Here is a 57,671-nt window from a genome sequence, read left to right on the forward strand (position 1 = left end):
GCGTGGCTGTAGGGCGTTCCGTCGTAGGCCTCGCGCAGATCCGCGTGGGCGTCGAACTGGACGATGCCGATCTCTTCCCCGGCGGCCTGCCGCGTTGCCCGGGCCGGGGCCTGGGTGAGGCTGTGTTCGCCGCCGATGGTGACCAGGAACTTGCCGTTGGTCAGGTGGCGAAAGGCCTCCGCCTCGATTTCCGCCAGGGCATCGGCAAGATCGAAGGACTCCGGCGAGAAGGCGGGCAACGTCGCGATGCCTTGGGCAAAGGGCTCTGAGTTGAGCTCCTCGTCCCACAGCTCGAGGGCCTGGGAGGCCTGGAGGATCGCCACCGGGCCCGCGCCGGTGCCCTTGCCGTAGGACGTCGTGCGCTCGAAGGGCACCGGCAAGATGGCGGCTCCGCTGGTCCGGTAGTCCGCTTCATCGGCTTCCAGCAGGGCGAAGGTATTGGGTAGGTTTGGCATCGTTGATTCCCTCAGCGAATTGGGATCCTCGGTGAGGATTCTTTCGCATTTCCGCTCGTCCGCAAGGTGTTCGCTCCCTTTGGCGTCTTCGGTACATGAAAGGAGAACGCGACGATGGCGGTGATGGACTTTGCGATACGAGACCTACCGAATGGTGAGCGGCCCCGGGAGCGCCTGCTGCGCGACGGCGCCCAGGGGCTTTCCGACGCGGAGCTGGTGGCGGTACTGCTGCGCTCCGGACGGCGCGGCCACTCGGCTCTGGCGATGGCGATGGAGATTCTGCGGCAGGCCGGCGGCCTGGAGGGACTCCTCGGCAGCGACGCGACTCGCCTGCAGCGGCCGGGACTCGGCCCGGCGAAGGCCTCGAGCGTGCTGGCGGCGCTCGAAATCGGTCGCCGGCTGGCGCGCGCCGAGATGCCGGCCCGCGCCCCCCTCGACCGGCCGGCGGCGGTTGCCCGCTACCTCAACCTGCGCTACGGACTGCACGGCCAGGAGGTGATGGGGGTGCTGTTCCTCGACGCCCGCAACCGCCTGACCGGCGAGCGGGAACTGTTCCGGGGAACCTTGCAGCGAGCAGTGGCGGAGCCGCGGGAGATCCTGCGGGAGGCGCTGCTGCACGGCGCGGCGGGCCTCCTGTTGTTCCATACCCATCCCAGCGGGGACCCCAGCCCGAGCGCCCAGGACCTTGTTTTCACCCGCCGCGTGGCGGACTCCGGAGACCTACTGGGTGTGCTGCTGGTCGATCACATGATCGTCGGCCGGGGAGGGCGCTGGACCTCCCTGCGGCAACACGGTGGATGGTAGCTAACAGGCCATTCCGACACTCATTTGCGTGGTAACTTCACGTCCCATGAAGGCCGGAAGCCACCTCCACCTGGACTGCCACAGCGGTATCGCCGGCGACATGTTTCTCGGCGCCTGTCTCGACCTCGGGATGCCCCTCGAAGTGCTGACCGAGGCGGTCGACGCGCTCGATCTGACGGGGGTCGCGATCGAGAGCTTTCGGGCCCTGCGGGGTGGGATATCCGGCATTCGCTTTCGGGTTCTGGAACACGGCGCGCCGGTCGAGGGTCCGGATCCCGAGGAAGAGGCCGGAGGACGTCACCACCACCGCCATGGCGATCACGGCCATCGCGACCACGAGCACGATCATTCCCATGGTCGCACCCTGTCGCAAATCGTCGAGTTGATCGCCGGCAGCCGACTCGGAGACGAAGTGAAGGCGACGGCGATGCGGCTCTTTCAGCGGTTGGGCGAGGCCGAGGCCAAGGTGCACGGCATGGCCATCGAGTCGGTGCACTTTCACGAGGTCGGGGCGATCGATTCGATCGTCGATCTGGTGGGCATCGCGGCGGCTTTCCATCATCTGGCACCGGATCGCATCACCGCGGGATCCGTGCGGGTGGGCTCCGGCGAGGTGATGACCGCCCACGGCCGGCTACCGGTGCCGGCGCCGGCCACCGCCGAGTTGCTCGCCGGCATCCCCATTCGGGGGGAAGGAGTCGGCGAACTGGTGACCCCCACCGGAGCGGTGATCTTGGCGGAGCTGGTGGGCGAGGTAGTCGACCAAGGTGTGCCGGCGATGGTGCTGGAGGCGACCGGCTACGGCCTCGGCAGGCGAGAGATCCCCGGCCAGCCCAACGCCCTCAGAATCCTGCGCGGCCGAGGGAGCGGCCAATCCGGCGCCAGCCCGTCCGCCCGAGTGACGGTGATCGAAACGGAAATCGACGACCTGCCGGCGGAGGGGCTGGGTCATCTGTTCGAGCGATTGCTCGAAGCCGGCGCCCTCGATGCCTACCTGACGCCGGTGCAAATGAAGAAGAACCGGCCCGGGTGTTTGGTGACGGTGCTGTGCCGCAAGGAAGAACGCCTGCCGCTGGCGAACCTGTTGCTCGCCGAGTCCGGCTCCCTGGGCTGCCGCTGGCACGAGGCGGAGCGCCTGGAGGCGGAGCGCTCCCACCGTACGGTGGAAACCCCCTGGGGACCGGTACGAGTGAAGGAGGGGTTCCTCGCCGGCCGTGCTCTTTCCGCCGCACCGGAGTACGAAGACTGCCGCAAGGTCGCGCGGGCCGCCGGGGTGACCTGGCGAGAGGTTTGGCGGGCGGCGCAGGTGGCGAGCGATGCGGGTCACGCCGCGGTCGAGGAAGGAGGCGGGGATGGCTGAAGCAGCGGCGACGGACTCCACGGAGATCTTTGCCCGGGGCACCCTCCAAACCGGTACCGCCGGAGGCGGTGAGTTGCGCTGGGCTTTTGTCGACCTGACGGAAATCGTCGAGACCATGCGCGGCCGCATGGACCTTTCGCCGGTGGCGGCCGCGGCTCTCGGGCGGAGCCTCGCCGGTGCCACCTTGATGCTGCGGATGGCGGCGAAGACGCCCAGCCGCATGGTCCTGGAGGTGCACGGCGACGGCCCCCTGGGCCATCTGATGGTCGAGGTCGACGACGCCGGCAACCTACGCGGCAGGGTGGCCCATCGGCAGGTGGATGTGCCGCACACGGCGGCCGGCAAGCTCAACGTCGGCGCGGCGGTGGGCAAGGGCCTGCTGCGGGTCGGCCGCGAGCGGCAGGGGAAGCGCTACCAGAGCCAGGTGGAGTTGGTGAGCGGTGAGATCGGAGACGATTTGGCCCATTACCTGCTGCAGAGCGAGCAGACCCGCACGGCGGTCCTGGTCGGGGTCCTCGGCAAGCCACAGGGGGTGGCGGGAGCCGGCGGTCTGATCGTCGAGGTGCTGCCGGACGGCGGGCTCGAAGCGGTCGAGCGGTTGGAAAGCAACATCGCCGCTACCGTCGGCGTCAGCCGGCTGATCGAGGCTGGCGGCCGGGAGGAAACCCTCGGTGCCATCCTCGCCGGTCTCGATCCGGTGGTGCACGAGGATCTGCCGGTGCAGTATCGCTGCCGCTGTAGCCGGAGCCGCCTGCGCAATCACCTGGCGGTGCTGAGCCGGGAAGAGATCGAGTCGATCGTCGGAGAGTCCGGCGAGATCGAAGCCGACTGCGTCTTCTGTTGTGCTCAGTACCGCTTTCAGCCGCAGGATCTGATCGCGGCCGGTTCGTCGTCCAAGGCCTGAGGGTCGCGGGCGCGGCTCGCGCCGGCTTTGCTACGATTCGCCGTCCGGAGAAGTCCTCGGAGGAATCTCATGAGTCGTTTCTACGTCACCACCCCGATCTACTACGTCAACGGCATGCCCCACATCGGGCATATCTTCACCACCGTCGTGGCCGACACCCTGGCGCGCTACCGGCGCTCTCGGGGGCAGGAAGTGCGCTTCCTCACCGGCACCGACGAGCACGGCCAAAACATCGAGCGCGCGGCGGAGAACGAGGGCATCCGGCCGATCGAGCTGGCGGACCGCATCGTAGAGCGCTACCACGAGCTGTGGAAGATCCTGGACATCTCGCACGAAGATTTCGTGCGCACCACCGAGGACCGCCATGCCCGCGGCGTCGAGGAGATGATCCAGCGGCTGGTGGCGGCGGAGGATCTCTATACCGCCCGCCACGAGGGTTGGTACTGCCCCTCCTGCGAGACCTTCTACACGGACAAGGAACTGGTGCCGGAGAACCGCTGCCCGGTGCACGAGACGGCGGCCGAGTGGCACTCCGAGGAGAACATCTTCTTTCGCCTGTCGAATTACCAGCAGCCGCTGCTGGACCTGTTCGAGCAGCATCCGGAGTTCGTGCAGCCTGGCACGCGATTGAACGAGGTGCGGTCCTTCGTCGAGTCGGGCTTAAGGGATCTCTCCGTCAGCCGGGCGGGTCTCACCTGGGGAATCCCCTTCCCGGAGCACGAGGGACAAACCGTCTACGTATGGCTCGACGCCCTGACCAACTACATCAGTGCCCTGGGCTTCGGCAGCGAGGCGACGGACCTCTACGACACGTTCTGGCAGGGCGGTGACGAGCGCCTGCACCTGGTCGGCAAGGATATTCTGCGCTTCCATGCGGTCTATTGGCCGGCCTTCCTGATGTCCGCCGGCCTGCCGCTACCGACCACCGTCTGGGCTCACGGTTGGTGGCTCCTGGACAAGAAAAAGGTCTCCAAGTCCGTCGGCAACGTGGTGCGGCCGGACGCCTTGATCGAACGTTTCGGGGCCGACAGCCTGCGCTACTTCCTGCTGCGGGAGATGGTCTTCGGCCAGGACGCCCAGTTCTCCGACGAAGGGTTCATCGAGCGCTACAACAGCGATCTGGCGAACACCCTGGGCAACACCGTGAGCCGGCTGGTGACCCTGTCGCGCCGCGCCTTCGGCGGCCAGACGCCGCCGCTCTCCTGCGACGACAATCCGCTGATCGGCGCGGCCGAAGAAGCGGTCGTCGGCTTCCACCAGGCGATGGGGGAGTTGGCCTTCAGCCGAGCCCTGGAGAGCCTGTGGAAGCTCCTTTCCCAGGCCAACCAGTACATCGTCGAGCGCGAGCCCTGGAAGATGATCAAGGACGAGTCAAAGCGCGACGCCCTGGCTCGGGTGCTGTGGAATGGCCTGGAAGCCACCCGCATCGCCACCACGGCGCTGTTGCCCTTCATGCCGCAGGTCGCACCCAAGGTGCTGGCCGCCATCGCGGGCGATGCCGAGAACGGTGACCTCGACTGGGGTGGCACCCCGGTGGACGCCGAGTTGCCGGAGAGCGGACCGCTCTTTCCACGCATTGACCAGAAGGCGTACCTGGCGGAGATCGCCGCTGCCGCGGAGGCGGAATCATCGAACGAGCAGGCGAGGCAACAGGCGGCCGAGATGGAGGAGCCCTCCGACGAAGGGCTGATCAAGATCGACCAGTTCTTCGAATCGGAACTGAGGGTCGGTACCGTCAAGCTGGCCGAGGCGGTACCGAAGTCCAACAAGCTGCTGCGTCTGGAAATCGATCTCGGCGAGGAGACGCTTCGTCAGGTGGTGGCCGGCATCGCCAAGCAGTATGCGCCGGAAGACCTGGTGGGTACTCAGGTGGTGGTGGTCGCGAACCTCGCTCCGGCGAAGCTGATGGGGGTCCAGTCTCGCGGCATGGTGCTGGCCGCCACCGTCGACGGCCAGCCAGTGGTCATCCGCCCGGAGACGCCGGTCGAGAACGGGACCCGCGTTTCATGAGGCCGGTCTGGTGAGCGAGCCCACTTCGGTACCCGGCGAGGGATTGATCGACTCCCACTGTCATCTGCAGTCCCTGCCGCCGGACGAGCGCGAACGCGCCCTCGACGCCGCCCGCGAGCGCGGCCTCCGCGGCTTCCTAGTACCGGCCATCCGGCTGAGCGACGCGGAAACCCTGCTCGACCTCTGCCACCGGCACGACGACGTGTGGTGTGCCCTGGGCGTCCATCCGCACGAGGCGAGTTCCTGGGCTGCCGAAGACTTGCCCGCCCTCCGCTCCCTGCTGGCGGAGCCCAAAGCGGTGGCGGTGGGGGAGTGCGGCCTCGACTTCTTCTACGACAACTCACCCCGCGAGGTGCAGGAGCGCGCCATGCGCGACCAGTGGGACCTGGCCCTGGAGCTGGATCTACCGGTGGTGGTGCACAATCGGGATTCCAACGAGAAGATGCTGGAAGTCTTCCGCGACCCAGGCTATGTGCACTTGAAAGCCGACTTCCACTCCTTCGCCGGTGGCCTCGAAATGGCCCGCGAACTGATCGCCCGGGACGCCTACCTCGGCCTCTCCGGGATGATCACCTTCAACCGGGCGGACAACGTGCGCGAAGTCCTGCCGGAACTGCCGCTCGACCGCGACCTGGTCGAGACCGACACCCCCTACCTCGCCCCGGTGCCCTACCGCGGCAAAAAGAACCAACCGGCCTACGTCCACGAAATCGCCCAGCGCCTGGCCGACGAACGCGGCGAGGCGCTCGAAGAGACCGTCCGGCGAACGACCGAGAACTTCTTCCGGCTGTTTTCGAAGGCTGCTGGTTAGTCGTCAGCCGTAAAGAATACGTCTACGGTCTTCGTATCCGTCACCTCTCCAAACTCATCGAGGACCAGGGCCTCGCTTGTGAACATCATGGCGTTGCCATGAGGATCGAAGTAAAGTCCCGAGAAGTATTCCGTCGAGATCGCCACCACTCCAGCGTCCACCAAGGTCTGCATTTCCTCCGGCTGGCTGATTCCATCGTGGTTGGAGTCGGCCCACAGTCCGATCATCTCGAATGCCTTGTCGCTACGGTCGATCCAGCCGTTGCCGTTGCCGTGAACGACATCCAGCTCAAAAAGCGCCTGATAGCCGTTCTGTGCGCGTCCTCCGCCCAAGAACGGAGTTGAATCGCCAAACAGCTCTTGCCCATTGTCCACTAGGCCGTTTCCGTTCCGATCGAGGAACAGAAAGGGATCGGTGTTCTTGGCATAGGCGTTCCACGCGATCCGCTCACGCTCGCCATCGGCATCTAGATCGAAGTCGACTCCATCCGCTCAGGAGGTGAACTCGAAGCCCTGTCGGTCGAGGTCTAAGACGATCGGGGAACACAATTGGGGATTGCCGTTCGGGCAGCTTGGCGGCGTCTGGCAATCGGGAGCCACCAGACAATCCACCGCAACCTGCTCTTGCGGCGTCTCATTGGTGTCCGCAACCTTCTGGCACTCACCTGGTTTGACAGCGCGCTGAACGTACTGCCCCGACGAAGTGATAGTTGCCTGACCCATGATGTGAGTGGAGCATCCGGAGCCGTACTGATCGTCTAGGCCTAGTAGGTGGCCCAGCTCGTGAGCAAAAGTGTCTTCAAGGATGTCTGAACGACCGCAGGGAACAACCCGACCGTCGGGTAGCCGAGCAAGCTCGTAGACCTTGATCAGATTCCCAGCGAAGGAGCCGCAAGTACCGTTCGGTGACAGGCCAGAAATGAAAGTGACATCGATTATTCGCCCCGCCCCCTGGGCCGACTGCTGCAGCCTCGGAAACGACCTGCCACCGGTGTTACAACTCTGGTTATTCCACTGATCCATTCCCCGTTGGAGCGCACTTGATTGAGAAGCGGTGAGGTTGGTACCTCGCACTTGCATCGAGTCGTAGCCTACTCTTTGGCCGGTTGAACGGCCCGAGCTGACGCACGCTAGGACGAAACCTGCAAAGGCGAGCGTGCTGAGGAATCCAATGAGCGGCGAGGCGGCTCATTCTCGCGCACCTCTCTTTGCATCTCGAAGAAAGGCTGACCATTTGACGGAGACATCCCGGAATCTTGACGGCGGAACCAACCAGCCATCCTCAGTTCTCTGAAAGAGTCCTGCGCCGGTCGAGAGAGCAAGAAATGGCTCGTTGGTATTCGTCACACGCGGCACCATCAAGACAACCTCATCTCCATGAATGGGAATTCGCTTGTAGCGCATATCGACCTTGCAGATTCGATAGGGCCCTGCCCGAAACTCTCCTACCGGGACGAAGAAGTAGATCGAGTTCGGAGCATTTCCTTTCAAGTTCTCGAGAACTCGCGCGGAGAACATCTGTCCTGGCTCGGACCGCAGAAATCCGGGAGCCGATTGATCCACCCTCGCCAAGACAATCAGAGCGTCGCCTTCTAGGGCATCTTGGAGAGTTGATCGGTCGGTTGTGATGTAGACGTCGTGATCGTAGAACTCCGTGACCTCGGTACAGCGGTTGGGGGAGGCGTTTCTAAGAAGTGAATGAATCGTGAGTTGGCTACCTGATGAGAGCAGCTCGCTGAGGCTCCCATCGGGATCGACTGCAACGTCCGCGGCGAGCCAAACGGGGATCGAGGGGTCTGATCCAAGAGGAACGTCGGCGTAGAGAACTGGCGGAATTTCTTGAGCCCACGAAGTTGGAGAGTGCCCAAAGACGAGATGGGCAGCCACTAGTGAGAGTACGACGGTCGGCAGATAGCGCTCAGGGAAACCCATGTTGAGTCCTTTTCGATCGTTCGACAATCAGAGTCACTGGCCTTGATGAATCTGGATCTCAAAATGACCGTAGCCTTTCCAAGGCCATTGGTCAAGAAACTGACGGCTAGCTGAATCGTGGATCCGTGGTACTCCCTAGGCAGAAGCCCAGAGGCCTGAACGTTTGTTGTCGTGACCGAAGAAGGGCAGCAAAAGCTGAATTCGAGGAGTGAGTGGCGCGTCGAAGGCTAGGCCGTCGCGGCTTCAGACCGGATTCGGCACGTCGATGAATTCGACGTCCACGCCATAGCGTTCGGCGACCCATTCGCCGAGGGTCCGGATGCCGATGCGCTCGGTCGCGTGATGGCCGGCAGCGAGATAGTGGATTCCGCACTCGCGGGCGGTGTTGGTGACCCACTCGCTGACCTCACCGGTGAGGAAGGCGTCCAGGCCCTCGTCGATGGCTTTGAAGAGGTCGCGCTGGGCGCCGCCGCTGACGATGCCGAGGGTGCGGACTCGATCGGGGCCTGTGCCGAGATGTAAGGGGGCTTGTGCGTAGAGGGCTTTGGCCCGACGCACCAACTCTTCGGCGGTGATGGCCTCTGGGAACCGTCCCTGGAAACCCGTCGGCAAGCCGTCGTGGAAGGCGAAGGGCTCGAGATCTTCGAGGCCCAGGGCGCGGGCGGCCAGGGCGTTGTTGCCGACCTCGGGATGGCGGTCGAGGGGGAGGTGGTAGGCAATCAGGTTGAGGTCGGCGGCGAGCAGGGCGCGGATGCGCCCGTACTGCATGCCGGTGATGGGGTAGGGGTCTCCGCGCCAGAAGACGCCGTGGTGCACCAGAACCGCCTGGGCCCCGGCCGCTGCCGCGCGCTCGAAGAGTTCGCGGCAGGCCGAGACCCCGGTGACGATCTTGTGGATCTTCGAGGCGCCCTGGACCTGGAGGCCGTTGGGGCAATAGTCCGTGCCCTGGTCGGCCTCCAGGAAGACATCGAGATCGGCGACGAGGCGGTCGCGCTCTACGGTGCCGGAGTGGGCGCCCAAGGTGCCGGCCTACCGGCGCCCGCCGCGTCCACCGCGGTTGCCGCCGCGGCCGCCACGAGGGCCACCACGGCCGCCTCGACCCCCGTCGGAACGCCCGCCGCGTCCACCACGGCCGCCGTCGGAGCGTCCGCCGCGGTTGCCACCGCCGCCACCCGCGTTCGCTTCCTGCAGGTGGGCATACTGGGCCGGGTCGTAGTCCGGTGCCTCCATGATGACCGCCTTGCGAGACAGACGAACCTTGCCGGTCTCGTCGATGTTGATGACCTTGACCTCCATCTCGTCGCCCTCGGAGACGAGATCGCTCATCTCCTTGACGTGGTAAGGGGCCATCTCGCTGATGTGCACCAGACCGTCGGTACCCGGCATGATCTCGACGAAGGCGCCGTAGCCCTCCACCCGCCGCACCTGGCCGGTGTAGACCTTGCCAACCTCCGGCATCTCGGTGAGGCGCTCGATCAATTCCATCGCGTGCTTGGCGGAGGGTTCGTCCGGCGAGGCGATGACTACCCGGCCGTCGTCCTGGATGTCGATCTCGCAGCCGGTTTCCTCGACGATGGAGCGGATGGTCTTGCCTCCCGGTCCGATAATGTCGCGGATCTTCTCGCGCGGCACCTCGACGGTGTAGAGGCGCGGCGCGTAGCGGGACAGCTCTTCGCGCGCCGACGGCAGCGAATCGTCCATCTTGTCCAGCAGGAACATACGGCCGCTGTGGGCCTGCTCCAGCGCCCGCGCCATGATTTCCCGGTTGACGCCGGTGATCTTGATGTCCATCTGCAGGGCGGTGATGCCGTCGCGGGTGCCGGCGACCTTGAAGTCCATGTCGCCGAAGTGGTCTTCCTGGCCGGCGATGTCGGTGAGCACCGCGAAGCGCTCGCCCTTTTTGATCAAGCCCATGGCGACGCCAGCCACCGGCGCCTTGATCGGCACGCCGGCGTCGAACAGAGCGAGGGAACCGCCGCACACCGTCGCCATCGATGATGAGCCGTTGGACTCCAGGATGTCGGAGACCACCCGCACGGTGTAGGCAAAGTCATCTTCGTCCGGAAGGACCGCCGTCAGGGCGCGACGGGCCAAGACGCCGTGGCCGATCTCACGCCGTCCGGGGCCGCGCAGAAAGCGCACTTCGCCGACGGAGAAGGGCGGGAAGTTGTAGTGGAGGAGGAATTTCTGACGGCTCTCGCCTTCGTATTCCTCGATGATTTGGGCGTCGCGGCTGGTGCCGAGGGTGGCAGTGACCATCGCCTGGGTCTCGCCGCGGGTGAAGAGCGCCGAGCCGTGGGTGCGGGGAAGGATGCTGGTTTCGATGGTGATCTGCCGGATCTCGTCGAGAGACCGGCCGTCAAGGCGCTGGTTTTCATTGAGCACTACGTCCGCCAGGATCTCCTCTTCGAGGCTCTTGAGAATCACCTTGAACTGGGCGCGGCGCTCTTCGTCCTCTTCCGGAATGCGCTCCACGTAGGCGTCCACTGCCTCTTTGATGCGGTCCCGCTGTTCGAACTTGCCGCGGGTCTGCATGGCGCCCTTCAGGGTGCCGTAAAACTCGGAGCGCACCTGCTCCAGAAAGTCCTTGGAATACTTCTCGGGAGCTTCCCAGGCGGGCTTCTGGATGCCCAGCTCACGGTAGAGCTGGTGCTGGGCGTGGATGATCTTCTGGATCTCTTCGTGACCCTTGAAGATGCAGTCGAGGAGCATTTGCTCGGACACCTGGTTGGCGGCCGCCTCGACCATCACCACCGCCTCCTCAGTGCCGACGACGATCAAGTCAAGGTCGGCGAGGTCGCGCTCGCTGTTGGTGGGATTGAAGACGATCTCGTCTTCGATCAGGCCGACACGCACGGCGCCCACCGGGTGGTAGAAGGGGATCTCGGACAGCACCAGGGCGATGGAGGCGCCGTTGATCGCCAAGATGTCCGGATCGTTTTCGCCATCGGCGGACATCACGAAGGAGATGATCTGGGTCTCGTTGAAGTAGCCGTCCGGGAACAGCGGGCGCAGCGGCCGGTCAGTCAGGCGGCAAGTGATGATCTCTTTTTCCGACGGGCGGCCTTCACGCTTGAAGAAACCGCCGGGGATGCGGCCGGCGGCGGCGGTGTTCTCTCGGTATTCAACGGTCAGGGGCAGGAAGTCCCGCGGCCGATCGTTCCGCTTGTCCATGCAGGCGGTGGTCAGCACCATGGTGTCGCCACAGCGCACGGTGCAGGAGCCGTCCGCCTGGCGGGCCATGCGGCCCGTCTCGACGGTGATGGACTGGGAACCGATTTCGATGGTCTTGGTCGTTTTCATGCGATTTTCTCTTTTCTCTCAACTGTCGCTTCAACGGACGGGCTCCACCTGGAGCGCGGTCCGGGTGCGCAAGGGTGCGCGGTTCGAACCTCCGGCCAGCCGGCCGAGCCGGGGATGAGCCGGAGTTCGATTGTCAGAGTGGGGGGATGGCCCTCGACCGGTGCTCTCGAGGCTCCGGGGCGGGCGATCATTCCCGGACGGCGGCTACTTCCGCAGTCCGAGGCGCTCGATCATCGTGCGGTAACGCTCGATGTCCTTGCTCTTCATGTAGTCGAGCAGGCGCCGACGCCGGCCGACCAGCTTGAGCAAGCCGCGGCGTCCGTGGTGATCCAGCTTGTGAACCTTGAAGTGCTCGGTGAGTTCCGCGATGCGCTGGGTCAACAGCGCGACCTGGACTTCCGGCGATCCGGTGTCGTAGTCGTGGAGCTTGTACTCCTCGATGATCTCTGCTTTCTTCTCTGTGGTCTGAGCCACGGGGACTTCCTCCTTATTTTCTCTTCTTCTTCTCGTTCTCAACCGCGCGACCATACCACGAAGGCCGCCGGAGACGTCGCATTCTGACGCGTATCCGTCCGCAGAAATCTGAATAATTGGTCAGTTCCCAGCTCCGAGCCTGGAGGGCGAGGCGGCGACGAAGTCGCCGTGGACGGGGTGAAGCCGGAAAGACGCGTCTTTTCGGCTGAGGGGGCGCCTAGCCCCCTGAAAACAAAGATCTAGCAGGATTGCTGAAATCATGCGCGGAGCGCTCTTTCAGCAGCCTGCTAGATTGGAGAAGACGATCTTCGGCTGGACGATGGTCACGCCGCGTTCGCCGATGCGTTCGGTCACCGCGCCGACGGCGAGAAACTGCCGCCGCGAACCCAGCAGTTTGATCCAATCCCCTTCGCTCTCCTGGCGACCGCGCAGCAGCACCGTCTGGCCGTGCTGAATGCGCCGCTCTTGCTGGACGTCGAGGGTCACCTCACCGAAGGGCAGGCGGATTTCATTGAAGGGTACCCACGCGGAGCCGAGGTTTTCCTCGCGCACCCCTTCCTGAACCCGGCCCTTCAGTTCGTCGAGGGTCAAGGCCCGCGCCAGCTCGAAGGGGCCGACTTGCCGACGCCGCAAGCGGCACAAGTGGGCGCCGGTGCCGACGGCGCGGCCCACCTCGTAGGCCAGCGTGCGGGCGTAGGTGCCGGAGGAGCTGGAGAGCACGAAATCGATGCGATCGTCCTCCAGTGGCCCCTGCGGCGAAAGCTCCCAAACGGTGACCTTCTTGGTCTCGACGGGGATCTCCTGGCCTTCTCGGGCCAGTTCGTAGTACTTCTTGCCCTGGTGCTTCTTCGCCGAGTAGGGGGGCGCCTGGTGATCGATCTCGCCTTCGAAGGAGGCCATCGCCTGGGCCACCAAGTCTTGGGTCAAGGCGGCCGTCGAGTGCTCCTCGACCATCTCGCCTTCGGCGTCGTAGGTATCTGTCACCTGACCGAAGTGGATGGTGCCCTCATACACCTTCGGCGCCCGGATCAGGAAGCGGGTGAGACGTGTCGCGGCGCCGACGGTGAGCACCAGAAGGCCGGTAGCCGCCGGGTCCAGGGTGCCGCAGTGGCCGATCTTGCGGGTTCCCAGGATGCGTCGCGCCTGCTGCACCACGTCGTGAGAGGTGCAGTCGGTGGCCTTGTCGACCAACAAAAGACCGTGCTTTTTCACTCTTCCTCTCCCGCGCCGCTCGCTTCGAGGGCAGAAGTGAGTTCGTCGAGCAGAGTGCGGCGAACCTCATCGAAGGACGCTTCAATCACCAGACCGGCGGCGTTATGGTGGCCGCCTCCGTCGTGCCGGCGGGCGATCTTCTCGACATCGATGGTCCCCCGGCTGCGCAGCGAGATCTTGTACTCGCCTTCGCCCCGGCGGCGGATCAGGGCCACCGCATCGACTCCGGCGATCGAGCGTGGGAAGTCGATCAACCCCTCGGCGTCGCCGGCCTCGGCGCCAGCCCGTTCGAACATCTCCGGCTCCAAGCGAACCAGTGCGATGCGGTCGCTGGCGTGCAGTTCGAGGGTTTGGAGCATCTCCGCCAGCAGGCGCATCATGCCCTCCGGCTGGCTTTCATAGACCCATTTCGAGACCAACGGCGGCTGGGCGCCGTCGCGCACCAGATCCGCCGCCGCCTCGAAGGCTGCGGCGGTGGCGTTCGAGAAGCGGAAACCGCCGGTGTCCGTCACCAGGGTCAGGAACAGGGCATTGGCGGTCTGCTCATCGATCGCCAGCTTCATCGTGCGAGCCAGCCGGTAGACCATCTCGCCGACGGACGGTGCCGACGGCTCCACCCAGTTGACCGATCCGTAGTACTGGTTGCCCAGGTGGTGGTCGATATTCAAAAGCGGGAGCTTCCCGAACTGTTCCTCCAGGCCGGACCGTTCCGGGCTGGGGCACTCGAGCACGATCAACGCGTCGAAGCTCTTCGGAAAGCCCGCTGGGGGCGCTTCACCGAGGTGGATTCGGTCCACGCCAGGCACCGCCCGGTAGATCTTGGGCGGCGTGTCGCGGTACCACAGGGTGGCTCCCTTTCCCTGGCTGCGCAGCAGCCGGGCGAGCGCCACGCCGGAGGCGATGGCGTCGCCGTCGGGATGGATGTGGCTGGTCAGCAAGAAGCGCTGGCCGTCGCGAATGCGCTCGACGAGGTCGCGTGGAGCGGGGCTGAACATGTTTCCTGATTCCTTCGATGGAGTGGCGGAGGTTAGCGTTCGAAATCCGATTCGTCGAAGTCCAGCGCGTCGTCGTCCCCCGCGACCCACTCGGTGGTGGGGCTAGCGTCGTAGGGATCCCAGCGCACCAGCACGGCACCTGAGGTTTCGTCCGCCAAGGCGTTGACGTTGTCGAGAATTTTCTGCAGGTCCTTGGGACTGCTCGCCACCACGGCGACGGTCAGTTCGCTCGATTGATGGAGTTCCTGGCGTCCGGTTTCCGCGACGGAGACCCGGTAGCGCTTGAAGAGCCGGTCGACCAGTGAGCGAATGACCCGCCGTTTGTCCTTGAGGCTGCGAGCCGCCGGCAAGTGCAGCTCCATACAGACCACCGCGACGTGAATCGACATCGGCGATACCTGAACCAGATCCGGGACGGGCTAAAGGGTCGGAGCCACCTCTTCGCTGACGAAGGCTTCGATCATGTCGCCGGGCTTGACGTCCTGGAAACGTTCGAGGCCGATACCGCAGTCGAAGCCCGATCGCACTTCCGCCACGTCGTCCTTGAAGCGGCGCAGAGAGGCGATTTTGCCTTCGTAGACCACCCGGTTGTCGCGCAGCAGCCGCACCTTGGCGTTGCGCGGGATCTTTCCGTCCACCACGTGGCAACCGGCGATGGTCCCGACCTTCGGGGCCTTGAACAGCTCGCGTACCTCCGCGGTGCCGGTGTTGACCTCCCGGAAAGTCGGATCGAGAAGACCGGCCATCGCTTTCTTGAGTTCGTCCGTCAGCTCGTAGATCACCGTGTGGAGGCGGATGTCCACCTCCTCCTTCTCGGCCAGGTCCGAGGCGTTGCGCTCCGGGCGAACGTTGAAGCCGACGATTAGGGCATTCGATGCGGAGGCGAGGAGGACGTCGTTGGCCGATACGGCGCCCACGCCGGAACCGATGATCTGCACTTTGACCTTGTCGGTGCTGAGCTTGGTCAGGGTGTCCTTCAATACCTCGACGGAGCCCTGGACGTCGCCCTTGACGATCACCGGCAGCTCCTTGACCTCACCCTCCTGGATGGTCTCGAAGAGCTGCTCGAGGCTGAGCTTGGAGGAGGTGCCGCCGATGTCTCTGCGGCGCTGCTCCTGCTGGCGGAGGTCGGCGATGCTGCGCGCCTTGGCCTCGTCCTCGACCACCTGAAGCACATCGCCGGCGTCCGGCACGTCGGTGAAGCCGGTGATCTCGACGGGGGTCGAGGGTCCGGCTTCTTCGATACGGTCGCCGAAGTCGTTGACCATGGCGCGCACCCGGCCGGTGGTGGCGCCGGCCACGAAGGAGTCGCCGATGGTGAGGGTACCGTTTTGCACCAGCACCGTGGCGACGATGCCGCGGCCAACCTCTTTGCGGGCCTCGATCACCACACCCTGGGCGGCGACTTCCGGATTGGACTTGAGATCCAGCAGCTCGGCGGTGAGGAGAATCATCTCCTGAAGCTGATCGATACCCTGCTGCTTGAGGGCGGAGATCTCCACCGACACCGTGTCGCCCCCCCAGTCCTCGACCAGCAGCTCGCGCTCGGCCAGCTCCTTTTTGACGCGGTCGGGATTGGCGTTTTCCTTGTCGATCTTGTTGATCGCCACCACCAGCGGCACGTCGGCGGCGCGGGCGTGGTCGATGGCTTCCTGGGTCTGCGGCATCACGCCGTCATCGGCGGCGACCACCAGCACCACCAGGTCCGTCACCCTTGAACCTCGAGCGCGCATCATGGTGAAGGCCTCGTGGCCCGGGGTGTCGAGAAACACGATCTTCTTGTCGGATTCGTCGCCGACCATCACCTCGTAGGCGCCGATGTGCTGGGTGATGCCGCCGTGTTCGCTGTCGACCACCCGCGATTCTCGGAAGGCGTCCAAGAGTGAGGTCTTGCCGTGGTCGACGTGGCCCATGATGGTCACCACCGGGGCCCGCTCAACGGTGCCTTCAATCTCCTCGCCGAGGGACGTTTCGGACTTGTACTGGACCTCTTCTTCGTAGGAAACGACCTTGGCCTCGATCTCCAGCTCCATGGCGATCTCTTCGGCCAGCTCCGGGTCCAGCACGTTGTTGATGTTGGCCATCACGCCGCGCTGGAAGAGGATTTTGATCAGTTCCTTGCTCTTGACCCCCAGCTTGTCGGCGAATTCCCGGACGGTCATGCCTTCACTGATCATCACCACGCCCTCCGGGCGGCCCTTGGCGAAGGACAGGTCGCTGCTGTCTGCTTCGCCCTTGCGCGCGGCCCGGCGCTTGCGGCGGGTGGTCTTCGGCACCGCCGGTTCTTCCGGCTTTTCCGGTTCGGTTTCCTCGCTCTCTTCGAGGGCGTCGACGGCGCCGCGGAACTGGGTGAGTTTCTCGTCCTCGTCCGGTACGTCCGGCCGGCGCCCCTTCTTCTTTTCCTTCCGCGGCTCCTCCGGCTCCAGGGCCGCGGCCTTCTCGACCTCGGCGACGGCCGCTTCTTCCGGCGTGGCCGGCTTCGCCGGTTCCTCCGTCTTCTTGCGGCTCACCGGGATGTTCTGGATCTTCGACTCGACCCGCTGGATCATGGTGCGCGGTCGGGTGGGACGGAGAGGGTTGGCCGGCGCTCGCCGGGGCATGCGTCGTCGCAGGTTCGAGGCTTCGGAGGCCTGGGAACCATCGCGCAGGATGACCTCCCGGGGGTTGGGAAGCTTCTTGCCCTGCAAGATCGCCTGAATGATGTCCGTGTCGATCTGAGCGTCGTCGCCTTCGACCCGCACTCCGATCGACTTCAGCTTGAAGACGAGATCCTGGTGGGGGATCCCCATCCTCTTCGCTAGTTCCTGCACCCGAATCTTTCCCATCGTCTCTCCGTAATTCGCGAGCTCGGGGTGACTCCCCGCGCTCGACGCGCGCCCGCGGGCGGCGTGACCACTGCCCGAAAATTATTGAGTATCGCCGTCCTCGGCCTCGCCGGGCCCGTCGCCCGCTTCTTCTGCGTCGTCTTCTGCAGCCTCCTCGTCGGCGGTGCGCTGGGCGAGGGTCTCGCGCAGTTGTTCACTCTCCTGGAAGGCCTCCGTCAAGGCGCTCATGAAGTCTTGATCGCCCATCGTGGTACTGGTCGGCGCTGCTTCCGCCTCGTCGAGGGAGAGGCCCTCTCCCACCGCCTCCTGGGTCAGGCGATCCTGCTCGTCCTTGGCCCATTCGAGCAGGCCTTCGGCGGTTTTGCCGCCGACCCCTTCGACCGCCGACACCTCTTCCTCGGAGGCTTCCAGCAGTCGCCCGAGATCGTCGAAGCCCGCCTCGGCCAGCTTTTCGGCGGTCTTGGCGCCGATCCCTGGAGCTTCCGTCAGGTCGATGGTGATCGAAGGTTCCTGGCCTTCCTCCTCGGCCTCAGTCATCGCCGTCTGCAGCATGCGGGCGAGGGCGTCGGCCACTTCGTCCTTGACGTCGGTTTCGCTCTTGATGTCGATCTTGGCGCCCAGCAGCTCGGCCGCCAGGCGAACGTTCTGTCCGCGCTTGCCGATGGCGAGGGAAAGCTGCTCGTCCTCGACGATCACGTCGAGATGCGGGTACTCGCCCGGGTGGGTCACCGAGACACGGGTGATCTTGGCCGGTGCCAGGGCGCTCTGGGCGAGGGTGACGAGATCGTCGCTGTATTCGATGATGTCGATCTTCTCGCCCCGCAGCTCGCGGATGATGGACTGCACCCGGGACCCCTTCATGCCGACGCAGGCGCCGACCGGATCGACGTCCCGCTCGCGGCTGAAAACGGCGACCTTGGCCCGTTCGCCGGGCGCCCGCACGGCATTCTTGATCACCACCGTGCCGTCGTAGATCTCCGGCACCTCCATTTCGAACAGCTTCACCAGCAGGCGCGGATCGGTGCGCGAGATGACGATTTGCGGCCCCTTCGGCTGGGTGTGGACGTCCACGATGACGGCGCGAATGCGCTCGCCCTGGCTATACCGTTCATGGCGCGACTGCTCGCTGCGCGGCACGATCGCCTCGGTGCGGCCGAGGTCGATGATGATGTCGCCACGCTCGAAGCGCTTGACGGTGCCGTTGATCACTTCGCCGACGCGGTCGATGTACTCGTTGTAGATGTTCTCGCGCTCGGCTTCGCGCACCCGCTGATAGAGCACCTGTTTGGCCGACTGGGCGGCGATGCGGCCCAAGCCCTCGGTGGAGATGGGCAGCAGGATCTCGTCTCCGACGGCGGCGTCCTCCTTGTGATCCTGCGCCTCCTCGACGGTCCATTCGGCCAGCGGATCTTCGACCTCCTCGACGACCTGCTTGACGATCGCGGCGGTGAACTGGCCGGTCTCGCGGTCGAGGTGGGCCCGCACCGGTTCCTTGATGCGGTGCTGCTTCTTGGCCGCCGACGCCATGGCGTCTTCGAGAGCGGAAATCCACCGGCTGAGGTCGATATCCTTCTCACGAGCGACCTGCTCGAGGATCTCGTTCACATTCACGTCTGAGGCTTGAGCCTGCGCCATCACTTGGTCTTCCTATAGTTCGATCTCGAGGCGTGCCGCCGAGATGCTCTCCAAGGGGATCTCCAGGCGCTCTCCGCCATCCGCTTCGAGAACCGCCCGATCCTCCACCAAGCCGCCGAGGCGGCCGATCACGGTGACCTTACGGTCTTCCGCATAGTGGGTGATTCGGGCACGACGGCCTGCGAAGCGCTCGTAGTCGCCTCGGCGAAATAATGGCCGGTCGAGCCCCGGGGAGGTGACCTCCAGGACGTACCGGTCGTGGCCGAAGTCGACGACGTCTAGCAACGCCGAGACCTGTTTCGAAATCGTTTCGCAGTCGCTGTGCGTGATCCCACCTTCGCGGTCGATCATCAACCGCAAGGTCCCGCCATTCAGTGTGGCGTGGACCAGCTCACAGCCGGACCAGTCGGCGATGGAGGCGAACTCCTTCTCGAGGTCCGGGTCGAGTCCTTGGGGGCGACGGCGCTGCGCATCGTTCATGCTCTGACTTCCACTGACAACGGCTTGCCTGTGCAGTTGTTTTGGGCCTTTGCGAATCCCTTCAGCAGGCGACCCTTCGAGGCAAAAGCTGACAATAAAAAAAGTGGGCATAAGGCCCACTTCCTAGGTTGCCAAGGCAAGCTGGCGGAGCGAGTGTAATCGAATCGGGTTGCAAATTCAACCTTCCGAGAGGGATCTCCAAGGGGCCGATCGCGCCATTTTGACGCAGCCTTTCAGCGTTTCGTCGAAGAGCCGCCGGTAAGCCGTGGAAGTGGTCCTGGCAAGGCCTTTGCTTAGGTACCCGATAAGAGGCTGAGGAGCCGCCGCCGGCCATCCGAAGAAGAGCCTCGAACGTCAAGATGAATCGAATCCCATACCGCAGCGAGAGGACTCACCCATGAGCACTAGCCGTAGTCGTCGTTTCTTCACGTTCCTTCTGGTGGCCGGAGCCGTGGTCTTCGGCATGGCCTTGGCCGGCGGTCTCGACATGACCCCGAGCGGCGACGCCCAGTCGAATACCACGGCCCTCGCCATCGCCGTCGACACGCCGGCCGGTGGTGGTGGATTCGCCGACCTGGCGGAGGCCGTCGAGCCGGCGGTGGTGTCGATCGCCGCTGCCACCTTCGACGCCGAACCGCGGCGCCAGAACCCGCTGGAGTTCTTCTTCCGTGGCCCCGGCGGTCCCGGGCAGGGGGATTCCGACGATCCCCAGCGGCGCCGTCAGGATTCCGGCGGTAGCGGTTTCGTGATCAGCCCGGACGGCCTGGTAGTGACCAACAACCACGTCGTGCGCGGCGCCGACCGGCTGACCGTCACTCTCGGCGACCGAACCTATGACGCGGAGGTTATAGGGACCGATCCGGCGACGGATCTGGCCCTGTTGAAGATCGATACCGGCGCGGATCTGCCGTACTTGCGTCTCGGCAACAGCGACAGCCTGCGGGTGGGTGAGTGGATCATGGTGATCGGCAGCCCGCTGAGCCTGGACCACACGGTCACCGTTGGGGTGGTGAGCGCCAAGAACCGTTCCTTGGGTATTTCGGACATCTCCTTCGAAAACTTCATTCAGACCGACGCCGCCATCAATTTCGGCAACTCCGGCGGTCCGCTGGTCAACCTGCGGGGCGAAGTGGTCGGCATCGCAACGGCGATCAACTACAACGCCGAGAACATCGGCTTCGCCGTACCGGTGAAGACCCTGGAGTCGATCCTGCCGCAGCTCCGCGACACCGGCCGGGTGAGCCGCGGCTACCTGGGCATCGAGATCACCAACCTCGACTTCAACACCGCCCAGGCTTTCGGCCTGGAAACACCGGACGGCGCTCTGGTGCAGCGGGTAGTCGACGACCAGCCGGCGGCGGAAGCCGGTCTGCGCCACGGCGACATCATCCTGCAGGTCGACCGCGAGCGGGTATCCGAAACCCGTGACCTGATCAACTACGTTTCCTCAAAGCCGCCGGGGACCAAGGTCTCCGTGGAAGTCTTCCGTAACGGCAAGAAGGAAGGCCTCACCGTCAAGCTCGGCGAGCGTCCGGGACTCGGCATCGATGCGCCGGCGGAGCCGGAAGACGACGAGGGCGGGATCGACTGGCTGGGCTTGCAGTACCAGAACCTCACGCCGGGCACTCGCGACGTCCACGGCATGCCGGCGGACATGGGCGGCGTGTGGGTCACCGGCGTGCAGCCGGACAGCCCGCTCTATGAAGAGGGCGTGCGGCCCGGCGACGTTATCAGCGAGGTCAACGGCGCCGAGGTCACCACCTCTTCGAACTTCGAGTCGATGATCGGGGAAATCAGTTCCGGCTCCTACGTGCGCCTCTACGTGCGGCGCATCGACCCGCGTTCCGGCCGCCAGTCGTCGTTCTTCGCGGCGGTGCGCAAGCCCTAGTTCACCACTTCAGACAGAGGTCCCTCTTGCGAGCCGGTTCCCGTTGGAGCCGGCTCGATTTTTTTGGGCTACACTCACGCCGCATATGGCGAAGAACAAAGACTCCTACCGCGCTTCCGTGCTGATCGTGGACGACGAGGCGTCGATCCGCGAGAGCTTGAGAATGATCCTCGAATACGAGGGCTACCGGGTGGAGGAGGCACCCGGCGGGCCGCAGGCTCTGGCGCGGGTGGCGGACCGGCTGCCGGATGCCGTCGTCCTCGACATCAAGATGCCCGAGATGGACGGCCTGGAGGTGCTCGAAGCCTTTCGCGAGCGCGGCTACGACATGCCGGTGATGATGATCTCCGGCCATGCCGACGTCGAAACGGCAATGGAGGCCACCCGCCGCGGGGCGTTCGATTTCTTTGAGAAGCCCCTCTCTCGCGAGCGGGTGCTGTTGTCCCTGCGCAACGCCGTGGAGACCGCCCGCCTGCAGCAGGAGAACCGCCAGCTCCGTCCCTTCGAAGACGAGATGATCGGCACCTCGCCGGCGATGCGCCGCTTGCGGGAGACGATCGAGAAGGCGGCGCCGACCTCCGCCACGGTGTTGGTGACCGGCGAGAGCGGTACCGGCAAAGAGCTGGTCGCCCGGGCGCTCCACCGCGCCAGCCCGCGTCGGGAAGAGGCGCTGGTGCAGGTCAACTGCGCGGCGATTCCAGACGAGTTGATCGAGTCCGAACTGTTCGGCCACGAGAAGGGCAGCTTTACCGGCGCCGTGCGCAAGCAGGCGGGAAAGTTTGTGACCGCCGACGGCGGCACCATCTTCTTGGACGAGATCGGCGACATGTCCGCCCGCACCCAGGCGAAGGTGCTGCGGGTGCTGCAAAATGGCGAGGTGGAGCCGGTGGGTGCAGCGGATACGGTGCGGGTGGACGTGCGGGTGGTGGCGGCCACCCATCGCGACCTCGAGGCGGCGATCGCCGAGGGCGCTTTCCGTGAGGATCTTTTTTACCGCTTGAACGTCGTACCGGTGCGCACGCCACCGCTGCGTGAGCGGCTGGAGGACATCCCGCTATTGGTCGACTACTTCGTGCGCCGGTACGCCGACCAGGGCAACTACCGCGCCCGGGAGTTCTCGGACGACGCGATCCAGCATCTGCAGGCATTGCCCTGGCGCGGCAACGTGCGGGAGCTCAAGAACCTGGTCGAGCGGCTGTTGATCCTGGCGCCGGACGGCGAAATCGGTCCCGAAGAGGTGATCACCGTTACCGGCGGTGCGCGGCCGGAAATGTCCGAGGCGATGCTGGCGGTGGGAACCCTGAGGGAGTTCCGGGAGCGCTCCGAGCGGATGTTCATCCTCGCCAAGTTGGAGGAAAACGACTGGAACGTCACCCAGACCGCCCAGGCCATCGAAACGCCGCGCAGCAACCTCTACAAGAAGATGGAGAGCTACGAAATTCGCCGCGAAGACCACGCCTAGCAGGTTGCTGAAAAAGGCCTGCGGCCTATCATTTCAGCTGCCCTGCTAGCTTTGGTTTCCAGGGGGCTAGGCGCCCCCTCGCCCGAAAACACTAGTGCTTTCGGGCTCACCCCGTCCTCGGCGCCTAAGGCGCCGCCTCGCCCTTCGGGCTCGATCGCAGGGTACTGAAGAGGCCGGCGGCTGGCGGGGCGTCCAGCCTTTCAGGTTTGGGTTCGGGTGCTGTCGGAGGGTGCCGCCGGTTTGGTACTCTTAGCGCTACGGCAAATCACTGCACCGGAGGCGGTTTCGCGCCCTCGGAGTCAAGGCCAAAGGGAGAATGGTTTCGAGATGGAAATACAGCTCAGCGAAGAGCAGCAACTGCTCAGGGAGTCGGTCCGGCGTTTCGCCGAAGAGGTGGTCAAGCCGGATGCGAAAGAGATCGATCAGAGTGGTGAGTTCCCTCGCGCCACTTTCGATCAGGCGGCCAAACTCGGTTTGGCCGGGGTCTGCGTGCCGGAGGAGTACGGCGGCTCGGGGATGGATACGATCTCTTACTGCCTGGTGATCGAGGAGATCAGCCGGGTGTGTGCCTCCACCGGCGTGGTCCTGTCGGTCAACAACTCGCTGGTCTGCGATCCGCTCCTCGCCTTCGGCACGGAAGAGCAGAAGAAAGAGATCCTCGCGCCGCTCGCCAGCGGCCGGAAGCTCGGCTGCTTCGCCCTAACGGAGCCCGGCGCCGGCAGCGACGCGGCGGCCCTTCGCTCCACCGCCCGGCGCGACGGCGACGACTACCTACTGAATGGCGAGAAGGTGTTCATCACCAACGGCACCCATGCCGATACGGCGCTGGTCTTCGCGACCGTCGATCCGGAAATGAAGCACCGCGGCATCACCGCCTTCGCGGTACCGACGGATACCGCCGGCATGACCCGCGGCGACCACGAGGTCAAGCTCGGAGTGAACGCCTCGGGCACCACCTGGCTGGCCTTCAACGACATGCGGGTGCCGGCGTCGATGCGCATCGGCGACGAGGGCGAGGGCTTCAAGATCGCCATGGCGACCCTGGACGGCGGCCGCGTTGGCATCGCCGCCCAGGCGGTGGGAATCGCTCAGGGCGCCTTCGAAGAGGCGCTGGCCTACGCCCAGGAGCGCGAGCAGTTCGGCCGCGAGCTGGCCCAATTTCAGGCGATCCAGTTCTACCTGGCGGACATGGCCGTCGAACTCGATGCCGCCCGCCTGCTGACCTGGAAAGCGGCCTGGGCGAAGTCGAACCGCAAGCGCTATAGCCTGGAGGCGGCGCAGGCCAAGCTGTTCGCCTCGGAGATGGCCCAGAAGGTCACCAACAAGGCGCTCCAGATCCATGGCGGCTATGGCTACACTCGTGAATACAACGTCGAGCGCTTCTTCCGCGACGCCCGCATTACCGAAATCTACGAGGGCACCAGCGAGATCCATAAACTGGTGATCGCCGACTGGGTGATCGACAAAGCATGACCGTCGCGGCCCCGGAAGCGGTGAGCGGACCGAGTTTCGACCTCGGTGAGGACACCGAGCTGATGCGCGGTGAGGTGCGCCGGTTCAGCGAAGAGCGCATCCGGCCGGGCACCGAGGAGCGTGAGCGCGAGCATCGCTTCCCGGAAGACATCATCCAGGAGATGGGGGAACTCGGCCTCCTCGGCATGATGGTCGACGAACGTTGGGGCGGCGCCGGGATGGATCCGCTGACCTACTGCGTGGCGGTGGAGGAAGTGTCGCGGGTCTGCGCCTCGACCTCCGTCACCATGAGCGTCACCAACTCGGTGTGCTGCTGGCCCCTCGATCGGTTTGCCAGCGATGGGATCAAGGACACCGCCTTGCGGCAACTGGCGACGGGGGAGTGCATCGGCGGCTTCGGATTGACCGAGCCGCAGGCCGGAAGCGATCCCGGCTCGATGCGCACAACCGCCGTGCGGGATGGCGATCAGTGGGTGCTGAACGGCGAGAAGGCGTGGATCACCAACGCCGGCTTCGCCCGCTACTACGTGGTGGTGGCGAGCACGGACGCCGAGGCCGGAAAAAAGGGTCTGTCGGCGTTCCTGGTGCCGTCCGATGCGCCGGGCTTTTCCGTCGGTGCACCGGAAGAGAAGCTGGGCCTCAAGGCGTCCCTTACCGCGCCGCTGGTGCTGACCGACTGCCGGATTCCGGCGAATTACCTGGTGGGGGAGGAGGGAGATGGCCTCAAAATCGCCCTCGCCACCCTAGATCACTCTCGCCTCGGCATCGCCGCCCAGGCGGTGGGCATCCACCAACGGGCGCTGGAACTGGCGGTGGAGTACTCGCAGGAGCGGGTGCAGTTCGGGGTTCCGATCGCCAAACACCAGGCCATCCGCTTCAAGATCGCCCAGATGGCGACGGAGCTGGCCGCCGCCCGCACCCTCACCTACGGCGCCGCCCAGATCGCCGAATCGGATCCCAGACGCGCTGGCCGCCTCGCTTCGGAGGCCAAGCTCTACGCCTCGGAAGCGGCCAATCGCGCCTGTGCCGAGGCGCTGCAGATCCACGGTGGCAACGGCTTCCACGCCGAGTACGAGATCTCCCGCCTGTACCGGGACGTGCGGGTGACCACCATCTACGAAGGCACCAGCGAGATGCAGCGGCTGGTGATCGCTCGGCACGTCCTAAGGGGTTAGCTAGAAGACTGCTGAATAGGGCTGCGCCCTTATTTTTTCAGCAGTCTTCTAGCTTTTTCTTTTCAGGGGGCTGGGCGCCCCCTCACCCGAAAACATGAGTGTTTTCGGGCTCACCCCGTCCTCGGCGCCTTCGGCGCCGCCTCGCCCTTCAGGCTCGGAGCAGGGTGCTGATGAGTTTGTCAGCACCCTGCTAGCCGCTAACCGTCGACGCAGGAGCCTTCCATCCCGAAGCCCCGCACCTGCACGGAGGGTGCCGCCCGTGAGGTGAGCGTCGCGCTGACCGAGGCCGGGCACGGCGGCCCGAAGGAAACGGTGACGATGACGAAGGTGGCGCCGGGGTAGAGGTGGCTCGGCCATTCCTCGCGGTCGACGAATGTCGCTCCGGGGGTATCGATCCCCAGGTCCGGGCCGAAGGTGCCCCGCCACCAGTACCAGATCTCCACCGTCTTCTTCTTGTCTTCCTCCGGCGGGTTGGTGTCGCTTGCCCGCAGGAACGGCACGTCGCTGTTGCCGGCAAAGCCCCACTCTGCGCCCGTCCAGTAGGCCTTCGGATCGAGGATGGTCAGGGAGGAGCCGGTGTACCAGGGGTAGGCGCCGGCCCGCGGCACCTCGATCACCGGCTGGAGGTTCTCCTTCTGGGGGGTGGTGAAAGTCCACAGGACGGAGACCGTTTGACCGTCGTCGAGACGCCAGCGTTTCAGCACCTCCTCGTGACCGCCCTGTGCGCTCAGTTCTTTGGCCAGGGGATCGAAGGAGTCGGTGGTTTGCGGGCTCTCCGATGGGCGGCCATCGAAATCGCCGGCGTGCACCGTCAGGGCGGCCACCGCCAGCAAGAGGATGAGGCCGATCGACAGGGAGGTTCTTCGGGACGGGGCTGGCAGAGGGATCATGGTCAGGCTCCTTGGGACCGATTGCGGGTGAGCCTCGCGGCATCGCGAGTTCCTGCCTATAAAAGCGTGCAAACAGCCGAATTTGATGAGGTGCGAAGGAATCTTTACCGCCTTTTCATCTCGGAAAGTGCGTGGACCCCATCTCGGCCCTCCGATAAACTGCCGTTTCGAAAACCACTGCCAGGAGTTACCCAGAACGATGAAGAATGTTTTCCGACTTGCCGTTTGCGTCTCGTTGCTCACCGTTGCCGTCGGATGTCCGGCGCCCGAGGAACCGGAAACCGAGGACGAAACCGCCGTGAACGAGATCGCCGAGCGCCTGGAGCGCTACACGACGGTGCGCTTGACCACCGATCTTTCCGTGCTGACGGAGGCCGAGCGGCAAATGCTGCCGCTGCTGATCGAGGCCGCCGACACGATGAACGAGGCCTTCTGGTATCAGGCCTATGGCGACCGGGTGGCGCTGATGAACTCCCTCGAAAGCGAGGAAATGAAGCGCTACGCGGAGATCAACTACGGCCCCTGGGACCGCCTGGACGGCAATGAGCCCTTCGTGTCGGGAGTCGGTCCGAAGCCGCCGGGAGCCAACCTCTATCCTGCCGACGTGACCAAGGAAGAAGTAGAAAACGCCATCCTGCAAGACCCGGCGATCGGTGATCTGTACACCCTGGTGCGCCGGTCCGAGGGTGGCGCCCTAGAAGCGGTTCCCTACAGTCAAGCCTTCGCCGCCAGCTACGGCCGGGCGGCGGAGAAGCTGCGCCAGGCGGCGGAGCTGGCCGAGGAACCGGGCCTCAAAAAGTATCTGGAGCTGCGGGCCGAGGCCCTGTTGTCGGACGACTATCGGGCCAGCGACCTGGCCTGGATGGACATGAAGGACAACGGCCTCGATGTGGTGATCGGCCCCATCGAGAGCTACGAGGACGGCCTTCTTGGCACCAAGACGGCGAGCGAGGGCTACGTGCTGGTAAAGGATCGGGAATGGAGCGACCGCCTGTCGCGCTACGCGGCGCTGCTGCCGGCGCTGCAAGAAGGTCTGCCGGTGGACGAGGCCTACAAGCAGGAGGAGCCGGGCACCGACTCCGATCTGAACGCCTACGATGTCGTCTACTACGCCGGTGACTGCAATGCCGGTTCCAAGACCATTGCCATCAACCTGCCGAACGACGAGGAGGTGCAGCTCGCCAGGGGCACCCGCCGGCTACAGCTCAAGAACGCCATGCGCGCGAAGTTCGACGAGATCCTCGTTCCCATCGCCGGGGTGTTGGTGGCAGAAGAACAGCGCTCCCACGTCACCTTCGGCGCCTTTTTCTCCAACACCATGTTCCACGAGGTAGCCCACGGCCTGGGCATCAAGAACACCCTGGACGGCGCCGGCACCGTGCGCGAAGCGCTACAGGAACATGCCTCCGCCCTAGAGGAAGGCAAGGCGGACGTTCTCGGTCTCTACATGGTCGGCCGGCTGCACGCCGATGGCGAACTGGGGGAGGCGGACCTGATGGACAACCACGTCACCTTCCTCGCCAGCATTTTCCGGTCCATCCGCTTCGGCTCCGCCAGCGCCCACGGTGTGGCCAACCTGATCCGTTTCAACTACTTCCTGGAGCAGGGGGCGATCGAGCGCAGCGCGGAGACCGGGCAATATCGGGTGCTTCCGGAGAAGATCGACGAGGTGATCGACTCCTTGTCCGAGAAAATCTTGAGGCTGCAGGGCGACGGCGAGTACGACGCCGTGGCTTCCTTCGTCGCCACCTACGGACGTCAGAGTGCACAGCTCGAAGAGGACCTCGCCCGATTGGCGACGGCGGGAATCCCGGTGGATATCGTCTTCGAGCAGGGTGTAGAGGTCCTGGGTCTCTAGCGAGAAGGTAACCCTCTGGCAAGATGTAGAATAGGGCGCAAAGAAGTTCCGCTCACCGCCGCTGGCCGGCATCGTGCCCGCCGAGCGGCCCAGCAGGCGAGGAGGCGAGAGCACGGGGTGCAGATGGACGACACAGCGACGGTCGAGATCTCCTCGGTGTTCCCTTCGCGCGAAGTGTCGGCCGCGATGGGCCTGCAGGGCACCCATCTCACCCTCACGGTGCTCTATCACCGAGACCTCGAGCGGGTAGGCGAGATCGCCCGCTTCAACGAGCCCACCGGCGCCTTGTCTCGGATGTCTCCGGGATTCCGGGCCCCGGGGTCGCCGGAACTCTTCCTCCGTCCGCTCGGAGATCCCCACCTCAGCCGACGGCCCCTGGCCTTCGAGGCCGGCCGCGAGGCGGGCTCCGTGCGGATCAGTCGCTGCGGCAGCACCATCCCCGTCCAGCTCGACGGCATGCCGCTGCACGAGAGCGTCGAGCTGTCTTCCGATGAGATCGACCGCGGCGTGGTGCTCCACCTGGCGGACCGGGTGGTTCTTCTGCTGCATCGCCACGATGCACCGGGGCGCTATCCGGAAGAATCCTTCGGCATGGTGGGAGCGAGCGCCGCGATGGTGCGCCTGCGCCGCGACATTCTGCGCAGCGCGGATCTCGAAGTTCCGGTGCTGCTGCGCGGCGAAACCGGTACCGGCAAGGAGCTGGTTGCCGCCGCCATCCACGAAGCCAGTTCGCGCAGTCAGAACTCGTTCGTGGCGGTCAACCTCGGTGCGATTCCGCCGAGCCTGGCGGCGACGGAGCTCTTTGGCTCGGTCAAGGGAGCCTTCACCGGATCCGTCCGCAGTCAAATGGGTTTTTTCCGCCGGGCCGAGGGCGGCACCCTGTTCCTCGACGAGGTGGGGGAGGCGCCGCCGGACGTACAGGTGATGCTGCTGCGGGTACTCGAATCCGGTGAGATCCAGCCGGTCGGTTCTCACGAGACCCAGCGGGTCAACGTGCGGCTGATCACCGCCACCGATGCCAATCTGGAGAACGCCGTTGCCCGCGGGCGGTTTCGCGCGCCGTTGCTCTACCGCCTGACCTCCGGCTACGAGATCATGATTCCGCCGCTGCGCGCCCGGCGCGACGACGTCGGCCGGCTGCTATTTCGTTTCCTTCGGGACGAGCTGGATGCGCTCGGTGAGAGCCACCCGCTGACCAGCGAAGAAGAACCCTGGCTGCCGGCCTCGGTGATCGCGCGACTGGCGGAGTACGCCTGGCCGGGCAATGTGCGCGAACTGCGCAATGTCGCCCGCCAACTCGCCATTTACAGCCGCGGATCGGACCAGGCTCGCCTCGGCCCGCGGGTCGAACGGCTGCTGGGCGGTCAGGAGCCGCGCGGGCGGGATGCCGCGCGAGGGGCCGCTGAAGCGCCGGCAGCGATTGGGCCGACGCCGGTCATTGACCCAGGAATACCCCCGGCGGCGGCCTATCGGCCGCCTTTGGCCATTCCCCGCGCCGAGATCAGGGAGGTGCTCCGTCGGCACCGCTGGTGCATCAAACCAGCTTCTGCGGAGCTCGGCATCTCGCGCAGTTCCCTCTACTCCCTACTCGGGCGCTACCCGGACTTCCGGCAGGCAAAGGACATCGAGCGTTCGGAGATCGAGGCGGTTCTCGAAGAAACCGATGGCGATCTGGCCGCCGCGGCGGACCGCCTGGAAGTCTCCGTTCGGGCCCTGCGCATGCGATTGCGTTCCTGACCCCACCCGGCCGGTGCCCCACCTATAATGCGCGGGTGGCGACGACTCCCCAGACCCATCGTAGGATCGATCACCGCCTGTGCGGTGAGCCGAGGACCTTGGCTCAGGGCTTTGCCTCGGTGATCCTCACTACCCAAAGCGAAATGCTGGTCGACGATCACGGCCTGGTGCACGGCGGATTCCTGTTCGGCGCCGTGGACCACGCGGCGATGCTGGCGGTGAACGATCCGAACGTGGTGCTGGGAGCGTCTTCCTGCCGCTTCCTCGCACCGCTGCGGGTGGGGCAGAGGGTGCTCTGCGAAGCCCGGGTGGTGAGCGAGGAGGGCCGCAAGCGGCGGGTCGAAGTGACGGCGCGGGTCGGGGAACAAGAAGTCCTCGCCGGCGAGTTGACCTGTTTCGTGCTCGAACGTCACGTGCTCAACGAAGCACCCGCAGTGGGAGAGGAGGCGGAATGAACGGAGGCGAACTGATTGCCGAAGCGCTCTCGGTGCAGGGGGTCGAGTCGATCTTCACCCTCTGCGGCGGACACATTTCGCCGATCCTGGTGGGCTGCAAAGAGCGGGAGATCCGAGTAGTCGATGTACGCGACGAGGTCAGCGCCGTGTTCGCCGCCGACGCCACCGCCCGCATCACCGGTCGCCCGGCGGTAGCGGCGGTGACCGCCGGCCCCGGTGCGACCAACACCATTACGGCGGTCAAGAACGCCCAACTCGCACAGTCGCCGGTGGTGCTGTTGGGCGGTGCCGCGGCGACGGTGCTGCGTGGCCGTGGCTCGCTCCAGGACATCGACCAACTCGCCCTTTTTGAACCCCACGTCAAGTGGGCCGCTTCGGCGGAGCAGGTGCGGGAGCTGCCGGGGATGGTCGAGACGGCCTTCCGGGTGGCGGCCGCCGGGGTACCGGGGCCGGTGTTCGTCGAATGCCCGGTCGACCTGCTCTACGGCCAGGATCTAGTGCGCAAGTGGTACGCCGAAAGCCGCGCCAAGGGCCTCAGGGGCTGGCTCATCAACCGCTATCTGCGACGCCATGTGGATCGCCTGTTCAAGGGCGCCGATGACGTGACCGTGAACCGGCAGGTCGAAGAACCTCCGGTGAGCGAGGCGGAACCGAAGGCGGTCAAGAAGGCGGCGGCGCTCCTGTCGAAGGCGAAGCGGCCGCTCCTGATCATCGGCAGCCAGGCGCTGGTTCGCGGCGGCCAAGACGGTGGCCGCGGGGCCGAGGCGCTCGCCGCGGCGGTGGAGTCGCTGGGCCTGCCCGTCTATCTGGCCGGTAGCGCCCGGGGCCTCCTCGGCCGCGATCATCCGCTCCAGCGCCGCCACCGCCGGCGCGGTGCCGTGCGCGAGGCGGATCTGGTCCTCCTCGCCGGCTTTCCGGCGGACTTTCGCCTCGACTACGGGCGCCAGATCCGCTCCCAAGCCACCTTGATCGGCGTCAATCTGACGGATGAAGAGTTGAATCTCAACCGCACGCCGAAACTGGGGGTGGTGGCAGATCCGGCCCATTTCTTGGTCGAACTGGCGAAGGTGGCGAAACCCCGGGCGCGCTGGAGCCGTTGGATCGAAACTCTGAGCGCGGCGGACCGCGAGCGCGAGGCGGAGATCGACGCCACGGCGGCGGAGAAGGTCGAAGGCATCAATCCGGTGGATCTTTTTCGGCAAATCGAAGAAGTCGCCGAAGAAAACTCCGTCCTGGTGGTGGACGGCGGCGACTTCGTGGCGACGGCGGCCTACACGCTGCGGCCGCGGGGACCCCTGCGCTGGCTCGACCCGGGAGCCTTCGGCACCCTCGGCGTGGGCGGCGGCTTTGCCCTCGGGGCGGCCCTTTGCCGTCCTTCGGCGGAGGTGTGGCTGATCTGGGGCGACGGCTCCTCCGCCTACAGCCTGGCCGAGATCGACACCTTCGTGCGCCACGGTCTGCCGGTGATCGCGGTGATCGGCAACGACGCCGGTTGGACCCAGATTGCCCGCGAACAGGTGCCGATTCTGGGCGACGACGTGGCGACGGTGCTGGCACCGACGTCCTACCACCGAGTGGCCGAGGGCTACGGCGGCGAGGGATTGCTGCTGGAGCGGCCGGAGGACACCCCCCGGGTGCTGGCGCGCGCCAAGGAACTGGCCGCCGAGGGTCGCCCAGTGGTGATCAACGCCCACATCGGCGCCACGGACTTTCGTAAGGGCTCCATTTCGATCTGAGGGGCTCGATCTGGTCGGTTCGACCCGATGGACTCGTTTTCACTGGCTCTAGTCGAGGCGCTGGACTGGACCTGAACATTGCGCGGCCGGAGGTCGCGACAACTGGAGGATGGCATGCGCTCGAAGACCTTCCGATGGATCACGATTCTGGCCCTGATGCTGTCGCCGACGGTGGCGCTGGCGGAGACGCATCCGTTCACCGTCGACGATCTGCTGGCGATGGAGCGGGTGTCCGATCCGCAGGTGGCGCCGGACGGCAAGAGCGTGGTCTTCGTTCTGCGGACCACCGATCTCGACGCGAACCGCGGCCGCACCGACCTGTGGCGTGTCGCCATCGAGGATGGAGCGGAACCGGTGCAGCTGACCCGCCATCCGGCGTCGGACTACAGTCCGCGCTGGGCTCCCGATGGCCAGTCGATCTTCTTCCTGTCGAGCCGCTCCGGTTCGTCCCAGGTGTGGCGATTGCCGACCGCCGGTGGCGAAGCCCGGCCGGTGACCGACCTACCCCTCGATGTCGGCAATTTGGTGGTGTCGCCGGCCGGTGACCGGATCTTCTTTTCGGCCGAGGTGTTCGTGGACTGCGACGACCTCGCCTGCACCGCCGACCGATTGGAGAAGCGGTCCGCAGACGGAGCGCCCAGCGGGCGCCTCTACGACCGCCTCTTCGTCCGCCACTGGGACGCCTGGAAGGACGGTCGCCGGTCCCATCTGTTTTCGCTCTCCCTCGGCGGCGAGGAGGCCAAGCCGGTAGATCTCACCGCCGGCCTCGACGCCGACGTGCCCTCCAAACCCTTCGGCGGTAGCGAAGAGATCGCCGTCTCGCCGGACGGCAAGGGCGTGGTCTTCGCCGCCCGCGATGCGGGTCGGGAAGAACCCTGGTCCACTGACTTCGACCTCTATGCGGCACCGGCGGACGGCTCCGGGGAGCGCCGCAACCTGACCGACGCCAACCCGGCCTGGGATACCCATCCCACCTTTTCGCCGGACGGTTCGACCCTCGCCTACTTGGCGATGGAGCGGCCGGGATTTGAGGCGGATCGTTTCCGCCTGGTGCTGCGCGATCAGGCGAGCGGCGCGGCACGGGTACTCACCGAGGGCTGGGACCGCTCGGTGCGGGACTTTACCTTTTCACCGGACGGCCAGACCCTCTTCGTCACCGCCCAGGATCTCGGCCAGGTCTCGCTATTCCAGATCGAGGTGGCGAGTGGCGAAGTCCGTCGCCTGGTCGGCAAGGGAACGGTGCGCTCGCCGGCGGTGGCAGGCGACCAGATCGTCTTCGGCTACGATTCGTTGACCTCGCCAGTCGAGCTATATCGCCTGGCCGCTCGCGGCGAACCCCAGCCCTTGACGGCGATCAACGCCGGTCGCCTGGCGAAGGTTTCGATGGGGGAGCCGGAACAGTTCTCCTTCACCGGCTGGAACGGCGAAGAGGTGTACGGCTACGTAGTGAAGCCGGCGGGCTTCGAGGCCGGTGAGAAGTACCCCATCGCATTTCTCATCCACGGCGGACCGCAGGGCTCCTTCAGCAACAACTTCCACTACCGCTGGAATCCGCAGACCTACGCCGGCGCCGGCTACGCGGCGGTCATGATCGACTTCCACGGCTCGACGGGCTACGGTCAGGCATTCACCGACTCGATTACCGACGACTGGGGCGGCAAGCCGCTGGAGGATCTCCAAAAGGGGCTGGCGGCGGCGATCGAACGCTACCCCTGGCTGGACGGTGACCGGGCTTGCGCCCTAGGAGCCTCCTACGGCGGCTTCATGGTGAACTGGATCGCCGGCCTGTGGCCGGACCGCTTCCGGTGCCTGGTCAACCACGATGGCCTGTTCGATCATCGGATGATGTACTACACCACCGAAGAGCTGTGGTTCCCGGAGTGGGAGCACGGCGGTCCGTACCACGCCGCGGTGGCCCGTCACGAGATCCACAATCCGGTGAATCACATCACCACCTGGAAAACCCCGATGCTGGTGATCCACGGCGCTCTCGACTACCGGGTGCCGGAAACCCAGGGTCTGGCGACCTTCACCGCGCTCCAGCGCCTAGGCATCGAAAGCGAGCTTCTTTTCTTCCCGGACGAGAACCACTGGGTGCTCAAACCGGCGAACAGCATTCAGTGGCACGAGACGGTACTGGGCTGGCTGGATCGCTACTTGGAAAGGCCCTAGCCTCGGACGTTGGTCGAAATCAACCTGCAGAGGGCTTTACTGACGCGTTTGCGTACCAACCCAGGAGAATCTTGTCGTTCGCTGTCCCCAAAACGGCTCCGAGAACAACATCACTGGTAGCAGCACAGCATTTAACAGGGCTGCGGGGCGGGCTTCGGCCCGCTGCCTTCTTTGATGATTCTCTTGGAGGTTCCATGATTCCTGGCAGCTTTCGCATCCGTCCCATCTACCCGATCATCGATCGTCATCTCGGTTGTCGCGCCGTCCTCGATCTCGAACGTTCGAAGCTGATTCCTGTCGAGGACGAGAACCGCCTTCATGTGGCTAGCGTTCTCGATAGCGGCAATCCGGATGAAGTCCTGCTGGCATGGATGACGGATGTCGGCCTGATCACGGCGGAGGCCAAGCCGAAGGACGAAGGTGCCGCACCGGGGCCGATCGTGGTGGAGTCGCCGGGAGAGCCCGCCGCTCGATTGCTCGACTTCGGAGCCCACCTCGAGTGGCATTTCGATCGCCTGGAAGAGACTTCGCTGGCCGAGCTGGAGGCGCTGCTGGTCGACAACGGTGTGCTCCGGCGGCATGGACTGGTGGTCGGAGCGGCGGGGGCGGTGAACGATGCGGATCTCCTGCTGCGTTTCCTGACGATGGTCGAAGGTGCACCCCACCGCGAAACCTTGGGCCTTCACGTTACGGTTTCCGCCGGGGCGGTGACCCTGCCGGTGGCCGATGCCCTGGAGCGCCTGCAGGCGAAGGTCACGATCCGCTGGAATCTGTCGCCGGAGGTCGATCCCGATGCCGAAGCGGAGCGAGTCGCGATGGCACTGGACCGGCTGCAGCCGGTTCTGCCTGAGGAACCGCAGGTGGATTCGGATCTGGGGCCGGACGACCGCCTTCTCGACCTGTGGAAGCGGGCGCGCCAAAAGGGCGTCCGGCGGCTCGAGGGCATCCAGGTGGAGCACCAGTTTCTCGGTTCGATCCACTATCCGGGAACGGTCAGCGTCTTCGCTGAGGATCTGGCGGTGATCGTTGACGAGATGTTCCAAGATCTCGCCGCCGGCCAGAGTGACTGCCTCTATCAGCCGGTCGCCCGAGTGGTGAGTTACCTCATTCAGCAGGAGAGGTCGAAAGGACGGCGAACCGCAACCCAGGTCGGCCGCGAGGCCGAACTCGCCTCTTGTTCGACCTGCTGGGTGAAGGAATACTGTTCCCGCAGCCGCAGCCTGGTCGATCCGGCGGGCAGCGGACGCCGCTTTTTGCCGCACGAAAACCGCTGCGATTTCTGGCGCGCGGAAATCCACGCCGGCATGCTGCTCTTCGATCGCTTGCGGGAAGTCGACCGCGAACGCTTCCTGGATTTCCCGGTCGAGGAGAATGCCGGATCGGACTTCGCCGTTTCCCTGTCGGCCTTTGACCTGAAACTGGACTACGACCTGCCGTCGTGATGCTTTGCCGTGCGCTAGCAGGATGCTGAAAAACTCTTCAGCATCCTGCTAGCCGCTCAGCGATCAGCGGCGCATAGCCCTCGCGGAAGGTGGGGAAGTCGAGGGCGAATCCCGTCGCCCGCAAAAGCCCGTTGCGGCATCGCTTGTTCGAACGCTGTCGGTTGCCGGCGTTTTCGCCCCCCGACCGAGGCGCAGCGACGCCCGCTCGCCTGGCGATCCAGGAGTACAGCGTTCCGAGATCGCAGGGCTCGTCGTCCACTCCCAGGTAGACCGCCTCCGGGTTCGGCAAGTCCAGCAGATGAGCGAGCGCCCTGGCCGCATCCTGGCGGTGAATGCGATTGCTGAAGACCGGCCTCGCCGGATCGTAGCTGGCCTGGCCGGAGAGCACCCGATCCAGCAAGCGCGTCCGTCCAGGGCCGTAGATTCCTCCCAGCCGCAGGGCGATCGTTGGAATGTTGGATCGCCGGAAAATGGCTTCGCCTTCGAGCAGGCGGAGGCCGGAAAAACTCTTCGCCGCGGCGGGGGAGGATTCGTCGACCCACTCCCCGGAACTTTGGCCGTAGACGCCGGTGCTGGAGGTGAAGACCAAGCGTTGGGGCGCGATCCTTCGCTCTCCGAGAGCCTGCAGCAGGGTTGCCGGTCCGGTGACGTAGGCGGCGCGGTAGGCGGCGTCCGAAAAGCCGTCCGCGGCAGCCGTGTAGGCCACCGCATCGAGATGCTCCGGCAACGCCCGACGCAGACTCGCACCATCGGTCAGATCCCCCGCCAGCGGGATGATCTCCGGTGGTAACGACCGGGGGTCGCGGCGCAGACCCCACACCCGGTGGCCGGCGGCGACGAGGTGGAGGCCCAGCAGAGTCCCCACGTCGCCACAGCCGGCGATGAGAACCTTACTCAGGTCGCTGCCTCGCCTTCGACCTTGAGGTACTGGTCGAGGAAGACCAGGATCGAGCGGTAGCCTTCGAGGCGGTTCTCCTTCTTCAGGAACCCGTGACCCTCATCCTCGAAAACGATGTACTCGACCGGCACTCCATTGGCGCGCACCGCTTCCACCATCTCATCGGACTCGATCTGCAGCACCCGCGGATCGTTCGCGCCCTGCAGAACCAGCAGAGGCTTCTGGATGTTTTCGGCGTGGAAGAGCGGTGAGATCCGCTCCAGGCGCTCGCGATCCGTCGCCGGGTCGCCCATCTCCTCGTATAGGGACTGGCGGAAGGCTTCCCACCAGGGCGGAATGCTCTCCAGGGTGCGGAGCCAGTTTGCCACCCCGAAGATGTCCACCCCGACGTCGAACACTTCCGGCTCGAAAGCCAGCGCCGCCAGCACCATGTAGCCGCCGTAGCTGCCGCCGATGATGCCGATGCGCTCGGCGTCCACCCAGCCGGTGTCGATCAGCATCTGCTTGCTGGCGACCACGTCGCCGAGGTCCGCTTCGCCGTGCTTCTGGTTGTCCATCTTGTTGAAGGTTTTGCCGTAACCGGTGCTGCCGCGGTTGTTGATCGCATACACCGCATAGCCGTGGTTGACCAGGTACTGGATCAAGGCCGAGTAACCGACCCGCGACTGGCCGCCGGGGCCGCCGTGCACCCACACCAGGGCCGGCGCGGGGTTCTCCTCGCTCGCGCCCTTGGGGCGGTAGAGGATACCCGGGATTTCGACCCCGTCGTAGGAGCTGAAGCGCACCACCTCGCCGTCCACCAGGTGTTCCGATTCGATCTCGGGATCGAGGTTCTGGGTGAGCTGGACCGGTTCCGCGCTGCCGATCTCGTGGACGAAGAGGTTCGAAGGGTAGCGGCTGGCGTTGGCGTAGAAGGCGATCTGCTCGTCATCCGCCGAGAAGGTGATCGAGGTGATGTCCGCCTCCGGCAGGCTGGGCAGCTCCATCGGTTCGAAGGTCTCCGCATCGAGCACCCGAATCTCCGTTCGGGCATCGCGGTTGATCCCCACCACCAGGTACTTGTCGGTGCGCGAAAAATAGGCGTACCAGATGTCCCAATCGGGACGCAGTATCTCGCTCCGATCGCCGGTTTCGAGGTCCTGCCGCACCAGGTACTGGTACTCGTTGTCGCGATCCGTCAGCATGAAAAGGCTGCCGCCGTCCGGCGAGAAGGCGGCCGGCTGGTGCTGTTCCCTGCCCTCGTGCTCGGTCAAATTCTCGAGGCTGTCGTCCTGCCGATCGTAGAGGTAGACGTCGCTGTCCTGGTCGCCGAGATTCTTCGACAGGGCGAAGTAGCGGCCGTCTCGCGACACCGCTCCAAGCTGGAGTCCGGTGTCGTTTTGAAACACCAACTCCTTTTGCAGCCCGTCGAGGACGACCTCATAGACGTCGAAATAGCGTGGGTCGCGTTCGTTCGTCAGCAGGTAGAAAACCGTCCGATCCTTTGCCCAGCCGCCGAAGAAGGCCTTGAGGTTTTCGCCGGCGGTGAGATCCGTCACCGTGCCGTCCGGGTCTCGCAGGTAGACGTGATTGAGCTCGTCGCCGCCCTGGTCGCTGCTGTACAAGAAGCGCTCGCTCTCCGGCAAATAGCTGATCACCTGAATGGCATTGTCCGTCGAATGAGTGAGCTGTACCGGATCGCCGCCGGCAACCGGGATGGCGTAGGCGTTGAACACCCCGTCGGCGTCGCTCGACACCAGGATCTTGTCGCCCTGGGGCGAGAAGGAAGCACCGCCCATGCTGGTGGTGTCGAGGAACTGGTCGATGGTGTAGGTGGGGGTGACCACCGTTTCCGGCGCTTGGGCGCAGGCGGTGAATAGGAGCAGGGCGATCGCCACGCCGACGAGGGTATAGGGACGCAGCATGCGGTTGACGCTATTCATGATTTGGATTCTCCATGGGAATTCGAACTCTCGGAACCTGTACGCGGCGAAGGCCGGGCGGTTTCGAAATCGGACGCAACACGGTCGCCCGACGGCGAGCGAGGTCGATGAAGGCTACGATACCCCGATGGGTAGTTTTTCCGCAGAAACCTCCGGCGCTCTCCGGGAGTTCCAGCAACAGCCCCTCGGCCGGTTGCTGGGAGTGCTGGCGGACCTGCCCGGCCCGCGACGCTACCTGGTGGGGGGACCGGTTCGGGACCTGCTGCTCCGTCGCCCCGTTACGGATCTCGATCTGGCCGTGGACGGTGACGCGGAATCGCTCGTCCAGCGAGCGGCCGAAGCTCTGCGAGGCGCCGTGACAGAACATCAGCGATTCGCGACCTGGCGGCTCGATCTCGCGACCGGTGAGCGATTGGATTTCGCCGCCTTGCGCCGGGAGAGTTATCCGGCGCCCGGTCACCTGCCGGCGGTGCGGCCGGGAGACCTCGAATCGGACCTTCGGCGCCGTGACTTCACCGTCAACGCCATGGCCATCGAGCTGGCGGAGAGCCTGTCAGGGCCGCTGCACGATCCCCATGGCGGCCGTGAGGATCTTCGCTCGCGGCATCTGCGGGTGCTCCACCAGGGGTCTTTCTCAGATGATCCGACTCGCCTTTGGCGCTCGGCCCGTTTCGCCGCCCGGCTGGGGTTCAAGCTGGAGCCTGAGTCCGCCCGTTGGGCCGGCCAGGCGGTGGCGGGGCGAGCGCTGGAAACCCTGTCCGGCCCGCGTCTGGCCCGGGAGATCGAGTATTTGTTCGAGGACGAAGGCGGCCTGCGACCCGCAGCCTACGCCGCCGCCGCTCGCGCCCTCGGCCTATGGCGGGCTCTGGACCCAAGACTGGCCACCTCGCCGCCCGCCGATGAGGAATTGGAGCGAGGGGCTCACCGTTGGCGCCAACGGTCCGGTACGGCGCCTCCCTGGACCGTCGCCTTCGGCGCCATACTCGATGCGCTGGAGTCGGCGGAGGCGTCCGCCCTGGTCGAACGATTAGGCCTTTCCAGGGCCACCGCCGGAGAGCTTCTGGCCCGCCCGTCAGCGGATCTGGCGAAGCGCCTGACGGCCGCCGGAGAGCGCTACGGAGTTCTGCTCACCGCGGAGTTGGGGAATCTACCGACGGCGGTGCGGGCTCGCCTGTGGGCACGGAACGGGGGCCTTCGGCGATGGATCGAGATCTTCGAGGGAGCTCCGTCGCCAAAGGTGACCGGCGCCACCTTGATCGCCGCCGGAGCCCGGCCGGGGCCCGCCCTCGGTGAAGCCCTGACGCGAACCCACGGCGCCTTGGTGGACGGCACCATCGGGCCGGCGGAAGAGCTGGCATATGCTCTGCGGATATGGCAATCCCTATCGTGAAAGCCTCCGGGCCCGTCATTTTGGTCGCCTTGCTATCGGGTGCCGCCTCGGCGGCCGGCGAAGGTTCGCTCCAGGGCACCGAGCGTGTACGCCTGGACTGTCGGAGCGACCTCCAGCGGCGGGATCTCACCCTGTTCGCCAACGGCACGGTACGCCTCAAGGAAGGGCCTCCCGGCGAGGAGAAGATGGCGCTCGGCGAGGTGTCACCCTCGGAGGTCGAGGAATACCTTCGCCTGCTGTCGGAGGTCGAGACCTCCGAAGCCGCCATCGGCACCGCCGGACCGGGCGGCGACTGGGTGGATCGCTGCGAGCTGACCTTGAATCTGCCGGAACGTGAGGAGGAGAGCTTCGAGTTCCAGCGCTTCGGTTCGCAGTCCTTGGGACTCAACCGTTTGGTCTCCATCGTCGAAACCCTGGCCGACCAACTTGGGCCGGTACGGGGGGAGGATCGGTTGCCGCTGGACTACTCCCCGGCGGTGGGCGACATTTTGCGGCGCGAGGATGGACACCGTTTCCGGGTGATCTCGTTCACCGCCGACGGCAAGGGGGTCGAACTGCGCGGCCTGGACATTCCGTTGGTGCTCTACATTGAACCGAAGAAGCTGCCGAGCCAGTTCGTCGCCGTGGAAGCGCGCCGGTGAGACGAAGGCAAGGTGGCGGGAAGAGAACCCTGCGGCTATCCGGCGGCGCCTTTCGCGGGCGCAAGTTGAAAGTCGGCCAGGATCTGCGGCCGACGGAAGGCCGGGTACGGGAGGCCCTGTTCTCAATATGGGGAGCGCAGCTACAGAACGCCCAACTGCTCGATCTGTTCGCCGGCAGCGGAGCGATCAGCCTGGAAGGCGAGGGGCGGGGCGCCGGGGAGGTGGTGGCCGTCGATCAGCGGACGAATTTGCTCGAAGAGAATCTCGCGGCGGTCGGCTCGCGAAGGGTGGAGGTCCTGCGCGGTGAGGTGGTGGCGGTTCTCAAGCGCCTGCGGTCGGAACCGATCCCACCGACCTTCCAACTGGTTTTCGCCGATCCCCCCTACGGCTACCGCGCCTACGACGACCTCCTCACCGCCGTCGGCCCGCTCCTCGCCGCCGCCGGCGAACTGGTGCTGGAGCACTCCGCCCGACGTCCGATGCCTTCGAAGGTGCCGGCCCTACTACAAGTGGACGAGCGGCGCTACGGTGAGACCGTCTTGAGCTTCTACCGTCCCAACGGCGGCGGGCAGGGGTAGAACCGGCAACTCATGAGCCAACCCGACCCTCTCCTGCTTTCCTCCGCGGACCTCGCCCTGGCGACGGACCTGTACCAGCTCACCATGGCCGGGGCATACCATCGGCGGCAGGGGGACGGACCGCCAGTGCAGGCAACCTTCGAGCTGTGGGTACGCCGCCTTCCGAGGCAGCGCAACTTCCTCGTGTTCGCCGGCCTACCGCAAGCCTTGGCGGCCTTGGCGGCGGTGCGCTTCGGAGCGGAGCAACTCGCCTATCTGCGATCGCTGCCGATGTTCTCCCGCGCCGGCGAAGACTTCTTCGAGACCTTGGCGTCGTTCCGTTTTCGCGGCGATGTGCGGGCGATGGCCGAGGGCACCGTGTTCTTCCCGGAAACACCGGCGGTGAGCGTTACGGGCTCGTTGCTCGAAGCGCAGCTCGTCGAAACGCTGCTGCTGTCGATCCTGAACTTCCAGTCGTTGATCGCCTCGAAGGCGGCGCGGCTGCGCCTGGCCGCCGGCCCGGAAGGCCGGCTGGCGGAGTTCGGCAGCCGACGGGCACACGGTCCGCAGGCGGCCCTGTGGGCGGCCCGGGCGGCCTACGTTGGGGGAGTGGACGCCACCTCCAATGTGCTCGCCGGGAACCGTGAGGGCATTCCCGTGGTCGGCACCATGGCGCACAGCTACGTGATGTCCTTCGAGCGCGAGGCGGACGCCTTCCGCCACTACCACCGGCTCTATCCGGAGCACTCGATCTTGTTGGTCGATACCTACGACACCCTCGCCGGCGTGCGCCAAGCGCTCGCCAGCGGCCTGCCCTTTCAGGGCATTCGCCTCGACAGCGGCGACCTCGGCGAACTTGCCCGGAAAGCCCGCCGCCTGCTCGACGAAGGCGGCCGTCCGGACGCCGAGATTTTCGCCTCCGGCGACCTGGACGAACGGCGTATCGCGGATCTGCGGGCAGCCGGGGCGCCGATCGACGCCTGGGGCGTTGGTACCGAGCTTTCCACCTCGGCCGATGCGCCGGCCCTCTCGGGGGTCTACAAGCTGGTCGAATCGACTCGCGAAGGCCGCCGCTCGATGCACTACAAGGCGAGCGCCGGCAAGCGCAGCTATCCGGGCATCAAGCAGGTGATTCGGAGCGAGGCCGACGGCCGCTTTCTGCGCGACCTGGTGATCCCGCGGGAGGCCGAAGGGGAGTATCCAGAGGCGCAGCGCCTTCTTCGGTCGGTGATGGCCGGTGGCGAGATCCTCGAGCATTTTCCCGCCGAGGCGGCCCGCCGCCATTGCCTCGACCAGCTTGGCCGCCTGCCGCTGCGCCTGCGTGCCCTGGAGGTCAGTCGCGGCGAACCCTACCCGGTAGTCATCGACCCAGTGCTCGAACGCCGTCTCGGCGAGGCGGTGGGGCCGTGAGTCTGCGGCGCGACGGCTTGGCTCTCGCTGTCGGTGCCCTGGCGCTGCGCCTGCCGTTCGTCGCCCGGCGCTTGTGGGACCACGATTCCGTCCAGTTCGCCCTCGGCATCGAGCACTTCGACCTCGCGGCCCATCAACCGCATCCGCCCGGGTATCCTCTCTACATCGGGTTCTGTAAAGCTCTGGGCTGGTTGGGTTTGCCGCCGCTGGCGGCGATGGTGACCCTTTCCCAGCTGACGGCCGCCGGGGGTACCTATGCGGCGGTTCGCCTGGCCCAGCGACTCGCCCGCGACGGGCGGGCCGATGACCCTCCTGGCGAGGATTCCTCCGGCCGCGCCGCCGGGCTCCTGGCCGGCGTCCTCTACGCCAGCAATCCACTCCTCTGGTTTTACGGCGAGTTGCCGCTGGTCTATGCCGTCGAGGGTGGAATGACGGTGATCCTCGCCTACCTGGCGGCTCGGATGGGGGAGGGGCGGCGAGCGTTCCTCACGGCCTGTGCAGCCTTCGCTTTGGCCGGGGGCATGCGCCCCTCGACCTTGGTGCTCCTGTTCCCGCTACTGGTCTTCAGCGCCCTGCGAACGGTACTCCGTCGCCAAGCCACCTGGAGCGACTTCGCTCTCGGGGTGTTGACCGGCGGTGCGGCGATCGCGGCGTGGTTCGTGCCGTTGATCACGGCCGCTGGGGGATATGGCATCTACCGGACCGTCGGCCAGAGCCACTTTACGACCCTCTTGCCGCAGACCTCGGTGCTGTACGGCGCCGGCCTGGCGGCGCTGGCACACCACGTCGAGGTGATGGTCAAATGGACCCTACAGGGCATGCTGCCGGCCCTCGTCGGGTGTTCTGTCTTGCTCAGCGGCCTTCCCCTGGCCGCCGGCTGGCGCCGGCTGCGGCGAGGCTCGGTCTGGCTGCTGATGTGGACTCTGCCTGCGGTGCTCTTCTTCGCCCTTTTCCACATCACCAAGGCCGGCTACACCCTGGTCTACCTGCCGGGCTTGCTGGTCGCCTTCGCTGTCCTGTGGTCCGGCCTGGGGCGTCGTGGACAGCTCGTCGCGGGCCTGATCGCGACGGTGGTGGGGGGCGGAGTCTTCCTTTTCGGTGAGGATCGGAGGCCGGATCAGCACCGTGCCTTCGCCATCCTGCGCCACGAGCACAACGCCGGAGAAATCCGGCGTTTCGAGGCCGAACTGGACCGGATGGTCGCTGTGGTTTCGGCCTACCCGCCGGAATCCTCGGTGGTGGCTTCGATGGAACTCGCCGGTACCGGCGGCGCCGGGGCCGAAGGCTTTCTGTATCCGTGGCACCGCCATCTGCAGTGGTACCTGCCGGCCTATCCGGCCCTCTTTTTGGTACCGCAGCAGGGTTTCGCGGAGCGTTCGCCGGGTGACCGTCAGCCCTTCGAACGAATTTTCTCGGAAGTGGTGCTGGCCCCCGCGACGAAGGACCTTTTGCTGGTGCTCGCGGATCTTCCCGGCGAGCGGCTGCGGCTGCCGCCGGCGGAGGTGTTGTGGCGGGGGTCGCGATTCGTGGTGCTTCGGCTGTCGCTGGACGCTGTGATGGCGGGCGGGAAGCTGACGCTGGGTGACCTGAGGCTCAGTCGTCCGCGCCTTCCGCTGGATCTCCCTCGTCCCGGATCTGAAACGCCAGCTCTTCCAGGTGAACCCGCAGGTCCACATTCTTCAGGGGCACCTCCGGCCGCTGACGCAGCCGCTGCGGCGCGAAATTGAGCACCGCGGCGATGCCCGCGTCGACCAGTGCGTCGTAGCCTCCCTGGGCTTCGTCCGTCGGTACCGCCAGCACTCCAATACGGGCCTGCGATTCCGCTACCACCGCGGCGAGATTCCGAAAATCACGTACCGCGAAGTCACCCAGGGCCAGGCCGATCTTGGCCGGATCGCGATCGACTGCCGCCACCACCCGGAAGGACCCCTGGTTGAACCCTAAATGCCGCACCAGCGCTCGCCCGAGGTTTCCCATCCCGACGATCACCAGCGGATGGAACTGGTCGAGGCCGAAGAGGGCGTTCAGGTGGGCGGCGAGGTGGTCCACGTTGTAGCCGACTCCCCGAATGCCGAACTCCCCAAACTGGGCGAGGTCCTTGCGGATCTGGGTGGCGGACAGCAGATAGCGCTCCGCCAGCTCCCGCGACGACACGCGGCGCACACCCTGCGCTTGAAGGTGACGCAAGGAACGGAGATACACGGACAGCCGATTGAGGGTGCGGGGCGAAAACTCGGGCATGGCTTAGAGCACTCTAGGCAAGTCGCAGGAGAAAGATGACACCGCCCCCTATCAAGGCGGCTCCGGCAGCCGACAGGGCGAGGCGGGAGCCAGCAGAAGAAGCGAAGTCCGCCAGCATCGTATCCCTTCCTTGCTTTTCCACCCCCTGGCGGAACAGATCACGGCCGATTCGGACGGTCAGCAGAAGACCGAGGCAGCAGCTCGCCAGCACACCGGCCGCCAGGATCGGCAGATCTTGCCCGAGCGCCCACTGTGCGGCGGTCCAGGCGTTGCCGAAGCCGGCGGTGAGCGGTAGACCGGAAAGAGCCGCCAGGGAGAGCAGAAGACCGAGCGCGGCCGAAGGGCGATGCCGGCCGAGGCCGGCGAAGTCTTGCCGCCGGCCAAGGTCTGCGATGCCGACCACCGTGGCCACCGCCGCCGCAACAGCGGTAGCGGCGGCGTAGATGACGCCCCGAAGCTGCGGCTCCGGCGAGGCCAACGGCAGGATCGCCATCCCCAAGTGGGCCAGCAGCAAGTAGCCGAAGGTGCCGGGGAGGTCCCGGCGCGCCACAGCGACCAGCGACCCGAGCATCATCGAAGCCGCTCCGAGGACCAGGATTCCCCGGAATCGCGGTAGATCCGCGGCGTAAACGGCGATCGTCAGTAGGCGGGCGAGAAGGCTCAGGCCCAAGACCCGAAGTACCGTCGTCAAGAAAAAAACCGCCGGCGAGACGGTTTCGAAGAGAGCCGTAGCGCCGCGATGAAAAGGCACCAGGCCGCCGCGCCAGAGGGTGGCGAGGAGAAGCAGGAAGAGGCCGAGGTGAGCGAGGACGGTGGAGCCGGTCAGGCCGACGGCAAAGGCCCCGGCGATGGCGTCGATCCGAGTGGCGCCGGTTTCGCCGTAGAGGATGGCGGTGGCGTAAATGAACGTCGCGGTGACCACCCAAGCCGATTGCGCGTGCTCCGAGCGCCGTGGATCGCCCGGCCGAAACCAGCCTGAGGACCCGAGGGAGGCGATCGCCAGCGCCACCCCGAGGGGCACGAGATCCTGCGAGCGCAAGGCCAGCAGCACCGTGGCGAGGATCCACAGGAGGAGAGGAAGGCGTCGACCGGCGAGGCTCGCCGGCTCAGCGCCGAGGGTCGCGAGCAGCGTGAGGCCGGCACCGCCGAGGATCAACAGGCCGAGAATCTTGCTGAGTTCGGTGGCGGCGAGGCGTCCGGCGAAGGCCTCGCCGTCGGGTACCACCCACATCCAAGCACCGGCAGCGGCGGCGACGGCGAGGATCGCGAGCACCGAAACTCGCTTCGAGGCGGTGCCCAAGCCGGCCTTTCGAGGGACCACGGCGAGCACACCGCCGGCGGCGACCAGCAGCAGTTCCGGCGACAGGACCCGCACGCTCAGGGGAAGGTCGGCGAGGGTCATGAACTTCCTTCGTCCTCCTCGCTGCTCGGCGGTGGCTCTCGCTGCCGAAAGACCGAGAACCAGGTGGCGGCGATCACCATCACGAGCAGGGCTAGCCGCTGTCCGGTGAGGTCGTCGAGAAGGCGAGAACCGGCCACCAAGGCCAAGATCGAAGCATGCACCAGTAGCTCGACGGCGCGCCCTTCGCTACGGCGCAAGGCGCAAGCTCCCAAGGCGAAGAGCAGGGCGGCGAGGGCGAGGTACCAGGCGATGGAGACGGTCACTCCTTGTCACCCTGCACCGGCTGCCGGGCGGCCCAGCCAACCGCAACGGCGAGAATGAACATCAAGCCGACAAGAGAAAGCGGCTCCAGCAAGTCCGCCGGCCGCTCCCAGAGGGTCGCCACGGCGCCGCGCGGTGGCCGGCGCGGAAAGTCCCGGTAGGTCGACCACCAGAGGGTCGCCGACAGGACCCCCACCGCCAGCAGGCCCGCCGTCGGCAGCCAGGGGGTCTCGCTCCTCGAGTCCTGCGGCCCGGCGCTCCTGCCCTTCCAGGCGACGCTCAGCGCCCAGCAGAGCTGGAGCAACCCCAGGTACGGCGCTCCGAGCTGCGAATAAAGGGGAGCGAGGGAGAGCAAGAAGGCCGCACGGCTGCGGCTCGCGATGCCGGCGTGGCGCGACTGTGTCGCCAACACCGCGGACGCCACCGCCAACAGGGCAACGAGGAGAAACAGGAGGGTTTCCAAATCCATGGGCTGAACAGCCGGCAGTCTACCGGAGGTTTTGTCAGCCCGCCGGAGCGGCGCTTTCGTAAAGACGGCAGCCGGCGGCCTTGAGGATGAGAAAAACCGGGCGCCCTGGGGCGAGATCCAACTCCCGGGCGGAGTCTGCCGTCACCTCGATTCGCATGTCGAGGCCGGAGTCTGCCAGGCCGACCCGGGCGAGGCGCAGGGATTCCATCGGTTCGAGATCGGCGACGGTGCCGGCGAGAACGTTCTGCGCCGAGAGAATCCCGGGAGCCTCGGTGGCGAGAATGACCTCCCGGGCCGGAATGCCGACCAACAGAGACTGGCCCGGTGCCGCCTCGGTGCGCGGCACGGTCAGCAGGGGCGCCTGGCCTCCCTGTGGGCCGGAGACGTCTCGCGTGGACCGCAGGCGCAGGCGCGAGGTGTGCGCGTCGCGCCCGATCACTTCACCCTCGTAGAGGTTCTCGAAACCGCCGGATACGGCGAGCGGGTACACTTCCGGATCCGTCAACACGTCACCGGGGCCGCCCTGGGCGAGCACCCGGCCCTGGCGCAGCGCGACCACTTCGTCACACAGCGCCTGCACCTCCAGGGGATCGTGCGAAACCAGCAGCATGGGGGTCTGCCATTCGTCCCGCACTCGGCGCAGGAAGGGCAGCAACCGCCGGCGCAGGGGCAGGTCCAGCGACGCCAAGGGTTCGTCCAACAGCAACAGCCGGGGGTTGCAGCACAGCGCGCGGCCCAGAGCCACCCGCTGCCTCTCACCGCCGGAGAGGTGGGCCGGCATGCGCTCCAGCAGAGGCCCCAATTCGAGCAACTCGACAATGCCCGCCAGGTTCCGGCGCGTCTCTTCCTCGGACTGGGCGCGGTCCGCTCCGGAAAGAAGATTGGAGCGCACGTCGCGATGGGGGAAGAGCAGCCCGTCCTGCGGCACATACCCCAGGTGGCGCCGTTCCGGTGGCAGGCGCCGGCCGGCGGAGGAGTCCAGCCACACCTCCCTTTCGAGGGCGATCCGACCTTGGGCCCTCGGGCGCAGGCCGGCGATGCCTTCGAGCAGGCTCGTCTTGCCGGAACCGGAGGGGCCAAAGAGGCCGGTCACGTGGCGACGGGTCTCGAAGCGGACTTCGAGATCAAAACCGTCGAGGGGCAGGTGGAGGTGGACCTGGAGAATCGTCACGGGCGCTTCCAGGAGGATCCCGCCAGGGCTTCCGAGGCGAGAATCGAGACGAAGCCCGCCACCAGGGCAACGGCACAGAGCACGTAGGCTCGGCTGTCGTCGCCGGTCTGCTGGGCGGCGAAGATCGCCGAGGCGAGGGTACGGGTGCGGCCGGGAATGCTGCCGGCGAGGGTGACCGTGGCACCGAACTCGCCCAGCGCCCGGGTAAAGCCGAGAATGGCGGCGGCGGACAGTCCGCGGACGGCCAGCGGCAAAGTGGTGCCGACAAAGGTGCGGAGGCGAGAATGGCCGAGGGTGCGGGCCATCATCTCCAGGCGCGGGTCGATGCCCTCGAAGGTCACCCGGGCGGTGCGCACCACCAGCGGCAGGGCCATCACCGAGGCGGCCAGGACCGCGCCGCGCCAGGTGAGCAGGAAGCCGAGATCGAAGCCCAGGCTCTGCCGGCCGAGGGGGCCGTCCTGGGCGAGGATCCGAAGCAGGATGAAGCCGACCGCCGTCGGCGGCAGGACGAGCGGCAGAAGGAGCACCGTCGAGAGCACCTTTTTGCCGGGAAATTCCTTGCGCGCCAGCAGATAGGCTAGCGCCGTGGCCGGGATCAGCACCAAAAGAGTGGCGACCGTCGACACCTTGAAGGAGAGGGCGAGGGCGGTCCAGGTGCCCGTATCCATCAGCGAATGCCCATTCCGTCGCTGACCGGGGCGAAGCCGTGGGCGGCGAAGATCTCACCGGCCGCTTCGGAACTCAGGAACTCGAGAAAACGTCCGGCGCCGGCCGGATTGGGGCTGCCGGCGATGGCAGCCGCCGGATAGAGGATGCGCGGCGCCTGGCCGGCGGCAACGCGGTGGGCGATCCGCACCCGATCGGAGGTCTGGGCATCGGTTTGGTACACCATGCCGACGATCTCCGGATCGGCTTCCACCAACGCCAGGGCGGCCCGCACGTTGGCTGCTGGCGCAACGCGGCCGGCGACCGCCTGCCACAGGCTGGCGTCGGTCTTGCCCCAGGGAACGGCTTGGAGGTAGCCCTTGGCGTACTGGCCCGCCGGCACGGAGTCTGGATCCGCCAGGGCCAGGTGGCGATAGGGGCCGTCACCGAGCCATGCAACCCCATCGACGTTCCAGGGCGCGTCGCGGTGGATGATGAGCGCCAGTTCGTTGGAGAGCACTGGCCGTCGCGACTCCGGCACCAGTAGGCCGCGCTCCTCCAGGAAGTCCATCCAGCGTTCATTCGCCGACAGGAAAACGTCGCCCAGCGGCGCGGCTTCGAGCTGCCGGGCGAGAACGTTCGAGCCGGCAAAACTGAACACCGGCGTCAGGGAGGTCTCCCGGCGGAAAGCGACACCCACCTCGACCAGCGCATCGCGCAGGCTGGCGGCGCCGAACACCACCACCTCTTCCTGAGAGGTCTGCGGAGCACAGGTGATCGTCCCGGCCACGGCCAGCAAGAGGAGAGAAGCGCCCGCCAGACGGCGGAACCGAAGCTTCATGAAGCGCGGATCCTCTCGAGGGCGCCGAGGGCGGTGAGAAAGGCCACAACGGCCAGTGCCGCCAGCACCCCGAGGGCTAGGAAATCAAACCCCCGAGCCGCCAGCAGGGACGGCCGCAGCGCGTTCACGGTCAAGCTCAGGGGATTCCAGACGGAGATCTCGACCAGCCACCCGGGCATCTCTCGCTCGGGGACCAGGGCCGTGCTCGTAAACAGCATCGGCATGTTGATCAGGTGCACAAAGGTAGCCATCGACTGCTGGTTGCGGGTCCACAGGGCCACGGTGCTCGACACACCGGCGAAGGCGAATCCGAAGAGGCCGAGGGCGAGTCCACCATTCAGCAGGCCGAAGGCGCTGGGTCGGAAGGGCCCGGCCCCCACCGCCAGGCCGAGGGCGAAGACGGCGAGGGCTTGCAGCAAGAAGCGACTGGTGTCCGCCGCCAGCTTGCCGAAGAGCAAATGGGTCGCCGGCGAGGGCATGGCGAGCATCCGCTCGAGCATTCGGCTTTGGTCGTCCCGGATCCAGTCGATGCCGGACTGCGAGGCGCCGAACAGCACCGTCATGGCACACAGGCCCGGAACCAGAAAGGTGCGGTAGTCGAGGCCCTCGGAGATCGGAAACCGCTGGAAGAGAAAGCCGAAGAAGGCCATCCACATCAGCGGTTGGACGAGCGAAAAGGTCAGATGCACCGGTCGCCGGAGCACCCGGCGCCAGGTACGCCGGAAGAAGCCGACGGCGACGCGTGGCGAAAAGCCGCTCATGCCTCGTCCCTTCCGCCGGGGCGGTGGGGCTCTGCGAGGGGCTGGGAGCTGAGGTGGAAGTAGACACTCGCGAGGTCCGGCTGGCGGTGCTTCACTTCGCGCACCGCCAGGCCCTGGCTCTTTAGCCAGTGCTGAACCTGACCTTCGGCTGTCGCTCCGTCTCGGCAGGCGATCTGAAGCTTGCCCGAGGACCACTCGAAGGTCACCACTCCGGGGAGACCGGCGAGCGGAGGAGCGGGTGCCGGCGCCTCGGCCGATACCTCGAAGGTCAAGGTTTCCAGGCCGTGCTCGGCCACCAAAGGGGCCGGCGGCCCGACCGTCAGAGTACGGCCGCGGTGGAGTAGGAGAACCTCGTCGGCGTGCTCCTCGACGGCGGCGAGGTCGTGGCTCGCCACCACCACCGCCTTGCCGGAGCGGGCCTCCGCGACAAGGTGGCGCCACAGAAAACTTCGGCCGCGCACATCGAGGGCCGAAGTCGGCTCGTCCCATAGCTGAAGCTCCGCATGGCGGGCTGCGTCGATTGCCAGGTGTAGCCGCTGTCGAAGGCCTCCGGAGTAGGCTTTGACCGGCCGGCCGAGGTGTTCGGCGAGCCCCAGTCCGTCGAGCACGGTGCGGCTACCCGGTGTCTCCAAGGGACCGCCGTCGAGCAGGGCGAAGAGCTGCATCAGCTCGCGACCGGTCATCTCCGGATCGAGGGCTGGCCGCTGGCCGGAGAAGGAGATCCTGCGGCGCAGCTCCAGCCCATCCGGCCGCGGCCGAGCGCCGAACAGCAACACCGTGCCGGCGGTCGGCCGCAGGCGTCCCGAGAGGATCGCCAACAGCGTCGACTTGCCGGCGCCGTTGGCTCCGACCAACGCCACCAAGCGCCCCGGCGGCAGCGACCAGTTGATTCCCCGCAGCGCCTCGACCTCCCCGAAGCGATGGCCCAGTGCGGTCACCCGAGCGACGTCGGGTGGCGCGGCGCGGGCCGGCGCGGGGGAAGACGGGGCGGTCACGGGCCGATTCAGTTCGCCCGAACGATCGTTCCCACGTGCTCCCCAGCGAGCGCCGCGAGCACTCTTTCCGGGTGGAGGCCGTTGACGATCTGGAAAGAGTCGAGCAGGCGCGCCGCATCCAAAATGTCGATCAATACCCGATCGAAGGGCAGCGTCTCGAAGGGGCGCTCCCGCAGCTCGGCGACGGTGATTTCCGGGATGAAATCCGCGTCTTGGTGTTGATTCGGATCGCGATCGTAAAGACCGTCGACATCCTTCACCAGGGTGACCGAGCGGCAGCCAAAACACTCCGCCAACAGGAAAGCCCCGGCGTCCGTCCGGTGTGGCGGGATGCGGCCCACCGTCGGTGGATGTTCCCACAGGGCGTACGGCGGCACGCCGCTGAAGATCACGCCGGGTGCCGTCTTGAGAAACAGCGGCAGCAGGTGACCGAAGATCTCCGGCGGAATGGCCACCACGCCGAGCGGTGCCAGCAAGGTGCCCACAATGTGGGCGTTGCCCAGGGCGTCCGCCTGCGCGAGGGGCGCCAGGGCGCCGGTGGGCAAACCGAGATCGACTCCGATCGAAAAGACGTGCCGGCTGCGCACGCCGCCACCGGCACCGATGATCAGGCTGTGGTCGTCGAGGGCGCGGCCGATCACGTCGACAATTGGCACCAGCGTGTCGCGGCCGCCATCGATGATCGAGCGGCCGCCGATCTTGACCACATGGGCGTCCGGCAGCATCCGGAACACCGGGCTTTCGGTGCGTTCCTGCAGATCCTTGTCGAGCAGGCTCTCGCGCATCAAGAGGGAGTCGAGGTGGTGACGCTTGTCGTTCACATTCATCAGGAGTCCGCCGTAATGGTCGTGCCGACGGCCTCGCCGGCGAGGGCACGGGTCAGGTTGCCGGGCACCAGGCCGTTGATCACCTGGATCGAATGACGATTCTGGGCGCTCTGCATCAGATGGAGGACGGAGCGTTCCACCACCACGTCCTGAAGGTCCATTTCCAGCAGCTCGGAAACGGTGACCTGGGGAATGAACTTGGCGTGTTTGTCCTTCTTGGGATCTGCCGTGTAGAGCCCCTCTTCGTCCTTGATGTAGATCATCGAGCGAGCCCCGAAGACCTCGGAGATCAAATAGGCGCCGGTGTCCGTGCGGTGCGGCGGGATCCGGCCGACCTCCGGATTGCGGTGCCAGAAGGTGTAGGGCGGCATGCCGAAGAAGATCACCGCCCCGCGTTCCGCCAGGTAGAGGGGAAGCTGCGGGAACTGCACCGGTTCGATGAACGGGATGCCGTGCTTCGCCAGCAGATAGTGCAACATGCGGGCGTTCTGCATCGACACGAAGGTGCCGAGGACACTCAGCACTCCGGTGGGCAACCCCAGGTCGATTCCGACGCTGTAGGCGTGGCGGGCGCGAGTGCCGGCGCCGGTGGCGAGAATCATCTCGTGCCGGCCTAGATTCTCGACCACTTCGTCGATCAGGGGAAAAACCGCCGATCGACCGCGGTCGATGAAACTCTGGCCGCCGATCTTGAGAACATTTGCCTGCGGCAGGATCTGAACCACCGGTTGGGTCGACGTCTCGGCCAGCACCCGATCGTCCGTCAAAGAGCCGGAGACCAGCGTCTTTCCCAGGGCGGTAAGCAATTCGTCCTTCACGATTTCCTCCTTGTCAGGACCAACGAACCCCCGTCAAAACATAGGCCATGGTCACTTCGCGCGGCTCGGCGAGATCGCCAAACTCCGTCTCCGCCCACGCGGTGAGTTGTTCGAGCACCTCGGCCTGGACGGCGGGGGAAACCGCGCGGCCGGCGAGACCTTCCTTGGAACGCCAGTTGGCGATCGCATCGGCAGGCGTCACCGTGCTGTTCCAGGACGAGACGGCCACTGGTTCTATCACCGCGGCGCCCTGCTGACAACAGTGTTCGAACAACCGCTTCTCGAAGCGCCCGCGCGCCTTGCCGAAAATGCCCTGTTTGGCGAGCCTGCGCCGCATTTCCCGGCGCAGGCGCTCGGACACGCTTTCCGCCGCCCGCCGCCGGGAAGCGAGGAGGAGCGCGGTTCCGGAACGCGGGCCCAGAAGGCGCATCGTTTGCCGCGCCGCATGCTCCGGCTCGAACAGATGGAGCGCGCGGGAAGCAAAGACTGCCCGAGCCGAGCCGTCCGCGAAGGGCCAAGGCTTCCGCCCGTCGGCCTGGACCCTCGGCGCACTCGCCCAGGTGGTTCGGCTCAGCATTTCGAAAGATCCATCGAAGGCCACATAGGCGCCGCATGCCTCTTCGAGGCGGCGGCCCAGTCTTCCGGTACCCGCGCCCACCTCCACCAGCCAGCCGGCAGCAGGCGAAAGAACCTCGACGGCGACGGCTCGGGCCATCGCTGCGAGGGCGCCATCCGGCAGGCCGGCTCGAGCGTCGAAGGTCGGGGCCTGACGATCGAAGGAAGTGGGATCCATGACCTGGAGTGTGACCGCAGGCGCCGAACATGTCTACCGTGCGCCGGCTCAACATCGTGTTTGAAGAAATCGAAGTCTACGGGTATACTGCAATGCAAACTGCACTGGAGTTCTTTCGCGTCAAATTCGATCGCGCCTCGGCCGGGGGCCGATCTGGCTGGCTCGGGGGCGGTAGGACGGCTTGCGGACTTTGACTGAGAGGCGGAGAACCACCCGTCGTGGTGGAGCTGGTCAAGTGCCATGCGGCGAGCACGAGAGGCTCGTCAGGATTCCGCGCTGCCCGCCGAATCCGCGAGGGATGGACCGTTGAGGAGGGAGGGGCGGTGCTCGAGAGAGGCTCTGCTCAAGGCCGCCCGGGAGCTGCAGCGGAGCCGCGGTGCGAACGAGAATTATACCCTCATCTACGACTGCCTCTATCCAAAGATCGAGCGATTCCTCTACCGGAAAGGCGTTTCGTCCTTCGCCGACCGTGAAGACCTAACCCAAATCATCTTCTATCGAATCTATAGAAGGGTAGGGACCTTTCGCGGCGAGAGTTCGTTGGAGACCTGGGTCTTCCGAATCGCCCGCAATGCCTACTACGAATGGACCAAAAGGCTCAGGCCGGTGGATCCAGTTCCGGAAGACTTCGAGTTGGAGGACCGCCGTGGGCGATCACCGGACAAAGACGCCGTGACCGAGGAATGGTGGCGCAGGGTCGTCCGGTGCATCCAGAAGCTGCCTCGCCAACAGCGCCGGTGTCTGATCCTGAAAGCATACGGATTCTCTTTGAAGGAGATTGCGGCGCGCTTGGGGATCGCGCCGAATACGGTGGGAGTCCACCTCAAGAACGGGCGAAGTAAGCTCGCAAAGGGTCTGAAATAGATGGCTGGGCTGGGCATCGACCCTACGGACGACGAGGGTGGAGAGTGGAGCGAAAGTGACCCGCTTCGGGCGCTTTTGTACAGAGATCCCCTCACCGACGAAATTCACTTCGATCATCGGGATCCCCGGGGACGAGGAGTTCGGAAATGCAGAGCGTAGCCAAGAATCCACCCGATCGACCGACTTACAGCGAAATGGAGATCGTCGGAGCGACTCGTCTGGCGCTCGAAGAGGGAAGATCCTTCACCGGCCCTCATCCGGAGCTGGAGGAGTGGGAGGACTTTTACACCGACCGAGTTTCCGCAGCGCGACGGCAGGAACTCGAGGCTCACCTGGAGACCTGTGACCAATGCCTGGCTGAGTATCGAGACCTGTCCAGTTTCCTGGCGCCATTCTCGCCGTTCAAGCGACTCGAGCCGGCATTTCGGGCCGTCCTTTTGTTGTTCGTTGCCGGGACGGCTCTGTGGGCAGGTATGCAGCGGATTTCCGTTCCGGCGGCGCCGGAGCCGCTGTCCCAGACGGCCGATCTTTGGCTCCAGCCGGTTGCGACGACCCGCAGTGGCCAAGGAGCGCAACGCCTTCCGGAACTCGTGATCGACGACGGACGGGAACACTATGACCTGGAGTTGAAGCGGCTCGAGAACGAGATTCGTGGTCTGTTTCGGATCGTCGTCTTACAAAACGACCAGGGCTCCTGGGCACGACGCTGGACGTCACCGGGATTGCCGGTGGATGCCGGGGACCAGCCCGTGGATCACGAGAGCAAGCTGTGGGTCCGCCTGCCGGCCAGGATCTTCGATACCGAAGGCACCTATCGCATCGAGTTGCGCGAACTGAGCGGTGGAGTGGTGGGGGTCTTCCTCTTGGACGTGGTCGAGTCCGCTCGGTGATTCGACGGCCGAAGCCGGGACTGCGCGAGCTGAGCTGGGTGGCGATATTCGGCCTGCTGGCATCCACTTCGGCCGGTGATCGCCCCCACAACGCGCCTCAGAAACGGCTCATAGAGAAGATTCCCGAGACGGGTGTCGTCCTGGTAGATCGGGCGTTCGACGCCGGAGTTCTGGTCGATGTCATGGTCGAGCAGGAATCCTATGATGTCGCTTTGCTCTGGGAGGGGCCGAATCGCCAACTGCTATGGGAAGTGGACGGCTGGACCGGTCCCGAGGGCCAAGAGCGCCTTCGCGCGGTCACCGAGGAGGCCGGGCGACATCGACTGATTCTGCTCGAATCGGCGCCTCCCATATCCGGCGGCCGCGTCCGCGTCGTGATGAACCCGTCGCGGCCAGCGACGTCCATCGAGCATGATGCCTCGCGGGCCGAACGATGGTTCTGGTCGGGGGTATTGGCCCGGCGAAGCGCTCGGTCGCTAGAGGCCAGAAGGTGGTTTGAGAAGGCCACAGGAGTTTTCGAGGTCCTCCAAGATGTCACCCGGCTAGCGGACTGCCATTTCCAGTGGGCACTGGCGACCCGGGACCTCTCCCGGACCGCCGCGAATGACCCCTCGTACTCACCTCAGGCAGTGGAATCGCACCGATCCGAAGGGATTGAGCGATTTCGAGAGGCGTTTCGACTTTACGAAACGAGGGACGATCCGTTCCAGTCGGCCGCGGCGCTGGAGGGAATTGCTGAACTCGAGGAGGATCGCGGCCACCTCGATGAGGCGATCGATGCCTTCTTGCAAGCGATACCTCTGCGAGAGCGAGCGGGCGACCCGTATTCCCTGGCGGTGCCTCATCAGCGACTCGGCCTGCTGTGGAAGAAAAAGGGCGATCTCGGCGCAGCAACCGACTCCTATATCGAAGCCATCGCGGTCCTGAAGGATGCCCCGGTCGACGACGATGTCCTGGCCGTTCGGGCGAGTGCCTGGCACAGCCGAGCCCGCATTTACCTGGAGCTGCGCGAGTTGCCAGGGGCGCAAACGGCTCTGGACAAAGCGCTCGAAGCTTGGCGTGAAAGGCATATCGTGCCGAAGGATCAACTGGCGATTGCCCATGCTCTGGGAACCGTAATCTATGCCTTGAGCGGCGATTTTGAAACGGCCGAGGAGCACCGACGGCAAGCCGTGGAATTCGCGGCTTCGGATTATCAGAGGGCGGTGAACCTCCACAATTCGGGCGTGCTGGCGTATTGGCGCGGTGACTTTGAAGACGCCCTCGGTCTGTTTGAGAGATCTTTCCAGTCTTTCGACGACCCGGCGGATCGGGCCCAGGTTCGGCGTAGCGAAGCGAACGCTCGTATGGCTCTCGGGGATTACCGCAGTGCCCTGGAGAAGTTTCAAAGTTCTGTGTCCCTTTTCGAGGAATCGGGGAGTGCGTGGAGTTCCCATATTCCGGGGATCGGTGAAGCTGAAGCACTGATTCAGCTCGAAGAACTGGACCGCGCACTTGCGGTACTGCGGACGGCCGTTGACAAGGCGGAGGATCAGCGCCGGGATCTCGATGATGTGCTCCTCCAGTCGTCGTATTTCGCCGCTCAACAACGGCCCTTCGAGCTGGCGGTACAAATCCAGATGGAGCGTGGTTTGAGGGATCCGACGAGCGACCTTCTCGAACAGGCCTTCAACCTCGTCGAGCGCTCCCGTGGCCGGGCCCTGGGAGATTTGATCGTCGACAGCGAGGCCGAGGGCGAGACAGCGGAGGAGGAAGCCGAGCGAAGGATCTTGGAGAAAGAGCTGACCGCGATCCTTCGGGGGCCGATGGGAGGCGCAGGGGACCAGAGAGACCCGGCCCAAATGCGGGTTCTTCTCGAGCGCCTCTCGACCCTTCGCAACCAACGCCTGGCACGCAATCCGGCTTTTCGGGAAACCGGCCTCCGCGAGCCGTTGGCTTTGTCGGACCTCGTCGCCGAGCTTCCCGACGACCTCGCGGTCTTGATGTACGAACTCGGGAAAAGCGCCAGCTACGGCTGGGCGGTGACCGAGGAGGGCCTTTGCGCCGCCGCCAAGCTGCCTCCGAGAACGGAAATCGAAGAACGAGCCGCGCTGCTAGCGGACGGCCTGAGTGTTCCGGCGGCGAGCCCGTCGCTGTGGGTGAAACGCGAGGGTCACGCGGAGGCCCTGTCGCAAGCTCTGCTGCCCCCTTTTCTCGGTTGCCTCGAGGGGCGTAATCGTCTTCTGCTGTTGACCGAGGGTGAGTTGGAGAGGATTCCCTTCGGGTACCTTCCGATTCCGGAGTCGGACCGCAGAATTCTGGAGGACTATGCGGTGACACGAATCCAGTCGATCACGGCGTGGCTAGCCCTCCAGCGTCGAGCGATGAAGCGATTGGGGAATGCCGAGG

At 65.7% G+C, this 57,671-nt stretch carries 49 protein-coding genes and 1 pseudogene (2 of these 50 cut by a window edge); 23 read left to right on the plus strand and 27 right to left on the minus strand.

The window, feature by feature from the left end; translation table 11 throughout:
* Nucleotides 1-455 carry the 5' portion of an agmatinase gene (speB, locus tag AAF481_14690; GenBank protein MEM7482420.1) on the minus strand. Its footprint begins 442 nt before the window's first position, so the window shows 455 of its 897 coding nt (coding positions 1-455); its start codon is at nt 453-455; its stop codon lies off the left edge, out of view.
* A 114-nt stretch (nt 456-569) separates the two neighbouring features.
* Here speB and radC point away from each other — a divergent pair, with 114 nt between their 5' ends.
* The 5 genes from radC to AAF481_14715 all read left to right on the plus strand — a co-directional run bounded on the left by radC (nt 570) and on the right by AAF481_14715 (nt 6,344).
* Nucleotides 570-1,259, plus strand: a complete 690-nt coding sequence (gene radC / locus AAF481_14695) for a DNA repair protein RadC (protein MEM7482421.1) — start codon at nt 570-572, stop codon at nt 1,257-1,259.
* A 46-nt stretch (nt 1,260-1,305) separates the two neighbouring features.
* Nucleotides 1,306-2,619 (plus strand): nickel pincer cofactor biosynthesis protein LarC, encoded by a 1,314-nt coding sequence (larC, locus tag AAF481_14700; GenBank protein ID MEM7482422.1) that lies wholly within the window; start codon nt 1,306-1,308, stop codon nt 2,617-2,619.
* Nucleotides 2,612-3,523 (plus strand): Hsp33 family molecular chaperone HslO, encoded by a 912-nt coding sequence (locus AAF481_14705; protein ID MEM7482423.1) that lies wholly within the window; start codon nt 2,612-2,614, stop codon nt 3,521-3,523. Before larC ends, AAF481_14705 begins: the two co-directional genes overlap by 8 nt.
* Before the next feature lie 69 nt (nt 3,524-3,592).
* Nucleotides 3,593-5,533: a methionine--tRNA ligase gene (gene metG / locus AAF481_14710; GenBank protein ID MEM7482424.1), complete on the plus strand. Its 1,941-nt coding sequence runs from the start codon at nt 3,593-3,595 to the stop codon at nt 5,531-5,533.
* Between the two features lie 10 nt (nt 5,534-5,543).
* Nucleotides 5,544-6,344: a TatD family hydrolase gene (locus tag AAF481_14715; protein ID MEM7482425.1), complete on the plus strand. Its 801-nt coding sequence runs from the start codon at nt 5,544-5,546 to the stop codon at nt 6,342-6,344.
* On the opposite strand, the gene AAF481_14720 is transcribed toward AAF481_14715, so the two are convergent.
* The 11 genes from AAF481_14720 to rimP all read right to left on the minus strand — a co-directional run bounded on the left by AAF481_14720 (nt 6,341) and on the right by rimP (nt 19,199).
* A complete protein-coding gene (locus AAF481_14720) occupies nt 6,341-6,718 on the minus strand; it encodes a hypothetical protein (protein ID MEM7482426.1) in 378 nt (125 codons plus the stop codon). The two genes, AAF481_14715 and AAF481_14720, sit on opposite strands and share 4 nt — an antisense overlap.
* Before the next feature lie 813 nt (nt 6,719-7,531).
* Nucleotides 7,532-8,275: a hypothetical protein gene (locus AAF481_14725; GenBank protein MEM7482427.1), complete on the minus strand. Its 744-nt coding sequence runs from the start codon at nt 8,273-8,275 to the stop codon at nt 7,532-7,534.
* Between the two features lie 243 nt (nt 8,276-8,518).
* Nucleotides 8,519-9,295 carry a Nif3-like dinuclear metal center hexameric protein gene (locus AAF481_14730; GenBank protein MEM7482428.1) on the minus strand — a complete coding sequence of 259 codons (777 nt, stop codon included), beginning with the start codon at nt 9,293-9,295 and terminating at the stop codon, nt 8,519-8,521.
* Nucleotides 9,296-9,304: 9 nt separating this feature from the next.
* Nucleotides 9,305-11,578: a polyribonucleotide nucleotidyltransferase gene (gene pnp, locus AAF481_14735; GenBank protein MEM7482429.1), complete on the minus strand. Its 2,274-nt coding sequence runs from the start codon at nt 11,576-11,578 to the stop codon at nt 9,305-9,307.
* Nucleotides 11,579-11,782: 204 nt separating this feature from the next.
* A complete protein-coding gene (gene rpsO, locus AAF481_14740; GenBank protein ID MEM7482430.1) occupies nt 11,783-12,052 on the minus strand; it encodes a 30S ribosomal protein S15 in 270 nt (89 codons plus the stop codon).
* A gap of 276 nt (nt 12,053-12,328) precedes the next feature.
* Complete coding sequence (gene truB / locus AAF481_14745) at nt 12,329-13,264, minus strand: tRNA pseudouridine(55) synthase TruB (protein ID MEM7482431.1); 936 nt, start codon at nt 13,262-13,264, stop codon at nt 12,329-12,331.
* Complete coding sequence (locus AAF481_14750) at nt 13,261-14,259, minus strand: bifunctional oligoribonuclease/PAP phosphatase NrnA (protein ID MEM7482432.1); 999 nt, start codon at nt 14,257-14,259, stop codon at nt 13,261-13,263. Before AAF481_14750 ends, truB begins: the two co-directional genes overlap by 4 nt.
* A 32-nt stretch (nt 14,260-14,291) precedes the next feature.
* Nucleotides 14,292-14,648: a DUF503 domain-containing protein gene (locus AAF481_14755; GenBank protein MEM7482433.1), complete on the minus strand. Its 357-nt coding sequence runs from the start codon at nt 14,646-14,648 to the stop codon at nt 14,292-14,294.
* A gap of 30 nt (nt 14,649-14,678) precedes the next feature.
* A complete protein-coding gene (gene infB / locus AAF481_14760; protein ID MEM7482434.1) occupies nt 14,679-17,084 on the minus strand; it encodes a translation initiation factor IF-2 in 2,406 nt (801 codons plus the stop codon).
* Between the two features lie 81 nt (nt 17,085-17,165).
* A complete protein-coding gene (gene nusA, locus AAF481_14765; GenBank protein ID MEM7482435.1) occupies nt 17,166-18,719 on the minus strand; it encodes a transcription termination factor NusA in 1,554 nt (517 codons plus the stop codon).
* 12 nt (nt 18,720-18,731) lie between these two features.
* The gene (gene rimP, locus AAF481_14770; GenBank protein MEM7482436.1) at nt 18,732-19,199 is read right to left on the minus strand and encodes a ribosome maturation factor RimP; all 468 of its coding nucleotides are present in this window, start codon (nt 19,197-19,199) and stop codon (nt 18,732-18,734) included.
* 397 nt (nt 19,200-19,596) lie between these two features.
* Here rimP and AAF481_14775 point away from each other — a divergent pair, with 397 nt between their 5' ends.
* The 4 genes from AAF481_14775 to AAF481_14790 all read left to right on the plus strand — a co-directional run bounded on the left by AAF481_14775 (nt 19,597) and on the right by AAF481_14790 (nt 25,197).
* The gene (locus AAF481_14775) at nt 19,597-21,087 is read left to right on the plus strand and encodes a Do family serine endopeptidase (GenBank protein MEM7482437.1); all 1,491 of its coding nucleotides are present in this window, start codon (nt 19,597-19,599) and stop codon (nt 21,085-21,087) included.
* 85 nt (nt 21,088-21,172) lie between these two features.
* Nucleotides 21,173-22,549 carry a sigma-54 dependent transcriptional regulator gene (locus AAF481_14780; protein ID MEM7482438.1) on the plus strand — a complete coding sequence of 459 codons (1,377 nt, stop codon included), beginning with the start codon at nt 21,173-21,175 and terminating at the stop codon, nt 22,547-22,549.
* Nucleotides 22,550-22,876: 327 nt separating this feature from the next.
* Nucleotides 22,877-24,022 carry an acyl-CoA dehydrogenase gene (locus AAF481_14785; protein MEM7482439.1) on the plus strand — a complete coding sequence of 382 codons (1,146 nt, stop codon included), beginning with the start codon at nt 22,877-22,879 and terminating at the stop codon, nt 24,020-24,022.
* On the plus strand, nt 24,019-25,197 hold the full coding sequence (locus tag AAF481_14790; protein MEM7482440.1) for an acyl-CoA dehydrogenase family protein: 1,179 nt from the start codon (nt 24,019-24,021) through the stop codon (nt 25,195-25,197). Before AAF481_14785 ends, AAF481_14790 begins: the two co-directional genes overlap by 4 nt.
* 197 nt (nt 25,198-25,394) lie before the next feature.
* Here AAF481_14790 and AAF481_14795 read toward each other — a convergent pair whose 3' ends face one another.
* Nucleotides 25,395-26,087, minus strand: coding sequence for a hypothetical protein (locus tag AAF481_14795; GenBank protein MEM7482441.1), 693 nt, complete (start codon nt 26,085-26,087; stop codon nt 25,395-25,397).
* A gap of 199 nt (nt 26,088-26,286) precedes the next feature.
* Between AAF481_14795 and AAF481_14800 the strand changes: the two genes are divergently transcribed.
* The 6 genes from AAF481_14800 (at nt 26,287) to AAF481_14825 (ending at nt 35,487) form a co-directional block, all read left to right on the plus strand.
* Complete coding sequence (locus AAF481_14800; GenBank protein MEM7482442.1) at nt 26,287-27,945, plus strand: Zn-dependent hydrolase; 1,659 nt, start codon at nt 26,287-26,289, stop codon at nt 27,943-27,945.
* Nucleotides 27,946-28,068: 123 nt separating this feature from the next.
* Nucleotides 28,069-29,682 carry a sigma 54-interacting transcriptional regulator gene (locus tag AAF481_14805; protein ID MEM7482443.1) on the plus strand — a complete coding sequence of 538 codons (1,614 nt, stop codon included), beginning with the start codon at nt 28,069-28,071 and terminating at the stop codon, nt 29,680-29,682.
* A gap of 35 nt (nt 29,683-29,717) precedes the next feature.
* A complete protein-coding gene (locus tag AAF481_14810) occupies nt 29,718-30,137 on the plus strand; it encodes a PaaI family thioesterase (GenBank protein MEM7482444.1) in 420 nt (139 codons plus the stop codon).
* Complete coding sequence (locus AAF481_14815; protein MEM7482445.1) at nt 30,134-31,873, plus strand: thiamine pyrophosphate-binding protein; 1,740 nt, start codon at nt 30,134-30,136, stop codon at nt 31,871-31,873. The genes AAF481_14810 and AAF481_14815 overlap by 4 nt, the downstream gene beginning before the upstream one ends.
* A gap of 114 nt (nt 31,874-31,987) precedes the next feature.
* Nucleotides 31,988-34,045, plus strand: a complete 2,058-nt coding sequence (locus tag AAF481_14820) for a S9 family peptidase (protein ID MEM7482446.1) — start codon at nt 31,988-31,990, stop codon at nt 34,043-34,045.
* Nucleotides 34,046-34,239: 194 nt separating this feature from the next.
* Nucleotides 34,240-35,487, plus strand: coding sequence for a hypothetical protein (locus AAF481_14825; protein ID MEM7482447.1), 1,248 nt, complete (start codon nt 34,240-34,242; stop codon nt 35,485-35,487).
* 37 nt (nt 35,488-35,524) lie between these two features.
* On the opposite strand, the gene AAF481_14830 is transcribed toward AAF481_14825, so the two are convergent.
* Together AAF481_14830 and AAF481_14835 are read right to left on the minus strand one after the other, a co-directional pair.
* Nucleotides 35,525-36,385, minus strand: coding sequence for an SDR family oxidoreductase (locus AAF481_14830; protein ID MEM7482448.1), 861 nt, complete (start codon nt 36,383-36,385; stop codon nt 35,525-35,527).
* On the minus strand, nt 36,382-38,307 hold the full coding sequence (locus tag AAF481_14835; protein ID MEM7482449.1) for a S9 family peptidase: 1,926 nt from the start codon (nt 38,305-38,307) through the stop codon (nt 36,382-36,384). The genes AAF481_14830 and AAF481_14835 overlap by 4 nt, the downstream gene beginning before the upstream one ends.
* Before the next feature lie 127 nt (nt 38,308-38,434).
* Here AAF481_14835 and AAF481_14840 point away from each other — a divergent pair, with 127 nt between their 5' ends.
* From AAF481_14840 to AAF481_14860, 5 genes and pseudogenes are all read left to right on the plus strand, one after another.
* Nucleotides 38,435-39,697, plus strand: coding sequence for a hypothetical protein (locus tag AAF481_14840; GenBank protein MEM7482450.1), 1,263 nt, complete (start codon nt 38,435-38,437; stop codon nt 39,695-39,697).
* Complete coding sequence (locus AAF481_14845; GenBank protein MEM7482451.1) at nt 39,694-40,338, plus strand: hypothetical protein; 645 nt, start codon at nt 39,694-39,696, stop codon at nt 40,336-40,338. Before AAF481_14840 ends, AAF481_14845 begins: the two co-directional genes overlap by 4 nt.
* The gene (gene rsmD / locus AAF481_14850; protein ID MEM7482452.1) at nt 40,335-40,916 is read left to right on the plus strand and encodes a 16S rRNA (guanine(966)-N(2))-methyltransferase RsmD; all 582 of its coding nucleotides are present in this window, start codon (nt 40,335-40,337) and stop codon (nt 40,914-40,916) included. The genes AAF481_14845 and rsmD overlap by 4 nt, the downstream gene beginning before the upstream one ends.
* 12 nt (nt 40,917-40,928) lie before the next feature.
* Nucleotides 40,929-42,305 (plus strand): nicotinate phosphoribosyltransferase, encoded by a 1,377-nt coding sequence (locus AAF481_14855; GenBank protein MEM7482453.1) that lies wholly within the window; start codon nt 40,929-40,931, stop codon nt 42,303-42,305.
* Nucleotides 42,302-42,859 (plus strand): annotated as a pseudogene (locus AAF481_14860) (DUF2723 domain-containing protein). The gene AAF481_14855 and the pseudogene AAF481_14860 overlap by 4 nt, the downstream one beginning before the upstream one ends.
* A 1,039-nt stretch (nt 42,860-43,898) precedes the next feature.
* On the opposite strand, the gene AAF481_14865 reads toward AAF481_14860, so the two are convergent.
* The 12 genes from AAF481_14865 to AAF481_14920 are packed head-to-tail and all read right to left on the minus strand — an operon-like array spanning nt 43,899 to nt 53,529.
* Complete coding sequence (locus tag AAF481_14865) at nt 43,899-44,546, minus strand: redox-sensing transcriptional repressor Rex (GenBank protein ID MEM7482454.1); 648 nt, start codon at nt 44,544-44,546, stop codon at nt 43,899-43,901.
* A gap of 13 nt (nt 44,547-44,559) precedes the next feature.
* On the minus strand, nt 44,560-45,948 hold the full coding sequence (locus AAF481_14870) for a proton-conducting transporter membrane subunit (GenBank protein ID MEM7482455.1): 1,389 nt from the start codon (nt 45,946-45,948) through the stop codon (nt 44,560-44,562).
* Nucleotides 45,945-46,211, minus strand: coding sequence for an NADH-quinone oxidoreductase subunit K (locus tag AAF481_14875; GenBank protein ID MEM7482456.1), 267 nt, complete (start codon nt 46,209-46,211; stop codon nt 45,945-45,947). The genes AAF481_14870 and AAF481_14875 overlap by 4 nt, the downstream gene beginning before the upstream one ends.
* Nucleotides 46,208-46,678 (minus strand): hypothetical protein, encoded by a 471-nt coding sequence (locus tag AAF481_14880; protein MEM7482457.1) that lies wholly within the window; start codon nt 46,676-46,678, stop codon nt 46,208-46,210. Before AAF481_14880 ends, AAF481_14875 begins: the two co-directional genes overlap by 4 nt.
* A gap of 34 nt (nt 46,679-46,712) precedes the next feature.
* Nucleotides 46,713-47,849 carry a molybdenum ABC transporter ATP-binding protein gene (modC, locus tag AAF481_14885; protein ID MEM7482458.1) on the minus strand — a complete coding sequence of 379 codons (1,137 nt, stop codon included), beginning with the start codon at nt 47,847-47,849 and terminating at the stop codon, nt 46,713-46,715.
* Nucleotides 47,846-48,517, minus strand: a complete 672-nt coding sequence (gene modB, locus AAF481_14890; GenBank protein MEM7482459.1) for a molybdate ABC transporter permease subunit — start codon at nt 48,515-48,517, stop codon at nt 47,846-47,848. Before modB ends, modC begins: the two co-directional genes overlap by 4 nt.
* Nucleotides 48,517-49,335 carry a molybdate ABC transporter substrate-binding protein gene (gene modA, locus AAF481_14895; protein ID MEM7482460.1) on the minus strand — a complete coding sequence of 273 codons (819 nt, stop codon included), beginning with the start codon at nt 49,333-49,335 and terminating at the stop codon, nt 48,517-48,519. Before modA ends, modB begins: the two co-directional genes overlap by 1 nt.
* Nucleotides 49,332-50,096, minus strand: coding sequence for an ABC transporter permease (locus tag AAF481_14900; protein ID MEM7482461.1), 765 nt, complete (start codon nt 50,094-50,096; stop codon nt 49,332-49,334). The genes modA and AAF481_14900 overlap by 4 nt, the downstream gene beginning before the upstream one ends.
* A complete protein-coding gene (locus tag AAF481_14905) occupies nt 50,093-51,091 on the minus strand; it encodes an ABC transporter ATP-binding protein (protein MEM7482462.1) in 999 nt (332 codons plus the stop codon). The genes AAF481_14900 and AAF481_14905 overlap by 4 nt, the downstream gene beginning before the upstream one ends.
* 8 nt (nt 51,092-51,099) lie before the next feature.
* Complete coding sequence (locus AAF481_14910) at nt 51,100-51,918, minus strand: uridylate kinase (protein MEM7482463.1); 819 nt, start codon at nt 51,916-51,918, stop codon at nt 51,100-51,102.
* The gene (locus tag AAF481_14915; GenBank protein MEM7482464.1) at nt 51,918-52,736 is read right to left on the minus strand and encodes a uridine kinase; all 819 of its coding nucleotides are present in this window, start codon (nt 52,734-52,736) and stop codon (nt 51,918-51,920) included. The genes AAF481_14910 and AAF481_14915 overlap by 1 nt, the downstream gene beginning before the upstream one ends.
* Before the next feature lie 13 nt (nt 52,737-52,749).
* Nucleotides 52,750-53,529, minus strand: a complete 780-nt coding sequence (locus AAF481_14920; protein MEM7482465.1) for a class I SAM-dependent methyltransferase — start codon at nt 53,527-53,529, stop codon at nt 52,750-52,752.
* Between the two features lie 240 nt (nt 53,530-53,769).
* Here AAF481_14920 and AAF481_14925 point away from each other — a divergent pair, with 240 nt between their 5' ends.
* The 3 genes from AAF481_14925 to AAF481_14935 form a co-directional block, all read left to right on the plus strand.
* Nucleotides 53,770-54,393 (plus strand): RNA polymerase sigma factor, encoded by a 624-nt coding sequence (locus AAF481_14925; GenBank protein ID MEM7482466.1) that lies wholly within the window; start codon nt 53,770-53,772, stop codon nt 54,391-54,393.
* 146 nt (nt 54,394-54,539) lie between these two features.
* Complete coding sequence (locus tag AAF481_14930; protein MEM7482467.1) at nt 54,540-55,283, plus strand: hypothetical protein; 744 nt, start codon at nt 54,540-54,542, stop codon at nt 55,281-55,283.
* Nucleotides 55,280-57,671, plus strand: partial view of a CHAT domain-containing tetratricopeptide repeat protein gene (locus AAF481_14935; protein ID MEM7482468.1) — the 5' portion only. It continues 593 nt past the right edge of the window; 2,392 of the gene's 2,985 nt are visible here — the first part of the coding sequence; it begins with the start codon at nt 55,280-55,282; its stop codon lies off the right edge, out of view. The genes AAF481_14930 and AAF481_14935 overlap by 4 nt, the downstream gene beginning before the upstream one ends.

The sequence above is a fragment of the Acidobacteriota bacterium genome, assembly GCA_039030395.1.
In the GTDB taxonomy this organism is placed as follows: domain Bacteria; phylum Acidobacteriota; class Thermoanaerobaculia; order Multivoradales; family JBCCEF01; genus JBCCEF01.

Bases quoted from the DNA above. Each gene is read 5' to 3' on its own strand.
- radC (MEM7482421.1), top strand. From the start codon at position 570: ATGGCGGTGATGGACTTTGCGATACGAGACCTACCGAATGGTGAGCGG.
- larC (MEM7482422.1), top strand. From the start codon at position 1,306: ATGAAGGCCGGAAGCCACCTCCACCTGGACTGCCACAGCGGTATCGCC.
- AAF481_14705 (MEM7482423.1), top strand. From the start codon at position 2,612: ATGGCTGAAGCAGCGGCGACGGACTCCACGGAGATCTTTGCCCGGGGC.
- metG (MEM7482424.1), top strand. From the start codon at position 3,593: ATGAGTCGTTTCTACGTCACCACCCCGATCTACTACGTCAACGGCATG.
- AAF481_14725 (MEM7482427.1), bottom strand. From the start codon at position 8,275: ATGGGTTTCCCTGAGCGCTATCTGCCGACCGTCGTACTCTCACTAGTG.
- pnp (MEM7482429.1), bottom strand. From the start codon at position 11,578: ATGAAAACGACCAAGACCATCGAAATCGGTTCCCAGTCCATCACCGTC.
- AAF481_14750 (MEM7482432.1), bottom strand. From the start codon at position 14,259: ATGTTCAGCCCCGCTCCACGCGACCTCGTCGAGCGCATTCGCGACGGC.
- AAF481_14755 (MEM7482433.1), bottom strand. From the start codon at position 14,648: ATGTCGATTCACGTCGCGGTGGTCTGTATGGAGCTGCACTTGCCGGCG.
- infB (MEM7482434.1), bottom strand. From the start codon at position 17,084: ATGGGAAAGATTCGGGTGCAGGAACTAGCGAAGAGGATGGGGATCCCC.
- nusA (MEM7482435.1), bottom strand. From the start codon at position 18,719: ATGGCGCAGGCTCAAGCCTCAGACGTGAATGTGAACGAGATCCTCGAG.
- rimP (MEM7482436.1), bottom strand. From the start codon at position 19,199: ATGAACGATGCGCAGCGCCGTCGCCCCCAAGGACTCGACCCGGACCTC.
- AAF481_14775 (MEM7482437.1), top strand. From the start codon at position 19,597: ATGAGCACTAGCCGTAGTCGTCGTTTCTTCACGTTCCTTCTGGTGGCC.
- AAF481_14780 (MEM7482438.1), top strand. From the start codon at position 21,173: ATGGCGAAGAACAAAGACTCCTACCGCGCTTCCGTGCTGATCGTGGAC.
- AAF481_14785 (MEM7482439.1), top strand. From the start codon at position 22,877: ATGGAAATACAGCTCAGCGAAGAGCAGCAACTGCTCAGGGAGTCGGTC.
- AAF481_14790 (MEM7482440.1), top strand. From the start codon at position 24,019: ATGACCGTCGCGGCCCCGGAAGCGGTGAGCGGACCGAGTTTCGACCTC.
- AAF481_14795 (MEM7482441.1), bottom strand. From the start codon at position 26,087: ATGATCCCTCTGCCAGCCCCGTCCCGAAGAACCTCCCTGTCGATCGGC.
- AAF481_14800 (MEM7482442.1), top strand. From the start codon at position 26,287: ATGAAGAATGTTTTCCGACTTGCCGTTTGCGTCTCGTTGCTCACCGTT.
- AAF481_14805 (MEM7482443.1), top strand. From the start codon at position 28,069: ATGGACGACACAGCGACGGTCGAGATCTCCTCGGTGTTCCCTTCGCGC.
- AAF481_14815 (MEM7482445.1), top strand. From the start codon at position 30,134: ATGAACGGAGGCGAACTGATTGCCGAAGCGCTCTCGGTGCAGGGGGTC.
- AAF481_14820 (MEM7482446.1), top strand. From the start codon at position 31,988: ATGCGCTCGAAGACCTTCCGATGGATCACGATTCTGGCCCTGATGCTG.
- AAF481_14825 (MEM7482447.1), top strand. From the start codon at position 34,240: ATGATTCCTGGCAGCTTTCGCATCCGTCCCATCTACCCGATCATCGAT.
- AAF481_14835 (MEM7482449.1), bottom strand. From the start codon at position 38,307: ATGAATAGCGTCAACCGCATGCTGCGTCCCTATACCCTCGTCGGCGTG.
- AAF481_14840 (MEM7482450.1), top strand. From the start codon at position 38,435: ATGGGTAGTTTTTCCGCAGAAACCTCCGGCGCTCTCCGGGAGTTCCAG.
- AAF481_14855 (MEM7482453.1), top strand. From the start codon at position 40,929: ATGAGCCAACCCGACCCTCTCCTGCTTTCCTCCGCGGACCTCGCCCTG.
- AAF481_14865 (MEM7482454.1), bottom strand. From the start codon at position 44,546: ATGCCCGAGTTTTCGCCCCGCACCCTCAATCGGCTGTCCGTGTATCTC.
- AAF481_14870 (MEM7482455.1), bottom strand. From the start codon at position 45,948: ATGACCCTCGCCGACCTTCCCCTGAGCGTGCGGGTCCTGTCGCCGGAA.
- AAF481_14880 (MEM7482457.1), bottom strand. From the start codon at position 46,678: ATGGATTTGGAAACCCTCCTGTTTCTCCTCGTTGCCCTGTTGGCGGTG.
- modB (MEM7482459.1), bottom strand. From the start codon at position 48,517: ATGGATACGGGCACCTGGACCGCCCTCGCCCTCTCCTTCAAGGTGTCG.
- modA (MEM7482460.1), bottom strand. From the start codon at position 49,335: ATGAAGCTTCGGTTCCGCCGTCTGGCGGGCGCTTCTCTCCTCTTGCTG.
- AAF481_14900 (MEM7482461.1), bottom strand. From the start codon at position 50,096: ATGAGCGGCTTTTCGCCACGCGTCGCCGTCGGCTTCTTCCGGCGTACC.
- AAF481_14910 (MEM7482463.1), bottom strand. From the start codon at position 51,918: ATGAATGTGAACGACAAGCGTCACCACCTCGACTCCCTCTTGATGCGC.
- AAF481_14920 (MEM7482465.1), bottom strand. From the start codon at position 53,529: ATGGATCCCACTTCCTTCGATCGTCAGGCCCCGACCTTCGACGCTCGA.
- AAF481_14925 (MEM7482466.1), top strand. From the start codon at position 53,770: ATGCGGCGAGCACGAGAGGCTCGTCAGGATTCCGCGCTGCCCGCCGAA.
- AAF481_14930 (MEM7482467.1), top strand. From the start codon at position 54,540: ATGCAGAGCGTAGCCAAGAATCCACCCGATCGACCGACTTACAGCGAA.